This window comes from Micromonospora sp. NBC_01405 (genome assembly GCF_045040155.1).
Taxonomy (GTDB): Bacteria; Actinomycetota; Actinomycetes; order Mycobacteriales; family Micromonosporaceae; genus Micromonospora.
Genome location: NZ_CP109532.1, coordinates 5680853 through 5736478, shown reverse-complemented (window position 1 = coordinate 5736478; position 55626 = coordinate 5680853). Strand labels below are relative to the sequence as shown.

The window sequence follows — 55626 nt, the reverse complement described above, 5'->3', positions numbered from 1 at the left end:
ACCTACCCGCTCCACTCGCCGACCCGGTCCCCCGTCATGTCGAGCGTAGTCCGCGTCGCGCGGTGCGGGGGTGTGGCGGGCGGGCCACGTCGGGTGTCGCCCGAGGACGGTCCCGGGCAGTGGGACGCGACGGGGCCCGCGACAGTGGTGTCGCGGGCCCCGCAGCGTGCTGGTCGGCCTACAGGTACTGACCGGTGTTGCTGGCGGTCTCGATCGCCCGGCCGGCCTCCGTGCCCTTTCCGCCGGAGACGAGCGTGCGGATGTAGACGATCCGCTCGCCCTTCTTGCCGGAGATCCGGGCCCAGTCGTCCGGGTTGGTGGTGTTGGGCAGGTCCTCGTTCTCCCGGAACTCGTCGACGCAGGCGTCGAGGAGGTGCTGCAGGCGCAGGCCCTTGCGACCGGAGCTGAGGAACTCCTTGATGGCCATCTTCTTGCCCCGGTCGACGATGTTCTGGATCATCGCGCCGGAGTTGAAGTCCTTGAAGTAGAGGACTTCCTTGTCACCGTTGGCGTAGGTCACCTCGAGGAAGCGGTTGTCCTCGGTCTCGGAGTACATCCGCAGCACGACCGCGTCGATCATCGCCGCGACGGTGGCCTGGGGATCGCCGCCGTGCTCGGCCAGGTCGTCGCCGTGCAGCGGCAGCCCGACGAGGATGTACTTCGAGAAGATGTCCTTGGCCGCCTCGGCGTCCGGCCGCTCGATCTTGATCTTCACGTCGAGCCGGCCGGGGCGCAGGATGGCCGGGTCGATCATGTCCTCCCGGTTGGAGGCGCCGATGACGATGACGTTCTCCAGGCCCTCCACGCCGTCGATCTCGCTGAGCAACTGGGGGACGATGGTGTTCTCCACGTCCGAGGAGACGCCGGAGCCACGGGTCCGGAAGATCGAGTCCATCTCGTCGAAGAACACGATCACCGGGGTGCCCTCGCCGGCCTTCTCCCTGGCGCGCTGGAAGATCAGCCGGATGTGCCGCTCGGTCTCGCCGACGTACTTGTTGAGCAGCTCCGGGCCCTTGATGTTGAGGAAGAAGCTGGTGTGCCTCTCCTTACCCAGTCGCTCGGCGATCTTCTTGGCCAGGGAGTTCGCCACCGCCTTGGCGATGAGCGTCTTGCCGCAGCCTGGCGGCCCGTAGAGCAGGATCCCCTTGGGCGGGCGGAGCTGGTGCTCGCGGAACAGGTCGGCGTGCAGGAAGGGCAGCTCCACCGCGTCGCGGATCTGCTCGATCTGTGACTGGAGGCCGCCGATGTCGGTGTAGTCGACGTCGGGCACCTCCTCCAGGACCAGCTCCTCGACCTCGCTCTTCGGGATCCGCTCGTACGCGTACGCCGAGCGGGGCTCGATCATGAGCGAGTCACCGGCCCGGATCGGCGAACCGATCAGGGTGTCGGCGAGGTGCACGATCCGCTCCTCGTCGGAGTGGGACACCACCAGCGCCCGGTCGCCCGGTGCGCCGTCGGGACCCGCGAGGATCTCCTTGAGCATCACCACCTCGCCGACCCGCTCGAAGCCGAACGCGTCGACGATATTGAGCGCGTCGTTGAGCAGGACCTCCTGGCCACGCCGCAATTCCGCGACGTCCAGCGAGGGTGAGACGGCGACCCGGAGCTTGCGCCCCCCGGTGAACACGTCCACCGTGCCGTCCTCGTGCGCCGCCAGGAAGACACCGTAGCCACTCGGCGGTTGCGCGAGGCGGTCGATCTCCTCCTTGAGCGTCACGATCTGCGCCCGGGCCTCCTTGAGAGTGCCGACGAGCCGTTCGTTGTTCTCGGTCAGCCGCGCCAACTGTGCCTGGGTGGCCGCCAGCCGCTCTTCGAGCTGCCGGACGTGTCGGGGGCTTTCGGTCAACTTGCGCCGCACCAGAGCGAGTTCCTCTTGAAGGAACGCGACCTGCGTGGAGAGATCGTGGGCCTCCTTCTCCCACCGTGCGGCGCGCGAGTCCGCGTCGTCGCTGCGTGCCACGTCCCACCTCCCCGGGGGGCTTGAACGTTCTGCCCTAACACTAGCCGCTATGAGGCCGATTCGGTCCCACGCAACGCCCTCGTCACCGAACCTTGATCGCCAGGGTGGCCGCAGGGGCAGGTCCGGACGTTCGGGTACCGTCGTGACGTGGGACGGGAGAACATGGGGGGTAGCACCGATGACCGAGGTCGCGACCGACACGTTGCAGGTCTGGGTGGATCAGGACCTCTGCACGGGTGACGGCCTGTGCGTGCAGTACGCGCCGGAGGTCTTCGAGTTCGACGTCGACGGCCTGGCGTACGTCAAGGGCCCCGACGGCGAGCTCCAGCTGGCCCCGGCCAGCCGGGTGGACGTGCCCGCACACCTGCGCCTGGAAGTGATCGACTCGGCGAAGGAGTGCCCGGGCGAGTGCATCCACGTGGTGCGCGGCAGCGACGGCGTCGAGGTCGCCGGCCCGGAGGCCGAGGACGACTGACCGCGCCGGGTCGCCCCGGCCGGGGCGACCCGGGCCTTCAGAGCACCGGACGGCCGACCACCGAGGCGACCAACCGGGAGAACTCCTCCAACCGGGCGATCTGCCCCGCCCCGCCGTCGTCGAGAGTCTTGCCGAACCGCAGCGCGTCGTGCCTGGGTGCGCCAGCTGCCTCGTCGCCCGGCGGCGCCTCGTCCAGCGAGGTGAGCAGCAGGTAGACGTCGATGCTGTCGACCCGGATCCCGCCGTCGTCGGCCCGGGTGAGCCGCCGCCGGCAGCCCACCTCGGTGACGGTGGACACCGGCACCACCCGCAGCGACGAGGTCATCGCCCCGGGCGGCCCCTCGCCCGGTGGCACGTCCTCGCCGTGCCACAGCACGAGGCGGCTGCCGTCGCAGACCACCACCTCCTGCCACACCCCGTTGACCTCGTTGACGAAGCGTTCCAGGGTGAAGCCGAGCACGGACGCGCCGCGCAGCACCCCGCCGAGGGCCTCCAGGGCGACGTCCGGATCCCGCAGATAGGCCCGGGCCGCCGATTCCAGATCGGTGTACGGCGACCAGTCGGGGAAGACCGCCGGCACGTCCTGACCGCCGAAGCCGGGCTGACTCACGACGCCTCCCCCCGTTCGTCGCCGTCGCCGCACCGGCCCGCGCCGGGCCGGCCCGTCCACTCGCCCATGCCGCCTCCCGCCGGCCGGGCCGGGCCGGCGGGTCGCGCCCCGCCCGGCCCGGTCGCCCGTCCGCTCACACCCGACCGTTTCGCTGGCTGGTCACGGCGTGTCCCGCTCCTCCGTGGCCTCGGGAGGCGCCTCGGCGGCCGAGGCCACAGCGGCCTGCCGGGCCGCTTCGGCCTCCCGCAGCACCTGCCGCCGCTCGGCGTACGCCTCGGCGCCCTTACTGGGTTTGCGCCGCCGAGGCGGGGCGGTCACCCCCGGGGCGAGCTTGCGGGCGGAGACCAGGAACGCGGTGTGCGCGATCATCCGGTGGTCGGGGCGCACGGCCAGGCCCTCGGCGTGCCAGTCGCGCACCAGCGACTCCCAGGCCCGCGGCTCGGTCCAGCCGCCGCGCTCGCGCAGCGCCTCCACCAGCTCGGACAACTGCGGGGTGGTGGCCACGTACCCGATGAACACGCCGCCGGGCAGCAGCGCCCGCTCGACCATGTCGAGGGTCTCCCACGGCGTCAACATGTCCAGGATGATCCGGTCGAAGCCGGTCTCGGCGCACCCGGCCACGTCGCCGACGTGCAGGCGCCACGCCGGGTGCGGGCCGTCGAAGAACGCCTCGACGTTGCGCCGGGCGATCTGGGCGAAGTCGTCGCGTACCTCGTAGGAATGCAGCTCGCCGGTGGTGCCGACGGCCCGCAGCAGCGAGCAGCTCAGCGCCCCGGAGCCGGCGCCGGCCTCCAGCACCTTCGCGCCGGGGAAGATGTCGCCCATGGCGACGATCTGCGCCGAGTCCTTCGGGTAGATCACCTGGGCGCCGCGCGGCATGGACAGCACGTAGTCCGACAGCAGCGGGCGCAGGGCGAGGAACGCGGTCCCGCCGCCGGAGGTGGTCACGACGCTGCCATCGGGGAGCCCGATCAGGGTGTCGTGGTCCAGGATGCCCCGGTGGGTGTGGAACGCCTTGCCGTGCTCCAGGGTGACCGTGTGCATCCGCCCCTTCTGGTCGGTCAGCTGCACCCGGTCGCCGGGGCGGAACGGCCCCCTGCGGTGGCTCCTGGTCGGCGCGTCCGACGCCGCGCCGGGACTTGGAGTCATCGGCACGGGCGGCGGCGCCGGGGGGTCGGCGGGCACCGGTGTGCCGGGGTCGGCCGGCAGGGCGGAGGGATGTGCGGTCACGTGTTCATCTTCCGTTTGGGTTCCAGGAGCTGCGCCAGATCCGCGATGTGCAGAACGCCGACGACATCTTCGCCTGCCGTCACGACGTACTGCGCGCCCGGGTGGGTCTGCACGGCCTCCATCACCGCTTCGCCGTCCAGGCCGACCGGCAGGGCGGGCAGGGTGGCCAGGGAGCGGGACACCGCGTCGACGGCGATCCACGGCTGACGCTCCGGCGGCACCGCGGCGGTGGCGACCGGGTCGAGCAGGGCCACCGGCCGGCCGGTGGCGTCGGTGACGACGAGGGCCGCGTCGGGCCGGGGGCCCTCGGCGCGGCGGCGCTGCGCCTCGGCCAGCGGGGTGCCGGTGGGCACCGGGAAGACCGGGCGGGCCAGCCGGCGCAGGTCGATCAGCGGGAACCGGCGGCTGATCCGGGCCAACCGCACGGACTGCCCCGCACCGCGCCACAGGGTGAACGCGACCAGCAGCATCAGCGGCAGCGCCAGCGGCACCAGCAGCCGGTTCACCGCGAGGACGACGACCAGCACGGCGGTGCCGACGGCGACGGCCCGGCCGACCCAGCCGGCGACCTCGGTGCCGGTGTGCCGGTCCCGGGTCAGCGCCCACACGGCGGCGCGCAGCGCCCGGCCGCCGTCCAGCGGCAGGCCGGGCAGCAGGTTGAACACGGCGACGATGACGTTGCTCACCGCGAGCTGGAAGGCGAGCTGGTTGGCCAGGGTGCCGTCGGGCAGGGCCAGGGTGGCGGCCACGGCGGCGGCGCCGAGCACCGCGGAGACCGCCGGGCCGGCCAGCGACACCAACAGGTCCACCCGGGGGCTGGGGGCGTCGCGGTCCATCTCGGTGTACCCGCCGAGCAGTTCCAGGGTGATCCCCCGCACACCGATGCCGTAATGGCGGGCGGTCAGGGCGTGGCCCAGCTCGTGCAGCAGCACCGACCCGAGCAGTGACACGACGAACCCGAAGCCGATGAGGTAGCCGCCGAGCTGGGACAGGTCGAGCTGGCTGCGGGCGAACTCGGCGTACATGACGGTGACGAGCAGGGTCAGCAGCAGCATCGACCCGTTGAGGTGCAGCGGCACCCCGAACACCCGGCCGACGGTGAATCCGGCGGATCGCTGTGGCCGCCGCCGCGGCCGGGTCGTCTGCTGCTCCATCGTCCCGATGCTACGTACCCGCCGCCGACGCCCACCGCTCGGAGCGGCGGGGACGGGCATGTCGGACCGGTGGCCTAACCTTCCGGACATGACGGCGGAACCGGTGATCGACCAGCAGCAGGCGCGGGCCACGGCGGGGATGCCGGCCACGGCGGAGGTGCCGGCCACGGTCCGGGCGTCACTGTCGCCGTCGCGGGCGGCCGACTTCAAGACCTGCCCGCTGCTCTACCGGTTCCGCAGCATCGACCGGCTGCCCGAGCGGCCCAGCGTGGAGCAGGCCCGGGGCACGCTGGTGCACGCGGTGCTGGAGCGGCTGTTCGACCTGCCGGCGGCCGGGCGCACCCCGGAGGCGGCCGGCGACCTGGTGGGCCCGCAGTGGGACCGGCTGGTCACCGAGCAGCCGGAGCTGGCCGGCCTGTTCGACGCCGACGACCCGGCCGGCACGGCCGAGTTCCTGCGCGCGGCGGCGGGGCTGCTGGAGGGCTACTTCGCGGTGGAGGACCCACGCCGGCTGGAGCCGGCCGAGCGGGAGGCGCTGATCTCCGCGGTGGTCGACGACGAGCTGCTGATCCGGGGCTACCTCGACCGGCTGGACGTGGCCCCGGACGGGGCGCTGCGGGTGGTCGACTACAAGACCGGCGGCGCCCCCCGGGAGGCGTTCGAGGCCCGGGCGCTGTTCCAGCTCAAGTTCTACGCGCTGGTGCTGTGGCGCACCCGCGGCGTGGTGCCCCGGGTGCTGCGGCTGCTCTACCTCAAGGACGCCGAGGTCTGCGACTACGCCCCCGACGCCGACGAGTTGCTGCGCTTCGAGCGGACCGTGGTGGCGCTGTGGCAGGCGATCGAGACGGCCACCGCCCGGCAGGATTTCCGGCCCCGTCCGAGTCGGCTCTGCGACTGGTGCAACCACCAGGCGCTGTGCCCGAGCTTCGGCGGCACACCGCCGCCGTTCCCGGCCGCCGCCGGCAGCGCGAATCCGCTGGTCGACGCCCGGTCCCGGCCGGCCCCGCCCGGGGCGGACGAGTGAGCCTCCTCCCTGAGGAGGAGACGGGGTTCACCGCTGGCGACGATCGATCGCGCGGGGTGGCGGCTAGCGTTCCGGTATGACCGGAGGGCCGAGGGCGTTGCTGCGCCGCCACCCGCTCGCCGCCGACGCGCTGTCCGCCGTCGCCGTGGTGCTGGTGGACGTCGTGTTCGTCCTGCTCTCCCCGCAGGAGTTCCAGCTCGGCCCGTTGCCCGTCGCGGTCGGCTGGAGCGTGCTGTGCGCCGCTCCGGTGGCGCTGCGCCGGGTCGCCCCGTGGCCGGCGGTGGCCGCCGCCGTGGCCACCCTCACCCTGCCGGCGTTGCTCGGGCCCGCCCCCGCCACGCAGAGCCTCACCTTCGTGGTGCTCACCTACACGATGGCGGCGCACCGGCCGGTGCGGACCGCCGCGGCGGCCACGGTCGTGCTGTGGCTGCCGGTGGCGGCGGTCAACGTCCTCACCCCCGCCGACGACGCGGCGCTCGGGGTCGGCCCGGCGTACCTGGTGCTCAACAACGTGCTCACCGCCGTGGTGGCGTACGCGGTGGGGCGGGCGGTGCAGGCCCGGCGCACCTCGACGGAGGCGCTGCGGGAGCGGGCCCGCTCCGCCGAGCAGAACCAGCGGTCCCTGGCCGAGCAGGCCGTCGCCGACGAGCGGCGCCGCATCGCCCGGGAGTTGCACGACGTGGTGGCGCACCACGTGAGCGTGATGGGCGTGCTGGCCACCGGCGCCCGGCGGGTGCTGCGCCGGGACCCGGACGCCGCCGACGAGGCCATCGCCACGATCGAGGACACCAGCCGGGCGACCCTGCGGGAGATGCGCCGGCTGCTCGACGTGCTGCGCACCGACGCCGAACCGGCCGCCGACCTGGCCCCGCAGCCCGGCCTGGCCGGCATCGAGGCCCTGGTGGAGCAGGTGCGCGAGGCCGGCCTGCCGGTGACGCTGCGCACCGAGGGCACCCCCGGGCTGCTGGAGGAGGGGGTGGCGCTGACCGTCTACCGGATCGTGCAGGAGGCGCTGACCAACGCGCTCAAGCATGCCGGGGACGCCACCGCGGTGGTCCGGCTGACCTTCGGCGCGGCGTTCCTGGCCGTCGAGGTGACCGACACCGGCCGAGGTCCGGGGCCGGCCCCGGACCGGATCGGGCACGGCGTGGTGGGCATGCGGGAGCGGGTCGGCCTCTACGGTGGGACGCTGCGCACCGGGGCCCGCCCGGGCGGTGGCTACCGGGTGTACGCGAGGATTCCTGTGGAGCGGTTCGGGGCGGTGCCGGCGTGACCGGGGCTCGTGCCACGATCAGCGGGCCCGCGACGGGCCCGGCGCGACGGGAGGACAGGCGATGAGTGACGGGATGACGGCGGCGCGGCCGGTGCGGATCCTGCTCGCCGACGACCAGCCGCTGCTGCGCACCGGATTCCGGATGGTGTTGGGCACCGAGGACGACCTGGACATCGTTGCCGAGGCCGGCGACGGCCTGGAGGCGGTGGAGCTGTCCCGCCGGCTGCTGCCCGACGTGGTGCTGATGGACATCCGGATGCCCCGGATGGACGGGGTCGCCGCGACCCGGGCCATCGTCGACGCCCGGCTGCCGGTGCGGGTGCTGATCCTGACCACGTTCGACCTCGACGAGTACGTGGTGGGGGCGCTGCGCGCCGGGGCCAGCGGGTTCCTCGCCAAGGACGTGCCGGCGGAGGACCTCGTGACGGCGATCCGCACGGTCGCCGCCGGGGAGGCGGTGGTGGCGCCGCGGATCCTCAAGCGGCTGCTGGACCGCTTCGCGGACGTGCTGCCCGATCCGGCCGCCGCCCCGCCGAAGGCGCTCAACGCCCTCACCGAGCGCGAGCGGGAGGTCCTCGTGCAGGTGGCCCGGGGGCTGTCCAACGCGGAGATCGCCCGGGCGTTGTCGGTCAGCGAGACCACCATCAAGACGCACGTCGGGCACGTGCTGACCAAGCTGGGGCTGCGCGACCGGGTGCAGGCCGTGGTGCTGGCGTACGAGTCGGGTCTGGTGCGCCCCCGGGCGTAGCCGTGGCGGCGCCGGGCCCGCCGGCACGCGTACCGAGGTGTTGCGATCATCACCTACCGTGACCGACGGTGAGCTGGCGGGGTTTGATCCTGAGTAGTGCCAGGTCCTGGTGTCCGGGTCCGGGAAACGCCGCCAACGTGGTCGGAAACGGTCAGGGTGAACCCTGAGTCGTCCTCCGGGCCGACCCGCAGCGGGAAATCCGCCACCGCTCCCCCCGGAGTCGGACGGATCGACGGCACCGGTCACCGAGGATGGGGACATGCCGCACCGGCCAGCGGGGGCGGTGCGGAAGCAGCCAGACGGAAGAGGTAGATGACGTGACCGCCACGGTAGGCCGCCAGGCGCGGGCCGCAGCCCGTGCAAGCGACGTGTGGAAGGTGTACGGCAGCGGCGAGGCGCAGGTCGCCGCGCTGCGGGGGGTGAGCGCCGAGTTCGAGCGGGCCCGGTTCACGGCGATCATGGGCCCGTCCGGGTCGGGCAAGTCGACGCTGATGCACTGCCTGGCCGGCCTGGACTCAGTCACCCGGGGCACGGTGTCGATCGGCGAGACCACGGTGACCGGCCTCGGCGACGCCGGGCTGACGAAGCTGCGCCGGGACAAGGTGGGCTTCATCTTCCAGCAGTTCAACCTGCTGCCCACGCTGACGGCGAAGGAGAACATCCTGCTGCCGATGTCGATCGCCGGCCGCCGGCCGGACCCGGCCTGGTACGACACCGTGATCGACACGGTCGGGCTGCGCGACCGGCTCGACCACCGCCCGGCGCAGCTCTCCGGTGGTCAGCAGCAGCGGGTGGCGTGCGCCCGGGCGCTGGTGGCCCGCCCCGAGGTGATCTTCGCCGACGAGCCGACCGGCAACCTCGACTCCCGCTCCGGCGCGGAGGTGCTGAACTTCCTGCGCAACTCGGTGCGCGAGCACGGCCAGACCATCGTCATGGTGACCCACGACCCGACCGCCGCCGCGTACGCCGACCGGGTGGTGTTCCTCGCCGACGGGGAGATCGTCTCGGAGCTGATCGAGCCGACCGCCGACACGGTGCTGGACACCATGAAGAAGCTCGACGTCCCGGTCATCACCGAGGTGGGGAACTGATGTTCCGGGCCACCCTCAAGAGCCTGCTGGCGCGCAAGGTGCGGCTGATCCTCTCCGGCCTGGCCGTGGTGCTCGGCGTCATGTTCGTCTCCGGCGCCTTCGTGCTCACCGACACTCTCGGCCGTTCCTTCGACGCGGTCTTCGCCGACGCGTACGCCAGCGTCGACGTCAACGTCGCCGCCAAGCCGAAGATCGCGGTGGGCGAGGCGGAGGGCGAACAGGTCTCCCCCGCGTTCCCGGCCGACGTGGTGGGCCGGGTCCGGGCGGTGCCCGGCGTGGCCGAGGCCACCGGCATGGTCAACGCCGACGGCGCGCGGCTGATCGGCAGCAACGGCAAGGTGGTCACCTCGTTCGGGCCGCCCCAGCTCGGGCAGAACTGGATCGGCGAGAGCGACCTGGTGAAGCTGCGGGAGGGGCGCGCGCCGCGGGCCGACGACGAGATCGTGGTCAACGCGGCCCTCGCGACGGCCGCGAAGGTCAAGGTGGGCGACCGGGTCGGCGCGCTGACCGCGTTCGAGTCCAAGCGCCGCGACTTCACCCTGGTCGGCGTGTTCGGCTACAGCGGCGGGCGGGACTCCATCGGCGGGGTGAACGAGATCGCGTTCACCACCCCGGCCGCGCAGCGGCTGATGCTCGGCAAGCCCGACACGTTCAACAGCGTGACGGTGCGGGCCGCCGGCGGGGTGACCCCGGAGGCGCTGCGCGACGACCTGACCCGGGCGCTCGGCGCGCAGTACGAGGTCAAGACGGGCGAGCAGCTCTCCGCCGACGCCGCGGCCGGCCTCAAGGAGGGGCTGTCGTTCTTCAACAAGGTGCTGCTCGGCTTCGCCGCGGTGGCGCTGCTGGTCGGCACGTTCCTGATCCTCAACACGTTCTCGATCATCGTGGCGCAGCGGACCCGGGAGTTGGCCCTGATGCGGGCCATCGGGGCCAGCGGGCGGCAGATCATCGGCTCGGTGGTGCTGGAGGCCCTCGCGGTCGGTCTGGTCGCCTCGGTCCTCGGCCTCGGCGCGGGCATCGGGGTGGGAGCGCTGCTGGCCTGGGCGTTCGGCTCGTTCGTCGGCGGGCTGACCCTGGCCGGGCTGGGCGTGCCGCCGGCCGCCGTGGTCAGCGCCTTTGCGGTCGGCATGCTGATCACCGTGGTGGCGGCGCTGCTGCCGGCGCTGCGGGCCGCCCGCATCCCGCCGATCGCGGCGATGCAGGACGTGGCCACCCCGGACCGGCCGCTGACCCGGATCACCGTCTCCGGCGCGGTGGTCACCGCCGTCGGCGGCACGCTGCTTGCGGTGGGGTTGACCGGCAACGCCGGCGGCGCCACGCTGCAGGTGATCCTGGCCGGGGTGTTGTTCACGTTCATCGGGGTGGCGCTGCTGACCCCGCTGCTCAGCCGGCCGGTGGTGTCCCTGCTCGGCGGGCTGTTCGCCTGGTCGGTGCCGGGCCGGCTGGGGCGGCTCAACTCGGGGCGCAACCCGCGCCGAACGGCCATCACCGCCGCCGCCCTGATGGTCGGCATCGCCCTGGTCACCGGGGTGACGGTGATCCTCGACTCGGCCAAGTCCAGCATCGCCGGTGCGGCGGAGAGCACCGTCGACGCGCAGTTGGTGATCGCCGGGGCGCAGACCGGGCCCCGACCGCCGACGTTCGACCCGGCGGTGGTCGACCGGGCGGCCGCGGTGCCGGGGGTGAACACGGTGGTGGGCGTCTACAACGACAACGCGGTCGTCGACGGCGACCGGACGTACGTGGTCGCGCTGACCGACCTGGCCGCGATGGGGCAGATCTACCACACCACCGCGCAGGCGGGCACGATCGCCACGCTACGGCCGGACCAGGTGGCGCTGAGCGTCTCCGGCGCGAAGGAGCTGGGCAAGTCGGTGGGTGACCGGCTGACCGCCCAGTTCGTTCGGGGCGAGGGCCCGCACACGTACACGGTGACGGCGGTCCTGCCCGACGACCGGACCATCGGGTCGATCATGCTGCCGAGGGAGGCGGGGGCGGAATTCGCCAGCCCGCAGCCGTTCACGGCGCTGGTTCAGCTCACCCCGGGCACGTCCGTGTCGCAGGTGCAGCCGCAGTTGGAGGCGCTGGTCGCGGACAGCCCCGAGGTGTCGGTGGCCGACCGGGCCAGCTACATCGAGCAGCAGACCAGCGGCTTCGACACGCTGCTCACGATGATCCAGATCCTGCTGGCGCTGGCCATCGTGATCGCCGTGTTGGGCATCATCAACACCCTGGCCCTGTCGGTGCTGGAGCGGACCCGGGAGTTGGGCCTGCTGCGGGCGATCGGGCTGCGCCGGGCGCAGACCATGCGGATGATCACCGTGGAGGCGGTGGTGATCTCCGTCTTCGGCGCGCTGCTCGGCGTCGTCGTCGGCACCGGCCTCGGCGCGGCGGTGGTCCGGGCGCTCCAGGACGAGGGGATCACCGACCTGGTGCTGCCCTGGTCCCAGATCGGGATCGTCCTCGGCCTGGCCGCGCTGATCGGGGTGGTCGCGGCGGCGCTGCCGGCGATCCGCGCCGCCCGGCTCAACATCCTGGGAGCGATCGCCCACGAATGAACCGCGGGCGCCCCTGCCACTTTGTCATGGTGGCCGGGGCGCCCTGCCGACGGCGGGGCCGACCCGTGTCAGGTGCGGCCCCGGGTCAGGCCGGCGGGTCGCCGAGCAGGGCGGCCAGCAGCTCCAGGTCCGCCCCGGTCAGGCTCTCCAACTGGTGTACGCCGTCGGCCGGCGCGATCGGCACCTCCGCCGGCACGGCCAGCACCGCCGCGCCTGCGGCCAGGGCGCTGGCCACCCCGGTCGGGGAATCCTCGATCGCCACACACCGGGCGATCGGCACGCCGAGCAGCCGGGCGGCGGTCAGGTACGGCTCCGGGTGCGGCTTGGTCGCGTCCACCTCGTCGCCGCAGACCACCACGTCGAAGCTGTCCCGCCCCAGGGTGTCCAGCGCCACCTCCACCAGGGGCCGGATGCTGGAGGTGACCAGGGCGGTCGGAACGCCCGCCGCGCGTACCGCGCCCAGCAGCGCCAGCGCGCCGGGCCGCCAGCGCAGCCCGGTGCGGAACAGCTCCAGGATCCGCACGTCGATCCACGCCGCGCTGACCAGCGGGTCGCGGTGCGGCTGACCGAGGTCCTCGTGCAGGATGCGCATCGAGTCGGCCATGTTGGTGCCGACCATCGATCTGCGGGCGGCGGCGGACAGGACGCCCCCGTAGTCGGCCGCCAGCTCGCGCAGCGCGACGTCCCACAGCTTCTCACTGTCGACCAGGGTGCCGTCCATGTCGAAGAGCACGGCGGCGGGATGGTGGCTGCTCAGCGGGTCCTCCAGTAGTCGCACGGTTCCCGCGATCCTCTCAGCCGGCCCGGCCCTCCGACGCCGGACCCGCTCGGGGGTGACCTCGGCGACCCTCCCGGGGCGGCGTCAGCCCAGGTTGCAGGCCGACAGGCCGGACTCGTAGCCGCGGAAGAAGGAGTCGGTGCGTTGCTCGGCGGTGCCGTGCGCGCCCTCGGCGAACCATGGCTGGTCGGGGTCGTCGCCGACGGCGAGCAGCCCCTCCCGGAACTCCTCCAGGTCGCCCTCCTCCAGCGTCAGCTGCTTGGCCCGGATCGAGCCGCCGACGTACGCCCCGGCCATGCAGTCGGCCTGCAGCTCCTGCTGGATGGTGAAGTCGTAGCGGATGCCCAGGCGCACCTGCACGCCGTGGGCGTACTCGTGGCCGAGCAGGTAGTACAGGAACGCGTCGCCGACCTGCCGGAACGCTGAGACCGACCAGTTGACGTCGTAGGCGATGAAGTCGCCCGCCGAGCAGTACACGGCGTTGTTGCGCGGCAGCGCCTGCCCGCCGCAGGACACCTCGCCCTCCCGCTGGTACGCCACCACCCGGCGGATCGGCTCGAACCGCCGGCCGGACTCCCGGAACTGCGCGGTCCAGTACACCTCGGCCTGGTCCACCGCGGCGGCGAGGTCCTCCTTGAACTCGGTGACGCTGGTGGTGCCGTCGGCGCGGGTGCGCTCCGCGCCCGGTGCCGCGGACTGCCGGGGCCGCTCCGGGCCGGGCTGCTGCGGCGCACCCTCGTCCACCCCGCCGACCACGCAGCCGCCGGTCAGCACCAGCGCGACCAGCAGACCTGCCAGCGGCCCTCGCGGCCGACGTCCCGCGCGTGCTGTCACAGCGCCTCCCCGGTTCGCCCTCGCCGGTGCAGTACCCCGGCCCCGCTTCGATCATGCCGCCGACGAGGGCCCCCGGTGACCCTCCGATCGGCTCGCGTCGACGCCACCCCGCGCCCGGGCCCGCCGTCGTCGCGCGGGCGCGGGAACACGCCGTCCGGGGCGCGGCCGGCGGCCCGGGCTCGGGCCGGCGGGGGCCGGGCCTGCGGGGCCGCCCGGCCGCGCCCGGCCCGCGTCAGGGGCTGGCGGCGAGGAAGACGAACGCGGCCAGCAGGACCAGGTGCACGCCGCCCTGGAGCATGGTCGCCCGGCCCGGCACCACCGTGAGCACGCCGGTGACGACGGTCAACGCCAGCAGGGCCAGCTGAGTGCCGCCCAGCCCGAGCAGCAGTGGCCCGTCGAGCCAGATCGAGGCGATGGCGATCGCCGGGATGGTCAGGCCGATGCTGGCCATGGCCGAGCCGAGGGCCAGATTGAGGCTGATCTGCACCCGATCGCGGCGGGCGGCGCGGGCCGCGGCCAGGGTCTCCGGCGCCAGCACCAGCAGCGCGATGACCACGCCGACGAACGCCTGCGGCAGGTTGGCGGCGGACACCCCGGCCTCGATGGCCGGTGACACCATCTTCGCCAGTCCCACCACGGCGATCAGCGCCACCACCAGCAGGGCGAGGCTGGTCAGCGCGGCCCGGGACGACGGCGGGTCGGCGTGCCCGTCCCCGTCGGCGTCGACCACGGCCCCGTCGGCGCCCACCGGCAGGAAGTAGTCGCGGTGCCGGCCGGTCTGCACCAGCACGAACAGCCCGTACAGGGCCAGCGAGGCCACGGCGGCGAAGGCGAGCTGGGCCGGGGAGAACTCCGGGCCGGGCCGGCTCGTGGTGAAGGTCGGCACCACCAGGCTCAGGGTCGCCAGGGTGGCCACGGTGGCCAGCGCCCCACCGGTGCCCTCGGGGTTGAACACCGCCACCCGACGGCGCAGCGCGCCGAGCAGCAGGGACAGGCCGAGTATGCCGTTGCAGGTGATCATGACAGCGGCGAAGACGGTGTCCCGGGCCAGCGCCTGCGTCTTGTCTCCACCGCTGATCATCAGGGTGACGATGAGGGCCACCTCGATGACCGTGACCGCGACGGCGAGCACCAGCGAACCGAAGGGTTCACCCACCCGGTGGGCGACCACCTCCGCGTGGTGCACGGCCGCCAGCACCGCCCCGGCCAGGAACACCGCCACGATCACCACGACCACCGGGGGTAACTCCCTGCCCCAGGTCAGAGCCAGGACCACGACGGCGAGCAGCGGAACGACGACGGTCCAGTCGGTGACACGGGAACGCAGGAGGGCGGGCATGGCGCCAACCCTGCCAGAAATCGTGATCATCGCCCACCCGAACTACGGCACGCCCCCGCAGGTGGGAAGGGCTCCGACCGCGACGACGCCGGGGGTTGTCTCAGTCACGCCCGACGATGCCGGCATCGGGAATCCGCCAGATCACCAGCTCCGTGTCCGGCACCCGCTCCGCGAACCACCCGTCCCGGGCCGCCGCCGCGAGCAGGCCCCGCAGGTCGTCGTCGAACTCCGCAAGCCGCGGCCCGAACAGGGGCGGCACCGCGTCCGACCGCGAGTGCACCCACGCCACCACGTCGTCGATCGACCGCCGCACCACCGCCCCGGCCGGCACCCGCAACCGCTGCGGGCCGACAAAACCCGCCGCGGCCAGCACCGCGTCCTCTCCGCCCGGCGTCCCGTGCGGCAGGAACCCCCGGCCGGCCCGCCGCACCGGGCCCAGATAGCCGCGCACCAGCTCGGCCACCGCCGCGTACGGGGGCACCGGACAGGGCAGCCCGGTCGTCGACAACGGCTCCTTGGCGTCGCTGACGTGCACGAACGCCCCGCCCGGCAGCAGCATCCGGCGCACCGTCGCCGCGACCCGGTCCTGCTCCATCCAGTGGAAGGACTGCCCGAACACCGCCACCCGGAAGACCCCCAGCCCGGCCGGCAGGTCCTCCGCCCGCGCCCGCACCCACCGGACGTCGCCCACGCCAGCGGCGGCAGCCCGCTGCCGCGCCCGCGCCAGCATCCCGGGGTCCGGGTCCATCCCCACCGCCTCCGCGAACCACCCGGCCAGCGGCAGCGTCACCGTCCCCGGGCCGCAACCCACGTCCAGCAACCGACCCGACCCGTCCAGGCCGAGGGCCTCCGCCAGCGCCGCCACGAAACCCTCCGCGTACGGCAGCCGCCCCCGCTCGTAGTGCACGGCGGCACCCTCGAACAGCGACTCGTCCCAGACCCAGCCCGCCGGCACGCCCCACTCCCCTCACCCGACGCGGTCAGCACCGACCCGCCGCGAGGCGAACCGGCCGACCACCGCGATCCGCCACCGGCCTTGGGCCACCGTCGCGGTCGTGGCGTGCTGGCCCGGGGAGCCCAGAGCTGCGTGTACGGCAAGGTTCGCCGGAACTGCCACGATAGTCTGCCGACCATGCACGGGTTCACTGATGTCGATCGCCATCCAGACCCGAACTCGTGGGTGGCGGTCCTGGACCGCCTCACGGAGGAGCCGTTCTACCAGGCATACCAGCAGCGGGTACGTGAGCTGCTCCATCCGGCACCTGGTCGTCACTACCTCGAAGTCGGCGCTGGCACCGGAGCAAACGCGGCCAAGCTGGAAGATGATCACGATGTCAGCGTGGCAACCCTCGACCATGCGCAGACCATGTCCACCGCGATGCGAGCGCGCGGCTTAACTCAGTGTGCGGTCGCCGACGCCCATCGCCTGCCATTCCTCAGCTTTTCCTTCGACGGGGCGTGGGCCGATCGCACCGTGCAACACCTCGCCGACCCTCACGCCGCAATCACAGAGATCATCAGGGTCGTCCGGCCCGGCGGTCGCGTCGTTCTGGCAGACCCCGACTACGACACTCAGGTGCTCGACATCGCCGACCAAGGCTTGGCCCGACGCGTCCTGAGATTCCGGGCTGATGTCCTCCTCCGCAACGGCGCCCTGGCTCATCAACACGCCGGCCTGCTCGCCGCACACGGCCTGGTCGACATCACCGTCGAACCCCGAACTCTCTTGGTCCGAAACCCCACTGCTGTCGACAACGTTCTTGGTCTCCGAAGCTGGGCCGCCACCGCCGCCCAACGCGGCACGCTCGACCCCACCGAGGCACGTGCCTTCGAAGACCAGTTCGACGATGCTGTCTCAGCCCGTCGGTTCACGTACGCGGTCACGTTCTTCCTCACCGCCGCCACCGTCAACGGAAACGCAACCACCCGCTAGAGGTTTCGGTAAAGAGCAACATCTGGCGTCCGGGGCTGGGCGGGTGCCACCCTGGGGACGTGCGTTACCACCCTCAACGGCACGTCTGGGCGGCGCTGTCCATCACCGACGTTTGTTCGCTGCTCGGCGGGTGTCCGGCTCCCTGGTGGCTTTCCGGTGGATGGGCCATCGACCACTGGCTTGGAGCGGTCAGCCGCCGGCACGCCGACATCGACGTCAGCACCCTCCGGCCGGCGCTCCCGGCCCTGCTCGGCAGCATGCCCGCGCACCTTCGGCCGTTCGCGGCAATGAGCGGGCGCCTTCTCCCGTTGAGCAAGCACCTCGACGATCCCGAACTGCACAACATCTGGCTACACGACGAGGACCGCGATCACTTCGTCCTTCAGGTCAACCTGGAGGACGGCGACGAGTCGGTCTGGCGGTACCGTCGCGATCCACGGATCGATCTCCCGTGGAGTGCGGCCGTCGCGACTGTGCGCGGCGTACCGACCGGAACGCCGGCCACCCAACTCCTGTGGAAGGCGCGAGATCCACGCCCTCAGGACGAGCATGACCTGAGCGTTACTGACGGCCTGCTACTCCCCGAGCAGCGCCGCTGGTTGCGCATGGCCATCCGTACCGCCCACCCGCGCTCGCCGTGGGCCGACGACTCCCGGCGGGCGGCTACACGTTGAAGCGGAACTCAGAGCCGTTTCCCGCCGCCCGACCCCGACGGGCCGGCGACGGCCCAGGCAGGCAGCCGACACGCCGGCCGTCGAGTCTTCAGCGTCCAGGCCATCCTGGTGCACGACAACAGGCGAGAGTCGAGGGGCTGATGGCAGAGCTGATCCTCAGTCGACCGCATGACTCCTTCGCTCTGCTCAGGCAAATCTGGGTGAAGGTAGACGGGCACAGAGTTGTCGGGCTGCGGCCAGGACAGTCAGCCAGGATCAGCGTCGACGAGGGCCAGCATGTGGTCCAGGCAGCCCTGGACTGGACCCGTAGCGAACCCCTGACCCTTCACCTGGACGCCGGCCAGTCCGCATCGCTCGAAGTATCCTGCCCGGTGCGCGCCTACCGGCAGACGTGGTCCCGGCCCTTGCGGGCTCTCGACCTGCGGCGCATCTGACCTCTTCGTCCCGAACTCTCGGCGAGGCAGTCGGATCGGGTGTCGTCCTAGGTTCATCCAGCCTGCTGAGGGCCATCCCGGTCGGGTTCGGTCGGCTGGGTTGCTGTACTCCACAGCTGCACTTCCTCGGCTGCGCGGAGGACGTCACGGGCGGCGGTGGCCACCGGGCAGTCCGCTGTCCGGCAGATCGGGCAGTGGCCGTCGGATGCGGGTTGGTGGTCGCGGAGGACCCAGCGGGCGGTGAGGATGAGCCGGTTGCGGATCTGGGCCAGGGACAGGAACGGTGTGGTCATCCTCAGCCCACCCCGAGGGTGGCGGCGAGGTGGATGAGCGTCGTTGGGGCGGTGGGGTCGCGGGCGACCTGGGCGAGCACCTCCCGGCCTGCGGGGCGCTGGCGTATCTCGGCCGGTGCGGTGCGGTCGGCGTCGATCACCAGCCGGCCCGCGCTGATCGGGTCGTCCGCTTGGAGGTAGGCGCGGGCGGCGTCGAGCAGGTGGGCGGCGCGGTGTTCGACCGGTAGCCACCGCCAGGCGTCCCGCTTGGTGGTCTTCTCATGCCAGGCGACCGCATCGTGTGCGTTGCCCAGTTCGAGGGCTGCGGCGGCACGGGCCAGGTCGACCGCGGTCGGCCCGAACGCGGTCCGGTGGTGGTCGTGGCCGTCCCCTACCCGGGCGGCCATGTCGGCGGCCTCGCCGATCAGTTCGGCGGTGGCCCGGTCGTCGCCGTGTCGGGCCGCCGCCAGGGCGGCCTGCACGAGCAGCGTCCCGCACAGCGACAGCTCCGGTGGTGTTCCGTCGTCCAGGTCGGGCGGGGCGATCCGGTACGCGGCGGCCAGCGTCGCCGACATGGCGGCCCGCGCTCGCCCCGCAGCGCGGAGCGCCTGGCCGAGTTGCACGGCGGCGGCGGACACCAACCGCCGGTCGCCGGTGGCGGTGGCCATGGCCCGGTCGGCGGCCAGCCAGCCCAGGTCGGCCTCGCCGAGCTTCACCAGCAGCGACGCGGTCACCCGGTACGCCTCCACCAGCAGCGGACGGCCCCACCCGGGATCGTCGGCGTGGACGCGCTGCGCCCCGGCCAGCAGGTCCGGCACCAGCGCGATCACCTGCGGGTACCGGGCATGCGCGAACATGATCCACGCATGTTCGACGGTATGGACCAGCCGGTCCGCCGTCACCACGTCACGGCGGGCCGCCGGCCGACCCAGGGCGATCTCGTACGTCGACAGGGCCTCGCTGATCCGCTCGACACCCTCGGCCCGCTCGGTCACCGCAGCGGGTTGAGCGTCCCGGCCGAGCAGCACCGCCGTGTCGATGCGCAGCGCGGCGGCGATGTCCTGGAGGGTGGACACCTTGTCGAGGGACCGGACTCCGCGCTCGACCTTGTCGACCCAGCTCTTCGACTTGCCGAGCCGGTCGGCGAACACCTGCTGCGACAACTTCCGCCGCCCCCGCCAGTACGCCACCCGCCGACCGACCGGCAGCCGGTCACCGCTGTCCACGACGCCACCGCCGATCCGGCACCGCCCGGGTCGTCTCCTCGACCGGTATCCGATCCGCCTCGGCCTGCGCGAGAAGCCGCAGCCTGGCCGCTTCCCGTTCCGCCGCCTGGATCTGTTCGCCTCTGCCCTCGACCGGAACAGCGTCGCTCATCCCTACCTCCACCCGGGAGGGACGCGACGGCGGGTGCTCTTGGAAGGACCGCCGCCGTCGCGTCCCGTATCGAGGGACGCGATCACAGCGGGCACTGATGCCGGTGGGTGCTCAACCGCGTCCTTGCTCGGACGGTAGAGCGGTCGGCGTGACGGCAGACTAACTGTCAGTTAGATTCCATGAGGCTCGGGATCCAACGGATCGATACCGATGCGGATTGCGAGGTCCCGCAGCTCGGGGGAACCCCGTCGGCGGGCATCCCTGACCATCTGTCCGACGATTTCCCGCACGCTCGGCCGGGACCGCAGTTCAGCGGGGGACGCGTTGTCCGCCTCCAGGAACGCCAGGACTGCCCGGTCCTGGTCGCCGGCCGCATACCAGCCGCGTCCCGCGTCCAGGTGCAGACGGCATCGGCGGTTCGGGGTGCGGACCTGCGACCGGTCGACGCGCCGAGCCTGTTCCGGTGCTCGCTCAGGTGAGCCGTTCTCGACGGCCACACCCACCCGCCAGATCCCGCAGTTCGCCGGGGTGAACTCCATCCGCCACGGGTCGGACCCGGCCCGACGCGCGGCGTTCTCCGCCTCCGCCAAGTGCCCATCCGGGTCGCCGGTACCCAGCGAGGCGGCCGACATCGCGGAATGCAGGTGAAGCATCCCGTACCAGGTCAGCGCCTCGTCGTCTCCCGTGTCGCCCAGTCGCTCCGCCGCGCTCGTAGCCACTGCCAGCGACCGCCGCCGACCGCCGTGGGTGCCCGATGACAAGGCACTCTGCGCGGCAGCGAAGGCGGCGGCAGCAACCTCCGCCGGCCCAGCGAACGTTGCGGCCAGCTCAGCACGCTCCGCGTACCGCGCCGCCAGGTCGATGTAGCCAAACGGCTTGATCGCCAACACCGTGGTCACGGCGGCCCGGACGAACAGTCGCGGCCCGTCCGGGTGCCCGGAGTCGGTGAGCTGCCGAGTGGCCCCGACCAGACCGGGCAGCAGCCGCGCAAGCGCCTTGTAGTCGCAGGCCATCCGGGCAGCCATCGCCTGGCCCACCGACGCACGCAAGACAGCCGGATCCAGCGAGTGCCCCGGCGCTTCCGGATCATCGTCGAGAGCGCCACGCAGTGACGGAACCGTGGCGTAAATAGCGAGATCATCTTCACTGCGGGGCGGGTGCGGCTGTCCGGTCAGATCAGTGACGCTCACACCAAGAGCGCTCGCCAAGGCAATGAGCCGCGAACGCTTGGTGACCGGCCGTCGTCCTGACTCGATCATCGAGATGTAGGAGGCGGTAACGCCTACCCGATCGGCCAGTTGCTGCTGCGTCATCCCGGCGGCATCCCGCCAACTGGCGACGCGCAGCCCAATGTAGTCAGCCATGACTCCTCCTGCATGAGGTCGACGACTTCCGGCGTAGAGCCTGCACAACGGACGGTACGTGCGGTCACGCTTCGCGGCCAGCCCAACACCGCACGCATGGGCCTCGGCCGACCATCCGCGCGAGGCCGGCCTTGGTCGCCTTCGTCTCGGCCCGTTGCTGTCACCGCTGCTGTCAAGCAGCTACTCACCCCGGCTGTGCTGCACTGGCCCGATCACGTCTCGCCACAGCTCCCGCATCACCATCTAGTCGATAGATCGCGAGACTCCCCAGCGCGCAGGAGCCGGGAGGGTGTTTGGCGCAGCTCAGGCAGGGTTACGGCGTCACTTGGCGTTGAAGTAGTTCGCCTCCGGGTGATGCACCACGATCGCGTCGGTCGCCTGCTCCGGCATCAGCTGGAACTCCTCCGAGAGCTGCACCCCGATCCGATCCGGGCCCAGCAGGTCCACGATCTTCGCGCGGTCCTCCAGGTCCGGGCAGGCCGGGTAGCCGAACGCGTACCGGCAGCCCCGGTAGTCGTTGCCCAGCAGGCCCGCCAGGTCCCCCGGGTCGTCGTCGGCCACCGTGCCGCCGCCCGGCAGCGTCAGCTCGGTTCGGATCCGCCGGTGCCAGTACTCCGCCAGCGCCTCCGTGAGCTGCACCGACAGTCCGTGCACCTCCAGGTAGTCGCGGTAGTCGTTGCCGGCGAACATCTTCGCCGTGTACTCGCTGACCGGCTGCCCCACGGTCACCAGCTGCAACGCCACCACGTCGAGCTGGTCGCCCTTGGGCCGGAAGAAGTCCGCCAGGCACAACCGCCGCTCCTGGCGCTGCCTCGGGAACGAGAACCGGGCCCGCTCGGCGTGCCCGTTCTCGTCCAGCACCACCAGGTCGTTGCCCTCCGAGTACGCCGGGAAGTACCCGTACACCACCGCCGCCTCAAGGACCTTGTCGGCGGTCAGCCGGTCCAGCCAGTACCGCAGCCGGGGCCGACCCTCGGTCTCCACCAGCTCCTCGTACGACGGGCCCTTGCCGCCCCGGGCGCCCCGCAGCCCCCACTGCCCCAGGAACGTCGCCCGCTCGTCCAGCAGCGCCGAGTACTCCGCCAGCGGCAGGCCCTTCACCACCCGGGTGCCCAGGAACGGCGGGGTCGGCACCTCCACGTCGCGCGCCACGTCGGAACGCACCGACGCGTCGTCCAGCTCCGGCAGCGCTTCGGTCACCATCGCCCGCTGCCGCGCCCGACGCGCCCGACGCGCCGCCAGGGTCGCCTCCCGCTCCGGGTCCACCACCGGCGCCCCGCCCCGCTTCGCCGTCATCACCCGGTCCATCAGGGACAACCCCTCGAACGCGTCCCGGGCGTAGTGCACCTGACCCGGGAACACCGCTCCCAGGTCGTCCTCCACGTACGCCCGGGTCAGCGCCGCACCGCCGAGCAGCACCGGCCACCGCTCGGCGACCCCGCGCGCGGCCATCTCGGCCAGGTTCTCCTTCATGATCACCGTGCTCTTCACCAGCAGCCCGGACATCCCGATCGCGTCGGCCCGGTGCTGCTCCGCCGCGTCGAGGATCGCGGTGATCGGCTGCTTGATCCCGATGTTGACGACCTCGTAGCCGTTGTTGGACAGGATGATGTCGACCAGGTTCTTGCCGATGTCGTGCACGTCGCCCTTGACCGTGGCCAGCACGATCCGGCCCTTGCCGCCGTCGTCGGCCTTCTCCATGTGCGGCTCCAGGTACGCCACCGCGGTCTTCATCACCTCGGCCGACTGGAGCACGAACGGCAACTGCATCTGGCCCGAGCCGAACAGCTCACCGACCACCTTCATCCCGTCCAGCAGCAGGTCGTTGATGATCGACAACGGGGACCGGCCCTCGGCCATCGCCGTGTCGAGGTCGGCCTCCAGGCCGTTGCGCTCGCCGTCGATGATCCGCCGCTTGAGCCGCTCCTCCAGCGGCAGCGCCGCCAGCTCCTCCGCCCGGGTGGCCCGTGCCGAGGAGGCGTCCACCCCCTCGAAGATCTCGATGAAGCGATGAACCGGGTCGTGCCCCTCCCGACGCCGGTCGTAGATCAGGTCCAGCGCGATCTCGCGCTGCTCGTCCGCGATCTTCGACATCGGCAGGATCTTGCTGGCATGCACGATCGCCGAGGTCAACCCGGCCTGCACGCACTCGTTCAGGAACACGGAGTTGAGCACCTGCCGGGCCGCCGGATTCAGCCCGAACGACACGTTGGAGATGCCCAGGGTGAAGTTCACCCCCGGCCAGCGGCGGGCGATCTCCCGGATCGCCTCGATGGTCTCGATGCCGTCGCGCCGGGTCTCCTCCTGGCCGGTGGCGATCGGGAAGGTCAGCGCGTCGATCAGGATGTCGGCGCGGCGCAGCCCCCACCGCCCGGTCAGGTCCTCGATCAGCCGCCCCGCGACCCGCACCTTCCACTCGGCGGTGCGGGCCTGCCCCTCCTCGTCGATGAGCAGCGCCACCACCGCCGCGCCGTGCTCGGCGATGATCGGCATCACCCGGGCGTATCGGGAGCCCGGCCCGTCGCCGTCCTCGAAGTTGACCGAGTTGACCACGCACCGGCCGCCGAGCATCTCCAGCCCGGCCTCGATCACCTGCGGCTCCGTCGAGTCGAGCATGATCGGCAGCGTGGACGCGGTCGCGAACCGGCCGGCCAGCTCCCGCATGTCCACCGTGCCGTCGCGGCCCACGTAGTCCACGCACAGGTCGAGCAGGTGCGAACCGTCCCGGGCCTGGCTGCGGGCAATCTCCACGCACGCCTGCCAGTCGGCGGCGAGCATCGCATCCCGGAACGCCTTCGACCCGTTGGCGTTGGTCCGCTCCCCCACCATCAGCACGCTGGCATCCTGGGCGAACGGCACGTGGTGGTAGATCGAGGAGACGCCGGCGTCGGCCTGCGGCCGGCGCGGACCCGGCCGCGTGTCGCGCAGCCGCTCGGCGACCACCCGGATGTGCTCCGGGGTCGTCCCGCAGCAGCCGCCGATCAGCGAGACTCCGTACTCGGCGACGAACCGTTCCAGCGCGTCGGCCAACTCCACCGGGGTCAGCGGGTAGACCGCCCCGTCGGCGGTGAGCTGCGGCAGCCCGGCGTTCGGCATCACCGACAGCGGCACCCGGGCGTGCTGGGACAGGTAGCGCAGGTGCTCACTCATCTCCGCCGGCCCGGTCGCGCAGTTCAGCCCGATCAGGTCGATGCCGAGCGGCTCCAGCGCGGTCAGCGCCGCGCCGATCTCACTGCCCAGCAGCATCGTGCCGGTGGTCTCCACCGTGACGTGGCAGATCAGCGGCACCGTCCGCCCCGCCGCGGCCATCGCCCGGCGCGACCCGACCACCACCGCCTTCACCTGGAGCAGGTCCTGGCAGGTCTCCACGATCAGCGCGTCCGCGCCGCCGGCGAGCAGCCCGGCCGCGTTCTCCTGGTACGCGTCGCGCAGCGTCGCGTACGCGGTGTGCCCGAGGGTGGGCAGCTTCGTGCCCGGGCCGATCGAGCCGAGCACGAACCGGGGTCGATCCGGGGTGCTCCACGCGTCGGCGGCCTCCCGGGCGATCCGCGCGCCGGCCTCGGCCAGCTCCCAGATCCGGTGCGAGATGTCGTACTCGCCCAGGTTGCTGAGGTTGGCGCCGAAGGTGTTCGTCTCGACGCAGTCCGCCCCGGCCGCCAGGTACGCCTCGTGCACCCCCCGGACCACGTCCGGGCGGGTCACGTTGAGGATCTCGTTGCAGCCCTCGTGGCCCTCGAAGTCGTCCAGGGTCAGGTCGGCCGCTTGGAGCATCGTCCCCATCGCGCCGTCGGCGACGAGGATCCGGTCTGACAGCACATCCAGCAACGAAGTCCGCACGGTTTCAGGGTAATGCGAGGACTCGTGAATGGGTCGACGCCCGCTCGCGCTCCCACATTATGTCGGCCGGATCACCCTGGGCGGCGTAACGGGAAGCACGTGCCTCGTTCCGGCTCGGCTCGGCTCGGGCGGGACGACCCGGCCGCGCGGCGGCCGGAACGGCGCGGCCGACGGGCCGCATCCCGCGCCGACCCGTAGGCTGACAGACGTGAAGGACAACAGGGACGCCACCGTGCACGGCGGGCGGGCGACAGGGCCGTCGCCCGTGGCCGCCCCCGACGAGCAGGGTGAGGTGACGGCGTGACCGAGTTCGACGGACTGCCGGTACTGCGGTCCCCCGTGGCCATCGCCGCCTTCGAGGGCTGGAACGACGCCGCCGACGCGTCGACCGCCGCGGTCGAGCACCTGGAGCAGGTCTGGGAGTCGCGGCAGATCACCGAACTGGACCCGGAGGACTTCTACGACTTCCAGGTCAGCCGGCCGACGGTCACGATGGCCGACGGCGAGACCCGCCGCGTCGAGTGGCCCACCACCCGGTTCATGGTGGCCAGCCCCGAGGGCACCGAACGGGACGTGGTGCTGATCCGGGGCATCGAGCCGAGCATGCGCTGGCGCACGTTCTGCGAGCAGGTGCTGGAGATCTGTCACAGCCTTGAGGTCGAACGGGTGGTGCTGCTCGGCGCGCTGCTGGCCGACGTGCCGTACACCCGGCCGCTGCCGATCACCGGCAGCGCCTCGGACGCGGAGGCCGCCCAGCGCTACCAGCTCACCCCCACCCGCTACGACGGCCCGACCGGGATCGTCGGCGTGTTGCAGGACGCCTGCACCCGGGCCGAGGTGGACGCGGTCTCGTTCTGGGTGCACGTGCCGCACTATGCCAACAACCCGCCCTGCCCGAAGGCCACCCTGGCCCTGCTGCACCGGGTCGAGGAGGTGCTCGACCTGCCGGTGCCGATGGCCGACCTGGCCGAGGAGGCCGCCGAGTGGGAGCAGCGGGTGCGCGGTGCCGCCGAGCAGGACGCCGAGCTCGGCGAGTACGTCCGCGAGTTGGAGGAACGCGTCGGCGACGCGGGCATCACCCCGCTGACCGGTGACGAGATCGCCCAGGAGTTCGAGAAGTACCTGCGCCGGCGAGGCGGCTCGGCCGGCCCCACCGCCGGCTCCTGGTAGCCGCCCCCACCGCGCATCGAGGGCCCCGGACCGCCACGGTCCGGGGCCCTCGCGCGTGTCGGGGTGGCGAGGTCACGTCCCGTACGGCATCCTAGGAACCTAGCTGTCATTCGAGGAGGCGGGCATGCAGATCAACCCCGGCGCGGCCGAGTTCCCGCACCGGCAGATCGCCGCGCAGCTCAAGGCCCAGGTGCGCCGCGGCGACTGGGGGCCCGGCGAGCGGCTGCCGTCCATCCCGGCCATCGCCGAGATGTTCGGCGTCGCGAAGCAGACCGTGCAGCGCGCCGTCGACCAGCTGCGGGTCGAGGGCATCCTGATCACCAAGCCCGGCTCCGGTACGTACGTCCGGGGCACCCGGCGCCGGCTCAACCGCCTCGCCCGGGGCCGGTACGGCGGCTTCCGCGGCTACCACACCGACCTGGCCGCCCGGTACCGCCAGCAGCTCGTCTCGGTCGGCCGGGCGGCCGCCCCGCCCGAGGTGGCCGACGCGTTCGGCGTCGCCGACGGCACCGAACTGCTGTGCCGCCGGCACCTCGTCCGCACCGAGGACTCTCCCGTCGAGGTGGGCGCCTCCTGGTTCCTACCGGCAGACACCGCCGGCACCTCCCTGGAGCGGGGCGAGGCGTTCGGCCGCCCCCTCTACCAGGAGGCGGAGGAGGCCACCGGCCGGCGGTACGTCACCGCCACCGACACCATCACCGCCCGCCAGCCCAGCCGAGAGGAGTCGGAGACACTCCAGATCCGCCCCGACACCCCGGTGCTGCACCTGCTGCACGTCGCCTACGACGACCGGCGCAAGCCCATCGAGGTCGCCCAGGCCACCTGGCCGGGACCGATGACCACGCTCACCGAGGAGTACCGGATCCCCGCCCCCACGCCGGATCCCGACCCGGACCCCGGTCTCGTCCTGGGCTGAGCCGCCAAGGGGCGGGTCAGTCAGAGGCGGAGACCCGGGAGGGCGTCGAGGGTCTCGGCGAAAGAGACGGGGTCAGTCAGAGGCGGAGACCCAGGAGGGCGTCGAGGGTCTCGGCGAACAGGGGCGGGGCGGCCCGGTCCGCGCCCTCACCGGCGAGGGTCCGCTCGGCCCAGGCGTCGGCGACCGCGATCGCGCCGGGGGTGTCGAGGTCGTCGGCGAGCCGGTCGCGTACCGCGGCCAGCAGCTCGACCCCGGACGGGCCGGCGGTGGCGGCGGCGGCCCGGCGCCACCGCGCCAGGCGCTCGTGGGCGGCGGCGAGCACGTCGTCGGTCCAGGTACGGTCGGCGCGGTAGTGCTCGGCCATCAGCCCGAGCCGGACCGCCACCGGGTCCACCCGGTCGGCGCGCAGCCGGGAGACGAAGACCAGGTTCCCCTTGGACTTCGACATCTTCTCGCCGTTCAGGCCGATCATGCCGGCGTGCACGTAGTGGGTGGCGAACGGCGACCGCCCGGTCAGCCGCTCCGCGTGCGCGGCGGAACACTCGTGGTGCGGGAAGATCAGGTCGTTCCCGCCGCCCTGCACGTCGATGGTCTCGCCCAGCAGGTTCAGCGCGATCACCGCGCACTCGATGTGCCAGCCCGGCCGGCCCGGGCCGAGGTCGCCGCCGGGCCAGGACGGCTCGCCCTCGCGAGCCCCCCGCCACAACAGCGGGTCCAGCGGGTCGCGCTTGCCCGCCCGGTCCGGATCGCCACCACGCTCGGGGAAGATCTCCAGCATCTCCGGCCGGGAGAGGTTCGACTCGTAGCCGAACGCCGGGACGGCGGTGATGTCGAAGTAGACGTCGCCGGTGCCGTCGTCGAGCCGGTACGCCGCGCCGTCCTTGAGCAGGAGCAGGACCTTGTCGGCGATGTCCGGGATCGACTCCACCGCGCCGACGTAGTGCGCCGGCGGAATGATCCGCAGCGCCTCCATGTCCTCCCGGAACAGCGCGGTCTCCCGCATCGCCAGGACCTTCCAGTCCTCGCCGTCGCGCTCGGCCCGCTCCAGCAGCGGGTCGTCGATGTCGGTGACGTTCTGCACGTACCGCACCGTCAGGCCGGAGTCCCGCCACACGCGCTGCACCAGATCGAAGGTGATCATGGTGGCGGCGTGGCCGAGGTGGGTGGCGTCGTACGGGGTGATGCCGCAGACGTACATAGTGGCGGTGCCGTCGGGCCGACTGGGCTCGACCCCACGTCGCGCCGAGTCGAACAACGTCAGCGGGCCACCTCTGCCGGGCAGCCGTGGCACCTCATGCCCCACCCAAGACTCCATGCCCGTCAGCCTAACGAGCCACCCGGCGCACCGAAGCCACCCCACGGGTGATCAACATGACAACCTCTCGCGTCGGAGCGGCTTGCCGGCCCACCGTCACATGGGTGGCCAGGGCATCGCCGGCCAGTCCTCCGGCGGCTGCGGGAAGCGGCCGGCGTCACGCAGCCGACCCACCCGCGCGGCGACCTCCGCGACCTCGCGGACCGTCAGGTGCTCGCCGAGCTCCTCGCCGAGGGCGCCGGCGAGCTGGCCGGCGAGGTCGGCGAGCATCTCCAACGCGTCCGGCGGCAACTCCCGACCGGCCCAGCCCCACAGGACGGTGCGCAGCTTCTCCTCGACGTGGAAGCTCACCCCGTGGTCGACGCCGTAGATCCGGTCGTCCGGGCCGACGAGCACGTGACCGCCCTTGCGGTCGGCATTGTTGATCACCGCGTCGAGCACGGCCAGCCGGGCCAGGCGCGGGTCGTCGGCGTGCGCCAGGGCGTACGGGGTGCCGTCGTCGTCCCGGGCCGCCGCGATCGGGAGCCAGCGCGGCGGCACCGTTTCGGCGGGCACGAACCCGACCAGCGGCTCGGCGTCGGACGGCTCGTCGATCCACAGCTGACAGGAACCCGGGCCGAACGGGCCGTCCCGCAGCACCGTCGGCGGCACCAGGTCCCAGCCGCTGGCCCGGGAGACCAGGTACGCCGAGACCTCCCGCCCGGCGAGGGTGCCGTCGGGGAAGTCCCACAACGGTCGCTCGCCCCGCACCGGCTTGTAGACACAGCGTGCGCTCAGCCCGTCAAGGGTGAGCGCGCCGAGCAGTGTGGCGTTCGACGCGTCGACCAGCCGACCTTCGACGGTAAGCTCACCGTCGCGCAACAACCGCAGCGTCGCCGCGCCGTCCTGGCAGGGTTGGAGTTCGGACGACGTCACCGGTGGTAACCGTTGTGCCGCGGGCACAGGTGCCCGGCGGGGTCCAGCGGCTGCCCGCAGAGCGGACAGGGCGGGCGACCGGCGTTGACCACCCGGCGGGCCCGCTCGATGAACTCACGGGTCGCCTCGGGGGTCAACCGGACGCGCAGCCGGTCGAGGGTCTCGTCCAGCTCCTCGTCGTCGGGGTCCTCGTCGTCGTCGTCCTCGGCGCCGTCGGATTCGACCTCGGCCTCCCCCTCACCGGCGGCGATCGCCTCGATCACCACCGTGGCGGTGTCGACGTCGAAGGCCAACCCGAGGGTGCCGACCCGGAACTCCTCGTCGACCGGCGTGTCCAGCGGCTCGTTGTCGCCCACGGAGACCGTCGGCTCGGGCAGCTGCACACCGAAGCGACGCTGCGCCTCGGTCAGCAGCTCCTCCAGCTTCTCGGCGAGCAGCGACACCTGGACCTTCTCCAGCGCGACACTGACCAGCCGACCACCGCCGCGCGCCTGCAGGAAGAACGTGCGCTCCCCGGGCGCCCCGACCGTCCCGGCGACGAACCGCTCCGGCGGCTCGAAGGCGTGCACCTGGTGGCTCATACCCACGACCCTATCCGGCCCGCCACGGCGTCGCGCACCCCACCGACCGTGAATCGCGCACGCGCGTACCCGTGGGGCCCGACCCGGCCCGGCAGCCCCGGCGAGCGCCTCACCGCACGGCCCCGGCGCCTCCGCCCACGGCGGCGTCGGAGTCCGTCGGCCTCGTCGCCCGCCGCCGCCGCTTGGGCGGCGGCGGCGGCGGCACCAGTGCGGCCAGGTCACCGCCGGTGTCGTTGAGCCGCACCACGAACGGCCGCAGCGGGGTGTAGCGGATCGCCGTCACCGACGCCGGGTCGGCGACGATGCGCTGAAAGAGATCCAGGTGTACGCCCAACGCGTCCGCCACGATGGCCTTGATCACATCGCCGTGGCTGCAGGCCAGCCAGACCGCCTCGGGGCCGTGTTCGGCGGTGATCCGCGCGTCCCAGGTACGCACCGCCGCGACCGCACGCGCCGCCATCGCGGCCATCGACTCCCCTTCGGGGAAGACTGCGGCGCTCGGGTGCTGCTGGACCACCGGCCAGAGCGGCTCCTTGGCCAGCTTCTTCAACGGCTGCCCCTCCCAGCTGCCGTACCCGCACTCGATCAGCCCCTCGTCCACGGTCGGGCTGGCCTGCGGGAGGGCGAGTTCCAGGGTCTGCCGGCAGCGGATCAACGGACTGGTCACCACCGCGGCGAGGGGCAACCCGCGCAGCCGCTCGCCCACCGCCGTGGCCTGGGCCCGCCCGGTGTCGTCCAGCTCGACGGGCTGCCGGCCGGCGAGGCCGCCGGCGGCGTTGGCGGTGGTACGGCCGTGCCGCAGAAGGAGAAGAGTCGCCACGCCACCCACCCTATGGGGTCCCGCATGACGGCGACCGCCCACGGCTCTGCCCCAACCCCACCCCACCCACCCCCGTTAGGTGGCGGAGATGGTGTTGGTCATGAGCAGGGCGAGGACCAGGGTGCCCAGGGCGACCCGGTACAGCACGAAGACGTACAGGGTGTGGTGGGCGACGTAGCGCAACAGCCAGGCGATGGCGGCGTAGCCGATGGCGAAGGCGATGAGCGTGGCAACCACCAACTGCGCCCCGCTCGGCGCGGCGGTGCCGGGCGCGGACGGTTCGAACACGTCGCCGAGGCTGAACACCCCGGACATCACCACGGCGGGGATGGCCAGCAGGAACGAGTACCGCGCCGCCGTCTCCCGGGTGAGGTTGAGCAGCAGGCCGGCGGTGAGCGTGCCGCCCGAGCGGGACACCCCGGGAATCAGCGCCATGGCCTGGGCGAAACCCATCACGATGCCGTCGCGCATCCGGAAGTTCGCCAGGGTGCGGGTCTGCCGGCCCCAGTACTCGGCGAAGGCGAGCACGAAGGCGAAGACGATCAGGGTGGTGGCGACCAGCCAGAGGTTCCGGCCGGCGGTCTTGATCTGGTCCTTGAACAGGAGGCCGAAGACCCCGATCGGGATGGAGCCGACGATCACGTACCAGCCCATCCGGTAGTCGAGGCTGCTGCGCACCGAGCTGTCGAACAGGCCGACGAGCCAGGTCCGGGTGATCCGCCAGATGTCCTTGGCGAAGTAGATCAGCACGGCCGCCTCGGTGCCGAGCTGGGTGACGGCGGTGAACGAGGCTCCGGCGTCGCGGTCGAAGAAGATCGCCGAGGTGATCCGCAGGTGCCCCGACGAGCTGACCGGCAGGAACTCGGTAAGGCCCTGGACGACGCCCAGGACGATGGCTTCGATCCAGGTCACTCGCCGACTCCGGCCAGGTCCAGCGCCTCGGCGACGGTGCGTAGGGTCTGCACGCCGCTGTCCCGGTCGGCCACGAAGAGGGTCACCGACAGGGTGGTGACGCCGGCGGCCGCGTACTCGCCCAGCCGCTCGGCGATGCGCTCCTTCGGCCCGAGCAGCGAGGTGCGGTCGATGAACTCCATCGGCACCGCTGCGGCGGCGTCGCGCTGCCGCTTGGCCAGGTAGAGGTCCTGCACATCGCGGGCGGCGTCGCCGTAGCCCATCCGGGTGGCGAGCTGGTTGTAGAAGTTCTGCTGCCGGCTGCCCATGCCGCCGACGTAGAGGGCGGCGTAGAAGCGGACCAGCTCGGCGCAGGAGGCCACGTCGTCGCCGATGACCACCGGGACCGATGGCACGACGTCGAAGCCGGCCAGCTCCTTGCCGGCCTTCGCCCGGCCGGCACGCACGGCGGCGAGCTGCTCCTCGGCGAACTCCGGGGAGTAGAAGACGGCCAGCCAGCCGTCGGCGATCTCGCCGGCCAGTTCCAGGTTCTTCGGGCCGACGGCGGCGAGGTAGATCGGGATCTGCTCGCGGGGCGGGTGGAAGCCGAGCCGCAGCGCCTTGCCCGGGCCGTCGGGCAGCGGCAGCGTGTAGAACTCGCCGTCGTACTCGACCGGCTTGCGGGCGATGGCGAGCTTGACGATGTCGACGTACTCCCTGGTGCGGGCGAGGGGCTTGGCGAAGCGCACCCCGTGCCAGCCCTCGGAGACCTGCGGCCCGGAGACGCCCAGGCCGAGCCGGAACCGGCCGCCGGAGAGCGCGTCGATGGTCGCCGCCGTCATGGCGGTCATCGCCGGGGTGCGGGCGGGGATCTGCATCACCGCACTGCCCACGTCGATCCGTTCGGTCTGCCCGGCGATCCAGGCCAGCATGCTCGGCGTGTCGGAGCCGTAGGCCTCCGCGGCCCACACCACCGAGTAGCCGAGCCGGTCCGCCTCCTGGGCGAGCGCCAGGTGGTCGGCGGGTGTGCTCCACGCCGTCTGGTATCCGAGGCTGAGCCCGAGTCGCACTGGTCCTCCCCCATCCGCAGCACAGGTCGCATCAGGTTACGCAATACCGGCGGCGGAGCCGATCACCGGCTCACCCCGAACGCGTCACCTCGGGGCGGACCGGCCGGACGGATGGGAATCCCGCCGGCCGGAGGGGCTAGCAGGAACTTGACGGGAGCGAGGATGTTGGTGACGGCGGGTTGGAAATAAGGTTCACCCATGCAACAGCGACCGCTCGGCCGAAGCGGGCTGGCGGTTTCCCGGCTCGCGCTCGGCACCATGACCTGGGGCCGGGACACCGACGCCGACGACGGGGCCGCCCAGCTGAAGAGCTTCCTCGATGCGGGCGGCAATCTGGTGGACACCGCCGACGTGTACGGCGACGGGGACGCGGAGGCGGTGATCGGGTCCCTGCTGGGCAGCCTGGTCCCCCGCGACGATCTGCTGATCGCGACGAAGGCCGGGCTGCGGCCGGGCAACGACCGGCGCCGGGACACCTCCCGGGGCCACCTGCTGCGCACGCTGGACGCCTCGCTGCGCCGGCTCGGCACGGACCACGTGGACCTGTGGCAGGTGCACGGGTACGACCCGGACACGCCGCTGGAGGAGACCCTGGCCGCACTGGACCACGCGGTGACCAGCGGCCGGGTCCGCTACGTTGGGGTGTCGAACTTCTCCGGCTGGCAGACCGCGCGGGCGGCGGCGTGGCAGGCGGCGTGGCCGGGGCGGGCCCCGGTGGTGGCCGCCCAGGTGGAGTACTCGCTGCTCGAACGGGGGGTGGAGCGGGAGGTGCTGCCGGCCTGCGCGGCGCTGGGTCTGGGGATGCTGCCCTGGTCGCCGCTGGGCAGGGGGGTGCTCACCGGCAAGTACCGGCACGGCCGGCCGGCGGACTCGCGGGCCGCGTCGGCGCACTTCGAGCCGTTCGTGGCGACGTACCTGGAGCCACGCTGCTCCAGCATCGTGGAGGCGGTGGCCACGGCGGCCGGCGGGCTGGGGGTGTCGCCGCTGGAGGTGGCGCTGGCCTGGATCCGGGACCGGCCCGGGGTGACGGCCCCGATCCTCGGCGCCCGGACGGTAGGGCAGCTCCTCGGGGCGCTCCAGGTGGAGCGGGTGACCCTGCCCGACGAGATCGTCGTCGCGCTCGACGACGTGTCGGCGGTGCCGATGGGCTACCCCGAGCGGGACGGCTGACGGGGCCCGTCGCGCAGGTGGGGGCGGAGGCGGCGGTCACCTCGGGAGGGGTGGCGGACGACCGGCGGGCTGGGCAGCATGGAACCCATGGACTACGAATACGCGCCGCTGCGGTTGCCCTCGAACGTCGATCGGTTGACCGCCGCGGCGCAGCTGGCGATCCAGGCGGAGTTCTCGGGCTGGGAGCTGGCCCGGGTGCGGCTGTACCGGGACGGCACGCGGCAGGTCGTGCTGCGCCGCCGCCGGGTCGACCAACCCCAGCCGGGCCTGTCGTACTGAGCGCCGGGTCGCCTCCGGGCGACCTCCGGGCGGCGCCGCCCCGGGGCGCGAGCGGATGCTCGGGCCCTGAGGCAACCACAGTGCGGCGACGCCGCCCCGGGGCGCGAGCGGATGCTCGGGCCCTGAGGCAACCACAGTGCGGCGACGCCGCCCCGGGGCGCGAGCGGATGCTCGGGCCCTGAGGCAACCACAGTGCGGCGACGCCGCCCCGGGGCGCGAGCGGATGCTCGGGCCCTGAGGCAACCACAGTGCGGCGACGCCGCCCCGGGGCGCGAGCGGATGCTCGGGCCCCGGGGCGGCCACGGCCTAGTGGCGGTGCCCCGCGTGGTCGTGATCCTCGTCGTCGTGGTCGAGGAACGGGTGCTCGTCGAGGCGGCCCACGAGGCGGTCGTCGGCGGCGGGCTGGAACGGGCCAACCGCGTCGTCGTCGTCGAACGACTCCAGGTCGACCGAGGTGTCGACCTCGCTGACCATGACCACGCCGTCGAGCGGTTCCAGCTCCGGGACGTCCAGCGCGCTGAGTGAGCCGTCGCCGCTCTGCAGCAGCTCCAGCACCGCCTCGCCGACGCCCTCGACGGGTGCCGGCTCGTCGTCCTCGGGGGTGCCCTCGCGGCGGGCCGCCTCGGCGGCCCGGATCAGCGCGGCGACGCTGGGCACCCGGTAGTCGCGGCGCTGGCGCACCGAGATGACCCGGGGATGCGGGTCGGTGGCCTCGCCGCCGTCGGCGGCGCCGAAGCGCTCGTCGGCCTCGTCGGGGTCGATGGACTCCACGTCCCAGGGTGTGACCTCGCCGAACGCGTCGAGCAGTTGCTCGTCGTACGCGAAGGAGGCGTTGTTCAGCGCGACGTACGCCTGCCAGACGTCGTCGTCGTCGACGCGGCCCTGGGCGGCCCGGACGGCGGCCAGGTGCACGCGGGCGGCGTCGATCACCCGCTCCAGGGCGGCATCCAGCTCACCGTGCTGGTCGGTCATGTACGTTCCCTTCGCAATGTGGGATGTTCCGCGCCGAACGGTAGGGCGACGGACACGGTCAGCAACTCCGGAGGAACCGGTCGAGAACCCGCACGCCGAACTGTAGTCCGTCCACCGGAACCCGCTCGTCGATGCCGTGGAACAGCCCGGAGAAGTTGAGGTCGGCGGGCAGCCGCAGCGGCGCGAAACCGAAGCAGCGGATGCCGAGCTGAGAGAATGCCTTGGCGTCGGTGCCGCCGGAGAGCATGTAGGGCACCGGCCGGGCGCCCGGGTCCTCCGCGCGCAGGGCCACGGACATGGCGTCGACCAGATCGCCGTCGAAGGTGGTCTCCAGGGCGGGCTGGCGCTGGATGTACTCGATCACGATGTCCGGGCCGACCAGCTCGCGCAGCTGCTGCTCCAGCAGCTCGGACTGCCCCGGCAGGCTACGGCAGTCGATGGTGGCGGTGGCCCGGCCGGGGATGACGTTGTCCTTGTAGCCGGCGGCGAGCCGGGTCGGGTTGGCGGTGTTGCGGATCGTCGCGCCGATGATGTTGGCGATCGGGCCGAGTTTGGCGATGGCGGTCTCCGGGTCCGCCGGGTCCAGCTCGACGCCGAGCAGGTCGGAGACCTCCTCGAGGAACGCCCGCACGGTGTCGGTGACCACCACCGGGAAGCGGTGCCGGCCGATGCGGGCCACCGCCTCGGCGAGGGCGGTGACCGCGTTGTCGTCGTGCACCATCGAACCGTGGCCGGGTCGACCCTTGGCGTGCAGTCGCAGCCAGTCGATGCCCTTTTCGGCCGTCTCGATCAGGTAGAGCCGCTGGGACTCGTCGATCGTGTACGAGAAGCCGCCGACCTCGCCGATCGCCTCGCTGCAGCCGTCGAAGAGGCCGCGGTGGTGCTCGGTGAGGAAGTGCGCGCCGTAGTCGCTGCCGGCCTCCTCGTCCGCGGTGAACGCCAGCACGATGTCGCGGGCCGGCCGGACGCCGGTGCGCTGCCAGTGCCGCACCACGGTCAGCACCATGGCGTCGAAGTCCTTCATGTCGATCGCACCACGGCCCCACAGGTAGCCGTCGCGGATCTCCCCGGAGAACGGGTGCACCGACCACTCGTCGGGGTCGGCGGGCACCACGTCGAGGTGGCCGTGGACGAGCAGAGCGTCCCGGCCGGGGTCGGTGCCGGGGATGCGGGCGACGAGGTTGGCCCGGCCCGGGGCGGACTCGTGGATCACGGCGTCGACGCCGACCTCGGCCAGCTTCTCCGCGACGTACTCGGCCGCGGCGCGTTCCCCGACGCTGGTGGCGTTGTCCCCGGTGTTCGTGGTGTCGATGCGCAGCAGGTCACGGCAGAGGTCGACGACCTCGTCGGCGGGATCGGGTCGGGCGGAGGCGGCGTCGCTCGTCATCGGCTCTTCATACCAGCAGCGACCATCGGGCAGGTCGCCCGGCCGGCCGTCCGTTTCGCGCGGGCCCGCGCCGGGTACCGCCGGTCCCGTCCCGCACCGCCCAATTGGGCCGCCCCGCCGCACCATCGGCCGCCGCACCCGCCACCGAGGAGGGCACCATGACCGTCCCCCTGCCCCCGTTGCCGCCCGTACCCGAGGAGGGCTATCGGCCCGGCGGGCGCAGCCTGGTCGACATCATCGACCAGGAGCACCGGCAGCTGCTGGCCCTGGCCGACCGGATCGGCGGCCCCGACCCGGACCCGGAGCCCGGCGACCTGGTTCAGGTGCTCACCGCCACGGTCTCCCGGCACCTGTCGGCGGAGGAGCAGTACCTGTTCCCCGCTGTGCGGGCCGCCCTGCCGCAGGCCGGGGAGCCGGTCGACCGGGAACTTGAGGCCGCCGGCGCGCTGCTGGCCGCCCTGAAGGGGTTGGCCGGTCCGGCCGATCCCGCGCTGGCCGACGTGGTCGAGCGGGTACGTCGACACGTCGCCCGGGTCGCCGCACTGGTCAGCCCGCTGGGCGAGGTGGCCACCGACGTGGAGCTGATCCGGCTGGGCAACCGGTGGGAGATCGCCGAGGAGGCCGCGCCGACCCGGCCGCACCCGGGCACCCCGGCGACGCCGCCCTGGAACCGGATCGTCGAGCCGGCGGTGGGCGTGGTGGACAAGGTCCGCGACGCGGTGACCGGCAGGCCGACGTACCTGACGGATCTGGAGCCGGAAGCGGGCCGGCCGGCGACCGCGGCGGAGGCGCGGCGACCGCCGGGCTGACCGATTATCGGACGGGCCATCCCGGACATCGGTCAACTCCGATCCACCCAGGGCCTTCCGTCGATCCCCCGAGTGGCCATACCGTCACCCTATGAATCTGGAGCTGCGACACCTGCGGGTGGTCTGCGCCATCGCGGAGACGGGGAGCGTGACCAAGGCGGCGTCCACGCTCGGCCTGGCCCAGCCGGCGCTCACCGCCCAGCTCCAACGCATCGAGCGGACCCTCGGCGGCCCCCTGTTCGACCGGGATCGGCGGGGCGCCCGGCCCACCGCCCTCGGCGAGCTGGTGCTGTCCCGGGCCCGGGTCCTGCTGCCGGCCATGCAGGGCCTGCAGGACGAGGCGGCCCGGCTGGCCGGCGCCGACCCGACGCCCGCGCGGTACCGGTTCGGCGGGGTGAACAGCCCCATCCTCGGCCGCCTGGTGCACCGGCTCGCCGCCGCGCACCCCCAGGCACAGATCACCACGTACGCCTCCTGGTCCGCCGACGAGCTGGCCCAGCTCGTCGGCGGCGGCCGGATGGACTACGCCCTGGTCGGGGTCTGCGGCGACTCGCTGCCACCGACCGGACACGGGCTGACCTGGCGGGAGGTGGCGATGGAGCCGGTGCAGGTGCTGCTGCCCGAGGGACACCCGATGGTCGAGCGGGACGAGGTGCGCCTGGTGGACCTGCGCGGCGAGCAGTGGGTCGCCGCCCCCGGCGACGGCTGCTTCGGCGACTGCTTCGCCGCCGCCTGCGCCCGCGACGGCTTCACCCCCAGAAAGCTGTACGAGGCCGACGTGCGCGGCTGCGTCGACCTGGTGGAGGCCGGCGCGGCGGTGGCGCTGTGCCAGGCCACCTTCCGCCCCGTGCCCGGGCTGATGACCCGCCGGCTGGTCGGGACGCCGCTGCGTTGGCGGCTGATGCTGGGCTGGCACCCGGACTCGGCCGGAGCGGGCTTCGCCGGTGAGGTGCTGGACACGGCGGTGTCGGCGTACACCGACTCGCTCGCCGCGCACCCGGACTACCTGGCCTGGCTGCTGCGGCACCCGGAGTTCGGGGTGCGCCGGCCCGCCCCGGCCGGTCCGGCGCCCGGCGGGGCGGGTTCCGGGGTGCGAATCGCCTGATGGTGGGTAACTGGGGCGGCATGACCGATCTCTACCCCACCGCCGACGACCGGGAGACGCTGCGGGAGGCCGCCGCCGCGCACACCGCCGCCTCCCGGGACGTGGAGGCGTTCCTGCGCCGCCTGCCCGTGGTCCCCGAATCCGCCGACATCACCGAGTACGCCACCCTGCTCAGCCGGGAGGAACGGGCGCGTGGCGAGCGCCAGGCCGCCGCGGACGCCGCCGGGCTGCAGATCGGCAGCATGGAGCCGGAGTGACCGCCGCCAACAGTGGTCCCCGCGTGCGGCCGGCACGCGGGGACCGTTGAACGGCGCGGGCGAAAGGTCAACAGGCCCGTGCGGGCCTCGGGAGCCGGTGCGCCACCGACGCGGGCCCGGCGGGTGACGTCAGCGTTCCACGAGGATGTCGTGGCCGAGGTCGAGCAGGGAGTGCCGCCACTCGTCGTCGCTGGTGCCGCCCTTCGGGCGGGCCGCCGTCAGCGCCCGGATCCGGTCGATGGCGTCCCGCATCACCTCGATGTCCTCCGGGGTCAGGTCGACCTTGCGTTTGCGCAGCACCGCGAGGATCTTCCGGCCCGGCTCGGGCAGGTCGAGGGAGGGGTTCGGCCCGAACGACTCCTCGCCGGAGCCTCGGGTCAGCAGCCAGCTGCGCAGTTGCTCGGAGGTGACGTTCACCTCGGCGTGGAAGTCCTCCCAGAGCACCTCGACCTCGGGATCGAGTCGCGCCTCGCGTACCATCACGCCTCCTCTGCGGGCGGCGGCCCGGACGGTTCCGGTTCGCCGGTGTGGGGTTGCAGGCCCTCCGGCGGCACCCGCACCCGGGTGGGGTTGGCCGTCGGCGGGGCCAGGATCGGTTCGGCCCGTTCGTCGCGTGGGTTCTCCTCGCCGCTCTCCTCGGGTTCGGTCATCTCCGTCCTCCGCCCGCTCACCGCGGGTGGGACGTGGTGGCCGCGGAGTAGTCCCGGTCGCCGGCGGCCACCTCGAAGGCGAGCGCGTCGTCGCGGGCGTCCACGGTCACCCGCTGCCCCGGCGAGATCGCGTTCTCCAGCAGCATCCGCGACATCCGGTTGTCCACCTCGCGCTGGATCACCCGCCGCAGCGGGCGGGCGCCGAACTCCGGCTGGTAGCCGCGCTCGGCGATCCAGTCGATCCCGGCGACGGTGAAGTCCACCCCGATGTCCTGGGCGTGCAGCCGGCGCCGGGTCTCCTCCAGCATCAGCTCGGTGATCTGGCGCAGTTGCTGCTGCTCCAGCCGCTGGAAGATGATCACCTCGTCGATCCGGTTGAGGAACTCGGGGCGGAAGTTCTCCTTGAGCCGGCGCATCAGCCGCTCACGCAGCTCGTCGTTCTCCCCGGCCTCGCCGGCCGCGCCCGCGCCGAAGCCGACCGCGCGCTGGCTGCCGGTGATCAGCTCCGAGCCCAGGTTGCTGGTCATGATCAGAACGGTGTTCTTGAAGTTCACCGTCCGGCCCTGGCTGTCGGTGAGCCGGCCGTCGTCGAGCACCTGGAGCAGGATGTTGAACACGTCGGGGTGGGCCTTCTCGATCTCGTCGAGCAGCACCACCGCGTACGGGCGGCGGCGCACCGCCTCGGTGAGCTGGCCGGCCTCCTCGTACCCGACGTAGCCGGGGGGCGCGCCGACCAGCCGGGCGACGGTGTGCCGTTCCTGGAACTCGCTCATGTCCAGCCGGACCATCCGGTCGGCCTCGCCGAACAGCGACTCGGCCAGGGCCCGGGCCAGCTCGGTCTTGCCGACGCCGGTGGGGCCGAGGAACAGGAAGCTGCCCATCGGCCGGTTCGGGTCGGCCAACCCGGTCCGCGACCGGCGCACCGCCTCGGCGACCGCGCCGACCGCGTCGTCCTGGCCCACGATCTTCTCGTGCAGGTGTCCCTCCAGCCGCAGCAGGCGGTCCCGTTCCTCCTCGGTGAGCTGGGCGACGGGGATGCCGGTGGCCCGGGAGACCACCTCGGCGATCTCCTCCGGACCGACGGCCGGCACCTGGGAGCCGCCGCCCTCGTCGCCCTCGTCGCCCTTGGCCCGGCGGATCTGCGCCTCCATCTCGGCGATCTGGTCGCGTAGGGCGGAGGCCCGCTCGTACTGCTCGTCGGCGACCGCCTGCTCCTTGTCCCGGCGCACCTCGTCGAGTTGCTGCTCGAGCTCGCGCACGTCCGAGGCGGGGGTGCGGGTGCGCAGCCGGACCCGGGCGCCGGCCTGGTCGATCAGGTCGATCGCCTTGTCCGGCAGGTACCGGTCGGTGACGTACCGGTCGGACATCTCGGCGGCGGCGACCAGCGCCTCGTCGGTGAACCGAACCTGGTGGTGGGCCTCGTAGCGGTCACGCAGGCCGCGCAGGATGGCCACGGTGTCGTCCACGGTGGGCTCGGGCACCAGCACGGGCTGGAACCGGCGGGCCAGCGCGGCGTCCTTCTCGATGGTGCGCCGGTGCTCGTCGAGGGTGGTCGCGCCGATCACCCGCAGCTCGCCGCGGGCCAGCGCCGGCTTGAGCATGTTGGACGCGTCCATGCCGCCCTCACTGCCCGCCCCGCCGGCGCCGACCAGGGTGTGGATCTCGTCCAGGAAGATGATCAGCTCGTCGCGGTGGGCGCGGATCTCGTCGATGACCTTCTTCAGCCGCTCCTCGAAGTCGCCCCGGTAGCGGGTGCCGGCGACCAGGCCGGCGAGGTCGAGCTGCACCACCCGCTTGCCGAGCAGGGTCTGCGGCACGTCGCCGTCGCAGATCCGCTCGGCCAGCCCCTCCACGATCGCGGTCTTGCCGACGCCGGCCTCGCCGATCAGCACCGGGTTGTTCTTGGTACGCCGGGAGAGGATCTCCACCGCCTGCTCGATCTCGGCGGACCGACCGATCACCGGGTCGATCTGGTCGTTGCGGGCCAGTTCGGTGAGGTCCTGGCCGTACTGGTCGAGGGTCGGCGTGCCCCGGTCGGGCTTCGGGCCCGCCATCGGGCCGCGCTCGGCGCTGGCCGCCTGGAGCGACTCGGGCTGGATCCGGCCGGCGGCGAGCATCCGGCCGGCCGGGGACTCCGGATTCAGCGGGAGGGCCATCAGGATGTGCTCGGGGCCGATGTAGTTGGCACCCATCGCGCGGGAGAGCTGGTGGGCGTCGAGCAGGGCCCGCTTGGCGGCCGGGGTGAGCGACAGGTTCGGCGGCACCTCGCCCCGGGGCGCGCCGTCGCCGCGCCCGCCCAGGGCGTTGACCAGGGTGTCGGGGTCCGCGCCGGCCCGTCGGACCAGGTCGCGCAGCGGCTCCCGCTGCAACGCCGCCCAGAGTAGGTGATCGGTGTCCAGGTCGTTGCTGTGCCGCTGGGCGGCCCGGCGGGCCGCGTCGGCGAGCATCTCCCGCGCGTCGGCGGTCATCAGCCGGGTGATGTCGACCCGGTGCGCCGGCCGGCGTCCCGCCTCGCCCCGGCCGAAGTACCGGGCCAGGAACTCGTCCCACGGGTCGGAGCCGAAGTCGCCGGTTCCCGTCATGTCTTTCCTCCCGCGGTCGGACGCGCTCGCCGGTGCAGTCCTCCGCCGGCACGGACGGCGGTGGCTACCCGGCGACCGGCGCGACAAACGCCCCCGGGTGGCAGGCTGGGCCCATGGATGCGAGGCCGCTGCTGATCGTGGACGCCGCCAACGTCGTGGGGTCCCGCCCCGACGGCTGGTGGCGGGACCGGGCCGGGGCTGCCGCCCGGTTACGCGACGCCCTGACCCCGGTGGCCGAGGTCGGCGTGCCGCCGCTGCTGCCCGGGCCCACGGAGGTGGTGCTGGTGGTGGAGGGCGCGGCGCGGGGGGTGCCGACGGTGCCCGGCGTGCGGGTGGTGGCCGCGCCGGGTTCGGGCGACGACGCCATCGTCGAGCTGGTCGGCGCCGCCGCGGACCGCCGCCGGCTGGTGGTCACCGCCGATCGGGAGCTGCGCGGCCGGGTGGGTGCCCTCGGCGCGGAGGTGCAGGGCCCGCGTTGGCTGCGCGGCGGGGCCTGACGGCTCGGCGTGGGGCCAGGTTCCTCCGTGTTGCTGGTCGGAGTGGCGCCCAGGCCCGAGGCTCGGCACTCGCCGGACTCACCGCCGACACGACCGAGATCGAGCGGTCCTGGCGCAACCGCTACATCCCTTGCAACAGCTCTCCTTCACTCAGGCCCGCCCGGCACACGGGATTTGACATGGTCTCGGTCTCGCCGGTCCTGCGCTGTTTCCTCTCCCGCGAATGCCCCGGGAGGTCGCCGCCACGGCGCCCCATGCCGCCCCGTGCATCGGGTAGTCGGGTGGCGGCCGGACGATTGCCCCCCGCATCCGGTCGGGGACCTGCCTGTCGGCTCCTTTGGAGCTGCCCCGTTTACGCGCCCGCTCCATCGGTAGCACAAACGGGGCAGCTCCAAAGGGGCCGACGGAGGGTGTACCGACCCGGCAGGGGCCGACCCGGCGAAGACCGAAATAATCTTGAAGTCTCCGTCGGACCGCGGAGGGCCAGGTCGGTGAGAGGACTGGCGCGATGGTGACCCGGCTGCCGTTCGCGAGCAGTTGGAGTGGCCGGTAGACGGGGTCCGCGTTGGAATCCGAACGCGACGGTGACCTTCTGGCGGGGCTTCCTCTGACGCCTGGCTCCGAGGCCACGGGGACCAAACGCCGCCACCGGTCCGATTGATGGGACTGGGCGACCCGCGGACGGGACTATCGGCGACCCGCCGAGCGGACTTCCCGCACGTCAGGGCGGTAAGCGGGCGGACGGGCAGCAACACTGACAGGGCGGTTGTTCTCTCCCCGACGGGGATGGGTTGTAATGGAGATCTCCCCGCCCCCAGGAGGTCCACGTGGCGAGCGTCGCCGAGCTGAAGGCAGCCATCGATGTCGCCCTGCAACAGATCGGTGACGGGCAGAGCGCCGTGCAGGCCGCCGGCGAGAAGCTCGCCGAGGCGCAGCAGACCCTGGCCGGGGCCCTGGAGGGCAGCGGGCACGAGACCGTCGAGGCGGCACAGTCCTCGCTGACGCAGGCCAGCCAGGAGCTGGAGGAGTGCCTCGCGGCGACCCTCGTCGCGGTGGAGCAGGCACAGCTCTACGTCTCGACCCTGTAGGGGCGGGCATGTCCATCATCGAGGACGTCGGGGCGCAGGTGCGGGCGGCCGCCGAGGAACTGCCGATCGCCCAGCTCGCTCTGGCGCTGGAGAAGTTCGGCCAGGCCACCGAGCGGCTGCGCTGGGTGCGGCAGGAGTCGGCCAACCCGATGGGGGTGCCCGAGCTGTCCGCCGCCACCGAGCACGCCGAGTCCGCCGGGCACGCGCTGCGGGTGGCGCAGGAGCAGCTGTCGGCGTACCTCGCGGCGATCGGGCTGGCCCCCGACGGCGCCCCCGCGGCCCGCCCGGCCGGCGACCGGCAGGTGCACGACGCGCCGCGCGGCGGGCCGCCCGCCGCCGGGGAGCAGCCGCCGCCCGCCCAGGACGACAACCCGGTGCTGCACCGCTGGTGGGCGGTGCGGGTGGCCGAGCTGACCGGAGGCCGGGAGGGCGCGCCGGACGCGCCGGACGAGAAGGTCGGCGACTCCCGCGAGCTGCTGCGCCGGGTGGTCGACGGGGTCCGTTCCGGCGACCGGGACCGGCTGCACCGGGAGCTGCGCGGCGCGCACTCCGACGTCGGCCTCGGCCTGGCCGCGGTCGCCCCGCCGATGCTGCGCGAGCTGGCCGGCGAGCTGCTCGGCCATCCGCCCCGCGCCGACGACCTGACCCGGCTGCGCCGGGAGCTGGAGGGTCGGGTCCGCGACCTGCTCCCCGGGCTGCCCCCGCCGGCGCTGGAGACGCTGCTGACCAGGATCTGCCGGATGCCCCCGCCGCAGCGCGGCAGCGGCGAGGAGCAGCCGCACGCGGCCGACCCGGCGGTCACCGCCGGCGTGGCGACCGCCGTGCTGCTGGCCCGCCTCGGCAAGGATCTGCCCCGCGACCCAGGGCAGCCCGACCCGGCCGGCGAGCCCGCCCGGGAGAAGCGCCGCGAGGCCGAGCGGGACGCCTGGGACCAGGCGACGCGGGACCGGGCCGCTCGGGAGCGCGCGGCCCGGGACCGGGCCGCCCAGGGCCGTCCGCCCGCGCCGCCCGCCGGGAACGCCGCCCGTCGGGACTCCGATGGCTGACCGGCGGACCCAACTGGTGACCCGGGTGCGCGGCATGCTCTCCGAGGCGCTGGGCGCCACCCGGGGCCGGCTCGCCGCCGCCGACGCCGAACTCGTCGCCGCCCGGGACCGGCTGACCCGGGTCGAGCGCGCCGCCGCGGCCGTGCCCGCGAGGGTGGGGGCCCAGCGGGACCGGCGGCTGGCCGAGATCGACGCCCAGCATGCCGCCCGGATCACCGAGCTGGCCCGCCGGGCCGTGGACGCCGCCCGCCGGGAGGCCCCAGGCGCGGCCTCCGCCGACTGGACGCGGTGGACCGTCACGCCGGCCGGGCGCGGCGAGCCGCCCGGCGCGGTCCGGGTCGGCACCGTCCGCATCCCCGGCGCGGAGCCGGTGCCGGCGCTGGTGCCGCTGCTCGACGTCGGGCACGTGCACCTGACCGGGGCCGACGCCGACGGCGGGGCCTCCGTCGTGCCGGCGCTGCTGCTGCGCAGCCTGGGCCGGACCGACCCGGGCGCGGTACGGCTGTTCGGGTACGACCCTGAGCACCTCGGCGGGGGCCTGGCCGGGTTCGCCCCGCTGGGCACGGCCGGGCAGCTCACCTTCGTCGGGCCGGGCGGGCTGGGTCGGCTGCTGGACGACCTGGTGGAGCAGATCCGCCGGATCAACGAGACGGTGCTGGCCGGCGAGTACCGCTCGCTGCGCGAACTGGCCGCCGCGACCAGCCGTCGCCCGGAGCCGTGGCGGGTGGCGGTGCTGCTCGGCGGCGACGAGCTGTCCCGGCACGAACGCGGCCAGCTCGACCGGGTGGTCCGCACCGGCGCGGCGTGCGGGGTGCACCTGGTGGTGCGGGGCGTCCCGGTGCCCGACGACCCCACGGTGACCCGGGTCGTGGTGGGCCCGGACGGCGCCCGGGTGGGCGGGCCGCCGGGCCTGCCGGTGACCCTGGACCCGCCGCCACCGGCCGCGTTGGTCACCGAGACCTGCCGGCAGGTCGCCGCCCGGGTCAACGCCGGCCCCCCGCCGGCCCCGTTCACCGACCTGCTGCCGCCGCCGGAGCAGATGTGGCGGGAGGACTCCTCCGCCGGGCTGACCGCGCCGATCGGCGAGGGCCCGCACGGCCGGCCGGTGCTGCTCAACCTCGGCGACTACCCGCCGCACGCGCTGATCGGCGGCCCGTCGGGCACCGGCAAGACCAACCTGATCTTCGCCTGGATCGGCGCGCTGGCGTCCCGGTACTCCCCCGCCGAACTGGAGTTCTACCTGCTGGACTTCAAGGAGGGGGTGTCCTTCGCCCGGTTCGCCCAGGGCCGGCGGGACCCGAGCTGGCTGCCGCACATGCGGCTGGTCGGGATCAACGTCAACACCGACCGGGAGTTCGGGCTGGCCCTGCTGCGCTTCCTCGCCGAGGAGCTGCGCCGGCGGGCCGACGCGGCGAAGAAGCACGAGGTCACCAAGCTCGCCGAGCTGCGGGCGGTGGACCCGACCGGGCACTGGCCCCGGATCGTCGCCGTGGTCGACGAGTTCCAGGCGCTGCTGGCCGGCCGGGACGTGGTGGCCCGGGAGGCCGCCGACCTGCTGGAGGACCTGGCCCGCCGGGGCCGCTCCCAGGGCATCCACCTGGTGCTGGCCTCGCAGGACGTGCGGGGCATCGAGGCGCTGTGGGGGCGGCCGGCGCTGGTCGCCCAGTTCACCCTGCGCATCGCGCTGCCCAAGGCGCTGCGCATCCTCGCCGAGCGCAACGACGCCGCCCAGTCGCTGCCCCGGCACCACGCCGTGATCAACGCCGAGTCGGGGCTGGCGGAGGGCAACGAGGTGGCCCGCATCCCGTCGGCCAGCGACTGGGACGCCTGGAGCGAGTTGCAGCACCGGCTGTGGCGGATGCGCCCGCAGGACGCGAAGCCGGCCCGGCTGTTCGACGGCGACGCGATCCCCCGGCTGCGCGACGCCCCGGACTTCCGGGCGCTGAACCCGCCCGAGGGCGACGACGGACCGCCGCGCAGCCCGGTCGCGCTGCTCGGGGAGATCATCGACGTACAGGCCCGCTCGGCGGTGCTGCGACTGCCCCGGGCGCCCGGGCGGAACCTGGCGGTGCTGGGCACCCGGGTCGACGAGGCGTGCGCGGTGCTGGACGCCGCCGCCCGGTCCCTGGCCCGCCAGCACCGTCCCGGCACGGCCCGGTTCTCCATCGCCTGCCTCGACCCGGACGCCGACCCGGCCGCCCGGGAGCTGTACGCCGACCTCGCCGACGACGCCGCCTGGTACGACGACGAGACCCTGCCGGAGCTGATGGCCGAGACCGCCGCCGCCCTGGACCGGCCGGGCACCCCGGCCACCCCGCACTACCTGCTGCTGTACGCGGTCGACGCGGCGGCCGGCCGGCTGGCCGCGCGGGCCGGCGGGCGGACCGGGCTGGAGCAGCTGCGCCGGATCCTGCACGACGGGCCGGAGCGGCGGACCCACGTGCTGGCCTGGTGGCGCGGCGTGGCCCGGATGCGGGTGGACCTCGGCGGGCCGGCCGCCCGCACCGACCAGATCGGCGCCTGGGTGGCCCTCGACGTGCAGGGCACCGAGCTGGGCTCGTCGCTGTACCCGGGCAGCGGGGGGCCGGACTGGTACCCCCGGCCGTGGCGGGGGCTCTTCTTCGACCGGGCGGCGCACCGCACCGGCCAGGTCATCATCCCCTACGGACCGTCGGCATGAACGAACCGGTGATCAGCGAGACGTACGCGGCGCAGGTGCGCCGGCTGGCCGAGCTGACCGACCGGGTGCGCACCCAGCGCGCCGAGGCGCGCACCTGGCACGAGCAGCAGTGCGCCGCCGCCGAGCGGGCCGTCGCGGAGGCCACCGAGCAGCTCCGGTACGCCGAGCAGGAGGCGGTCGACGCGCGCGAGCTGGTGGAGCGGGTGGACGCCGAGGCGGCCCACCTGTGGCAGCAGCTACGGGTCCGGCTGGGCGTCGGCGTCCGCCGCGTCGGGAATCCACCCGGCCCGGCCCGGGACGCCTCGGGCGACCCGCTGCTGCTGCTGCACGGGGTGCGCGGGCTGCTGGACCGGACCCGGCAGCCCGGGGAGCTGCCCTCGTCGGCGAACCCGCTGCTGACGCTGTGCGGCGTGCTGGGGGCGGCGCTGATGTCCGCCCTCGGCGCGGGCGTCCGCGCGCTCGGCGCCCGCAACGACGGTGACCTGGCGGTGGGGCTGCCGGTGCTGGCGCTGGTGGTGACGCTGCTCGGCCCGCTGGTCGGGCTGGCCCTGGCCAAGCGGCTCGCCGACCGCCGGCACGCGATTCTGTCGCCCCGCCCGATCACCGTCGTGCTGGTGGCGGGCCTGGTCACCACCGGCGTGCTGCTGGTCCTCACCCGCTGACCGGACCACGCTGGTCCTCACCCGCTGAGCGGACCACCCGGCGGGGATGCACGCCCTGCTGCGCACGGCGAGGACCGCCCCAGCCGGCACGGGCGGTCCCCGGGGCCGCCCCCAGCCGGCACGGGCGGCCGGCGGGGCCGCCCGCAGTCGGTGCGGCCCTTGCCCTACCGGTCGGCGGGGACGGCGACCGCCTCCCGCAGGAGGCGGCGGGCGAGGACCACCCGGTCGGCGTCGTCGTCGAGGCCGGGCAGGTCACCGACCCGGGTCACCGTGCCGGTGAGCAGCGCACGCAGCGCCGCTTCGCACTGGGCGGGCAGGGTGAGCGTCCGGTCGAACAGCCGCAGCGCGACCGTGCCGTCCCCGGCCGGTTCGAGCTGCCAGCGCAGCCCCGGGCGGACGGCGAGCCGGGTGTCGGCGTCGAGGGCGGCGAGCGCGGCGGCCTGGGCCAGGGGCCGGATCGGCGCGGGCCGGGCGGCCGGCCAGGCCCGGGCGCGCAGCCGCGCGGCGACGGCGGCCGGGTCGGCGCGCAGCAGCCAGTCCCGCAGCGCCTCGACGGTCTCGGTCAGCTCCGGCTCGATCGCCGACGGGTCGGTCACATCGGTGCCGAACGGCAGGCCGGCGCGCAGCCGGGCGTCGGAGGCGGCCAGGGCTAGCAACTCCTCGACGATGGCGTACCGGGTCAGCGCCCGGATGCCGACGGTCAGGTGCAGGGAGCTGGACTCCTGGGCCTGGGCGCTGTGCAGCCAGCCGCGCGGCAGGTAGAGCGCGTCGCCCGGTTCGAGCACCACGTCGAGCGCGGCGGGGCCCTGGGCAGTGGCGGAGACCTCGTCGGCCCGGCCGCCCCAGGGCTGGCGCTCCAGCGGGTCGGGCAGCACCGGGGGGTGGATCCGCCAGTGCTTGCGCCCGTCGACCTGGAGGACGAAGACGTCATGGGTGTCGTAGTGGGTGGCGAATCCCTGGCTGCCGGCCGGGGTCAGGTAGGCGTTGACCTGCAACGGCTGGGCGAGTGCGGCGCCGAGGTCGCGGGCGAAGTCGACCAGGGCGGGCCAGGTGCGGTGCAGCCCCTGGAGCACCAGGGTCGCGCCGGAGGCGTACAGCTCCAGCACCCGCTCGTCGAGGACCTGGTCGCCGATCTCGGCGCCCGCGCCGCCGCCGCCGGTGTAACGCGCCGCCGGCACGAGCTGGCCGTCCTTGGCGATCCGCAGGAACGGGGTACGCAGGCCGCGGCGGCTGAGCAGCTCGTCGGCGTCGGAGGGGCTGAGCAGGTCGGTGAAGCCGTCGGAGTTGGGCAGCTCGGCGGCGCGGGACAGCAGCGGCGCCCGGCCCCAGTGGGCGGCGGCGAACTTGCCCGGCTCGACGGCGATGCAGCGGGCGAGCGCCGGGGCGGCGGCGAAGCTGCCCGGCTCGACGTCGGCGCAGCGGCCGAGCTCCGGGGTGGCGGCGGACGGAACCGCCGGGCGGTGGCGGCCGCCCGGCGGGTCGATGATCGTCACGACGTTCCGTCAGGCCGTGCCGTCGGCGCCACCGTCGTGCTGACCCGGAGTCGCGCCGCCGTCGGCCGGACCCTCAGCGCTGCCGTCCGCGCCACCGTCATGCTGACCCGGGGTCGCGCCGCCGTCGGCCGGACCCTCAGCGCTGCCGTCCGCGCCACCGTCATGCTGACCCGGAGTCGCGCCGCCGTCGGCCGGACCCTCAGCGCTGCCGTCCGCGCCACCGTCATGCTGACCCGGGGTCGCACCGCCGTCGGCCGGACCCTCCGGGCCGCCGCCGCTGGTCGTCTGGATGTCGTCGTCGTTGAGTGCCATTCGGTGCTCCCTCGAGTGCCGTCCCGCCGTACGACGGGGTTCGTCTGCAACGGGTGGTACCCCACACACGATCTTCTCTAACCACACCGTAGACGGCGGGCCCCGTCGGCATGGCCGGTTCGCCCGGCCCGGCCGACGGGACCCGGGGACGTCAGCACGACGGGGCCGGTCGACCCGTTGGGTCGACCGGCCGGCGCGGGGAGGGTCAGGGGATCATGCGGCCCAGGTCCCGGGGCATGGCGGACCTGACGTCCTCCCACTCCCCCTGGGTCACGTGCCGGCGCAGGGTGTCCAGCACCACCTGGACCACCCGCTCCGGGCCGCCCTCCACGTCGTACGGGAAGCCCTGGCGGACCTCGTAGAGGAAGTCGTCGCGGTTCAGCTTGATCGGCACGTCCTCCGGCTGCCAGCCCTCGAAGTAGATCCCCCGCACCAGCACCGGGAGCTGCGCGGAGAACTCCACGCTCTCCGCCACCGGCAGCCGGTCGCGCAGCAGGTGCAGCACCGTGCGCAGCGCCGCGTACGACTGGTTGCGTTGCGCCTTCGGCCAGCCGTACGCCGCCTCGATGTCCTTGAGGATCAGGTTGGTCTTGTCCAGCGAGGACTCGAACGCCGAGATCATCTGCTCAGCCATCTGTGCACCCCCGTAGGTCGGTGTGTCACCGTCGGTCGTCGTCGCGCGGCGGCGGGCCCGCTGGGCCCCGCCACTGCCGGGTCGGACTGATCAGACCGGGCCTCGGCACCACGCGGCGGGGGCCGCCGGCCGGCCCGACCACGTGCAGCACGCCGCCGCGCCGTCGATCCGGCACGTTCCGTACCGTCATCCCACGCACCCCCGTACCTGTTCGCCGTCGCGGCCGTCTCCCCCGACGGACCACGCACACCGCCATGCTGCGTCGCGCGAGGATGACCCCGCCTCACCCCCTTCGGGTGACTTCCTTAGGGGCACCCGGCCAGGAAGATCAGGGACCCGCCGGGGGCGGGCGGTCACCCATGGGTGACCCCAGCTCCCTACGCTGTACGACGTGACACTCATCGCGACCGAGTCGCTGACCAAGACGTACGGGGGTGGGGTCACGGCGTTGGCCGACCTGACCGTCGCGGTCGAGCCGGGGATCATCGGGCTGGTCGGCGCGAACGGCGCCGGCAAGTCGACCCTGATCAAGATCCTGCTCGGCCTCCTCCCCCCGACCAGCGGCCGGGTCAGGGTGCTCGGCCTCGACCCGACCACCGACTCCGCCCAGGTCCGCGCCCGGGTCGGCTACATGCCCGAGCACGACGCCCTGCCACCGGACCTCTCCGCCGCGGAGCTGGTCACCCACCTCGGCCGGGTCAGCGGCCTGCCGCGTACGGTCGCCCGGGAGCGGGCCTCCGAGGCGCTGCGGCACGTCGGGCTCTACGAGGAGCGCTACCGCCCGGTCGGCGGCTACTCCACGGGCATGAAGCAGCGCGTCAAGCTCGCCCAGGCCCTCGTGCACGACCCCGATCTGCTGCTGCTCGACGAGCCGACCAACGGCCTCGACCCGGCCGGCCGGGACGCCATGCTGGCGCTGGTGCACCGCATCGGCACCGAGTTCGGCATCTCCGTGCTGGTCTGTTCGCACCTGCTGGGCGAGGTGGAACGGATCTGCGACACCCTCGTCGCCATCGACGGCGGGCGGCTGCTGCGCGCCGACCACATCTCCGCCATGACCTCCGCCACCGACGTGCTCGCCGTCGAGGTCAGCGAGGGCACGGAGGAGTTGGCCGCGCGGCTGGCCGCGCTCGACCTGCCGGTCCGCCGGGACGGCCGGCTGCTGCTCGTCGAGCTCGTCGACGACGCCACCTACGACCTCATCCTCGGCGCGGTCGCCGAGCTGGACCTGCCGCTGCACCGGCTGGACCAGCGCCGGCACCGGGTGGCCGAACTCTTCGCCACGAGGGAGCCCAGCCATGCCTGAGCCGACCGGCGTCATCCACGACATCGGCTACCAGCGCTACACCGGCCCCCGGCTGGGCCGCCGGGCCGTCTTCGGCGCGCTCTACCTGCACGGCCTGCGGACGGCGTTCGGGCTGGGCCGCAGCGCGAAGGCCAAGATCTTCCCCTGGCTGGTGGTCGGCATCGTCACGCTGGTCGCCGCCGCCGCCACCGCGGTGCGCAGCCAGATCGGCGAGGTGGTGATGACGTACGCCCAGTTCGCCGACAACATGAGCTGGCTGGTCATCTTCTTCGTCGCGGTGGTCGCGCCCGAGCTGGTCTCCCGCGACCTGCTCAGCGGAGTGCTACCGCTCTACTTCTCCCGGCCGCTGCCGCGCTCGGACTACCCGCTGGCCAAGCTGCTGGCGCTGGCGACCGCGCTGTGGTTGCTGCTCGGCGGGCCGCAGCTGGTGATGTTCCTGGGTGCCGCCTTCACCGGCGGTGACGGCATGCGCGGGGTCTGGAACGAGCTGCTCGATCTGCTGCCGGGCCTGCTCTACGCCGGGCTCTGGGCGGCGGTCTTCGCCTCGGTCGGCCTGCTGGTCGCCTCCCTCACCGGCAAGCGGGCGTTCGCGGCCGGCGGGATCGTGGCCGTGTTCCTGATGACCACGCCGATCGTCGGCGTCCTGTCGATCATGCCCTCCCGGGCGGTCAACGAGCTGGCCTTCCTCGCCTCGCCGTCGACGCTGGTGGGCGGCGTGGGCGAGTGGGCGCTCGGCGACCTGCTGGGGCCCCAGGCCCCGGTTCCGATCGGCGGCTTCGGTCCCGTCTACGCGGTCGCCGCCGTGCTGCTCGTGGCCGGCTGCGTCGCCCTGCTGCTCCTGCGATACCGGAAGGTGGCCGCGCGATGACCACGATCAGCGCCGACCAGGCGACGGGGACACCCACCGCCGCCACCAGCACCCTCGACCTCGCAGGCGTCTCCCGCTGGTACGGCAATGTGGTGGCGGTCAACGACGTCAGCATGAGCCTCGGCCCGGGCGTCACCGGGCTGCTCGGCCCCAACGGCGCGGGCAAGACCACCCTGTTGCACATGATGGCGGGCTTCCTGGCCCCGTCGCGCGGGGCGGTGAGTCTGGACGGCCGGCCCACCTGGCGCAACCCGGAGGTCTACCGCCGGCTCGGCCTGGTCAGCGAGCGGGAGGCGGTGCACACCTTCCTCACCGCGTACGAGTTCGTGCTGGCCAGCGCGAAGCTGCACGGGCTGCCGGATCCGGCGGCGGCGGCCCGCCGGGCGATCGCCCTGGTGGAGATGGAGGGCGCGCAGGACCGCCGGATCGGCACGTACTCCAAGGGCATGCGGCAGCGCGCCCGGGTGGCCGCCGCGCTGGTGCACGAGCCGCAGGTGCTGCTGCTCGACGAGCCGTTCAACGGGATGGACCCACGCCAGCGGCTGCACATGATGGAGCTGCTGCACCGCCTCGGCGACGCCGGCCGGACCATCCTGTTCAGTTCGCACATCCTGGAGGAGGTCGAGCAGGTCTCCGGCACCGTCCAGGTGATGGTCGCCGGCCGGCTGGCCGCCTCCGGCGACTTCCGCACCATCCGCCGGCTGATGACCAATCGGCCGCACGTCTTCACCGTGCACTCCACCGACGACCGGGCGCTCGCCGTGGCGCTGATGGCCGAGGCGTCGGTGACGGGTGTCGAGCTGGACCGCGCCGGGTTGACCGTGCGCGCCGGCGACTACGGCGCGTTCACCCGCGTCCTGCCGAAGATCGCTCTGGCGGAGGGCATCCGGGTGCGAAAACTGGTGCCCCAGGACGAGTCCCTGGAGAGCGTCTTCTCCTACCTGGTGGAGGCCTGAACCCATGTCTACCGTTTCCTGGATCACCGTGCGGGGGCTGTTCGGCCGTCGCCGGTTCCTCCTGCTGCTGCCGCTGCCCGTGGTGCTCGTAGTGCTGGCGGTGCTCTCCCGGTCGCTCGGGGTGGACCCGCGCGAATGGGGCCCGCCGGTGCTGGTCGGCCTCGGCCTGGCCGTGGTGCTACCGGTGGTCTCCCTGATCGTCGGCACCGGCGTGCTGGGGGCCGAGATCGACGACGGCACGATCGTGCACATCCTGACCAAGCCGCTGCCGCGCTGGCAGATCGTGCTGCCGAAGCTGGCGGTGGCCGCCAGCGTCACCGCGGTCACCGTCGCCGTGCCGCTCTGCGTCGCCGGCATGCTGGCCGACTCCGTACGCCTCGGCCTGGCCCTCGCCGCCGCGTCGGCGGTCGGTGCGCTGGCGTACTCGGCGCTGTTCCTTGCGCTCAGCCTGCTCACCCGCCGGCCGGTGCTGCTCGGCCTGGTCTACGTGCTGATCTGGGAGGGGCTGCTCGGCACCGTCGTCAGCGGCACCAGGGTGCTCTCCATCCAGCAGTACGTGATCGCCCTCGCCGACCGGATCGCCCCCACGGGGCTGTTGCAGGGTGACGTCTCGGTGCCGGTGGCGGCGGTGATGAGCGCGCTGATCAGCATCGGCTTCACCGTGCTGGCGATCGACCGGCTCCGCTCGTTCAGCGTGGCCGGCGAGACGAGCTGACCCCGCACCCGACGGTCGTCCGGGCGGCCCGACCCGAGAGGGTGGGGCCGCCCGGATCGCTGTCAGCTCTTCGTGAACGCCGACGATCAGAGGCAGCCGCGACGGTTGCGCGGGCGAGAACCGGGGTGGGGACGGCGGGCGGGGGTCGCGGTGGTGAGGTCGAGCAGGCGGCGAATCCGGTACGACAGCACCAACCCCTGGTTGAGGGAGAGCATCAGCTCGCCGGGCTCGGCCCCACTTACGGCGAGCACGAGCACCGGCTCCGCGCCGGACACGAGCGCCTGCGCCAACGCCACGTCGGCGCGGGCCTCCCCGGCGAAGGGACCGGCGGGCGACTCGGGCGACCGCGGGGTCAGCGGGAGGCGCGCCGAGCGGTGCCGTCGCCGGGCGGTGCAGCCGTCCCGGTCGCACCAGCGAGGGTGGGCGTCGCCGGGTGGGTCGGCCAACCCGCCGGTCGGGTACCGATAGACGTACCCGCAGGGTCGGCCCAGTTCGGGGGCGCGCGGCACCAGATGGGCGGACCGCCCGGCGGCCCGGATCGTCGCGACGAACGCGGTCACGTGCTCGGCGCACGCGTACACGGCGGCGTCGAGGCTGTCTTCCCCGTACACCTCGATCCGGACGGTGGCCGATTCCCCGCACCCGGGCAGCGGCGGCAGAACACTCACAACGACCTCCCAGGGCCCGACAAGCCCCAGTCGACGCGGTGACCACCGGAGCACTCCAACTGCCAATAACATAGACTGCTATTGGCCACTAACGTAACCCCATTCAGGCCATGTTCTCGACTGACAGTTGGCTAAGATCATGCGTGTGACAGTGTGACGGCGTGGCACATGATCTGGCATCGGCGACAGCGGCCTACCGGGCCGCGCAGGATGCCGTGGACACCGCCAAGGCTCAGGTGCACACGAGTCAGGACGCGCTGCGCCAGGCCCGACGTGAGCTGGCCGAGGCGATCGTGGCGGAAGCTCGTGCGGGCAAGCGGATGCGCGACCTCGTCGCCACGACGAACCTGTCCCGGGAATGGATCCGCATCCTGCTCCGCCAAGCCGGCGTGGAACCCGACTGACGCAACGCAGGTCAGCGGAGAAGGCTGACCCGCAGCGGGGAGACCTGTGGCAGACGACCTCGCGGCAGCGGTTCGGGCCTACGGAGAGGCCTGGGCTGCGATCACCGGTGCGCAGGCCGAGGCGGACCGGATCGTGGCTGAGGCCAGGAGCGAGATCACCACAGCACGGTCCCGGCTGGCGGAGGCCATCGTCGAAGCGGCCCGCAACGGCATGCGCCAGATGGACATCGTCCGGGCCACCGGCTACACCCGGGAGCGGGTCAGACAGATCCTCCGTGCCGGCGGCGTCGAGGCGGGCTGAGTCCGTCAGGCGTCCAGGAGAGACTGGAGGCGCTGGCCGTTGCGCTGGGCGTTGTCGCGGTAACAGTTGTTCATGAGGACGTGCGTCTCGCTCGCCTGGTCGGCCAGTTTCCGCAGCTTCGGGGCCCAGTCCTTCAGTTCCC

Annotated in this window: 55 protein-coding genes and 1 pseudogene (1 of these 56 running past the window's edge); 27 read left to right on the top strand and 29 right to left on the bottom strand. The window is 73.3% G+C overall.

Annotated features, from left to right (window positions below):
• Window positions 1–178: 178 nt before the first annotated feature.
• Entirely contained in the window at window positions 179–1960 is a 1782-nt protein-coding gene (arc, locus tag OG559_RS24830) for a proteasome ATPase (protein WP_405107685.1), read from the bottom strand.
• 178 nt (window positions 1961–2138) lie between these two features.
• Here arc and OG559_RS24825 point away from each other — a divergent pair, with 178 nt between their 5' ends.
• Complete coding sequence (locus tag OG559_RS24825; RefSeq protein WP_405107682.1) at window positions 2139–2435, top strand: ferredoxin; 297 nt, start codon at window positions 2139–2141, stop codon at window positions 2433–2435.
• Window positions 2436–2472: 37 nt separating this feature from the next.
• Here OG559_RS24825 and OG559_RS24820 read toward each other — a convergent pair whose 3' ends face one another.
• From OG559_RS24820 to OG559_RS24810, 3 genes are all read right to left on the bottom strand, one after another.
• On the bottom strand, window positions 2473–3045 hold the full coding sequence (locus OG559_RS24820; RefSeq protein ID WP_405107680.1) for a hypothetical protein: 573 nt from the start codon (window positions 3043–3045) through the stop codon (window positions 2473–2475).
• 159 nt (window positions 3046–3204) lie between these two features.
• The gene (locus OG559_RS24815; RefSeq protein ID WP_405107678.1) at window positions 3205–4275 is read right to left on the bottom strand and encodes a tRNA (adenine-N1)-methyltransferase; all 1071 of its coding nucleotides are present in this window, start codon (window positions 4273–4275) and stop codon (window positions 3205–3207) included.
• Window positions 4272–5363, bottom strand: coding sequence for a M50 family metallopeptidase (locus tag OG559_RS24810; RefSeq protein ID WP_405116942.1), 1092 nt, complete (start codon window positions 5361–5363; stop codon window positions 4272–4274). Before OG559_RS24810 ends, OG559_RS24815 begins: the two co-directional genes overlap by 4 nt.
• 154 nt (window positions 5364–5517) lie before the next feature.
• Here OG559_RS24810 and OG559_RS24805 point away from each other — a divergent pair, with 154 nt between their 5' ends.
• The 5 genes from OG559_RS24805 (at window position 5518) to OG559_RS24785 (ending at window position 12123) form a co-directional block, all read left to right on the top strand.
• Window positions 5518–6453, top strand: coding sequence for a RecB family exonuclease (locus OG559_RS24805; protein WP_405107675.1), 936 nt, complete (start codon window positions 5518–5520; stop codon window positions 6451–6453).
• Window positions 6454–6529: 76 nt separating this feature from the next.
• On the top strand, window positions 6530–7726 hold the full coding sequence (locus tag OG559_RS24800; protein ID WP_405107672.1) for a sensor histidine kinase: 1197 nt from the start codon (window positions 6530–6532) through the stop codon (window positions 7724–7726).
• 61 nt (window positions 7727–7787) lie between these two features.
• Window positions 7788–8474 (top strand): response regulator, encoded by a 687-nt coding sequence (locus OG559_RS24795; protein WP_405107669.1) that lies wholly within the window; start codon window positions 7788–7790, stop codon window positions 8472–8474.
• Window positions 8475–8791: 317 nt separating this feature from the next.
• Window positions 8792–9565, top strand: a complete 774-nt coding sequence (locus OG559_RS24790; RefSeq protein WP_405107666.1) for an ABC transporter ATP-binding protein — start codon at window positions 8792–8794, stop codon at window positions 9563–9565.
• The gene (locus OG559_RS24785) at window positions 9565–12123 is read left to right on the top strand and encodes an ABC transporter permease (protein WP_405107663.1); all 2559 of its coding nucleotides are present in this window, start codon (window positions 9565–9567) and stop codon (window positions 12121–12123) included. Before OG559_RS24790 ends, OG559_RS24785 begins: the two co-directional genes overlap by 1 nt.
• 85 nt (window positions 12124–12208) lie before the next feature.
• Here the strand turns inward: OG559_RS24785 and OG559_RS24780 are convergent, their stop codons facing one another.
• From OG559_RS24780 to OG559_RS24765, 4 genes and pseudogenes are all read right to left on the bottom strand, one after another.
• Window positions 12209–12856: an HAD family hydrolase gene (locus tag OG559_RS24780; protein ID WP_405116940.1), complete on the bottom strand. Its 648-nt coding sequence runs from the start codon at window positions 12854–12856 to the stop codon at window positions 12209–12211.
• A gap of 129 nt (window positions 12857–12985) precedes the next feature.
• Window positions 12986–13741: pseudogene (locus OG559_RS24775) on the bottom strand (neutral zinc metallopeptidase); the annotation flags it as partial.
• 226 nt (window positions 13742–13967) lie between these two features.
• A complete protein-coding gene (locus OG559_RS24770) occupies window positions 13968–15074 on the bottom strand; it encodes a calcium:proton antiporter (protein ID WP_405107661.1) in 1107 nt (368 codons plus the stop codon).
• Between the two features lie 100 nt (window positions 15075–15174).
• Window positions 15175–16029, bottom strand: coding sequence for a class I SAM-dependent methyltransferase (locus OG559_RS24765; RefSeq protein ID WP_405107658.1), 855 nt, complete (start codon window positions 16027–16029; stop codon window positions 15175–15177).
• 132 nt (window positions 16030–16161) lie between these two features.
• Between OG559_RS24765 and OG559_RS24760 the strand changes: the two genes are divergently transcribed.
• From OG559_RS24760 to OG559_RS24750, 3 genes are all read left to right on the top strand, one after another.
• Window positions 16162–17007, top strand: coding sequence for a methyltransferase domain-containing protein (locus OG559_RS24760; RefSeq protein WP_405107655.1), 846 nt, complete (start codon window positions 16162–16164; stop codon window positions 17005–17007).
• Window positions 17008–17066: 59 nt separating this feature from the next.
• Complete coding sequence (locus OG559_RS24755; protein WP_405107652.1) at window positions 17067–17681, top strand: nucleotidyltransferase domain-containing protein; 615 nt, start codon at window positions 17067–17069, stop codon at window positions 17679–17681.
• Between the two features lie 140 nt (window positions 17682–17821).
• Window positions 17822–18115, top strand: a complete 294-nt coding sequence (locus OG559_RS24750) for a hypothetical protein (protein ID WP_405107650.1) — start codon at window positions 17822–17824, stop codon at window positions 18113–18115.
• A gap of 53 nt (window positions 18116–18168) precedes the next feature.
• On the opposite strand, the gene OG559_RS24745 is transcribed toward OG559_RS24750, so the two are convergent.
• The 5 genes from OG559_RS24745 to metH form a co-directional block, all read right to left on the bottom strand.
• Window positions 18169–18408, bottom strand: a complete 240-nt coding sequence (locus tag OG559_RS24745) for a hypothetical protein (protein WP_405107647.1) — start codon at window positions 18406–18408, stop codon at window positions 18169–18171.
• 2 nt (window positions 18409–18410) lie between these two features.
• Entirely contained in the window at window positions 18411–19613 is a 1203-nt protein-coding gene (locus OG559_RS24740) for a helix-turn-helix domain-containing protein (protein WP_405107644.1), read from the bottom strand.
• Window positions 19600–19764 (bottom strand): hypothetical protein, encoded by a 165-nt coding sequence (locus OG559_RS24735; RefSeq protein WP_405107641.1) that lies wholly within the window; start codon window positions 19762–19764, stop codon window positions 19600–19602. The genes OG559_RS24740 and OG559_RS24735 overlap by 14 nt, the downstream gene beginning before the upstream one ends.
• A gap of 170 nt (window positions 19765–19934) precedes the next feature.
• Window positions 19935–21128: a helix-turn-helix domain-containing protein gene (locus OG559_RS24730; RefSeq protein ID WP_405107638.1), complete on the bottom strand. Its 1194-nt coding sequence runs from the start codon at window positions 21126–21128 to the stop codon at window positions 19935–19937.
• Window positions 21129–21449: 321 nt separating this feature from the next.
• Entirely contained in the window at window positions 21450–24965 is a 3516-nt protein-coding gene (metH, locus tag OG559_RS24725; RefSeq protein WP_405107635.1) for a methionine synthase, read from the bottom strand.
• Between the two features lie 300 nt (window positions 24966–25265).
• Here metH and OG559_RS24720 point away from each other — a divergent pair, with 300 nt between their 5' ends.
• Together OG559_RS24720 and OG559_RS24715 are read left to right on the top strand one after the other, a co-directional pair.
• Window positions 25266–26135 (top strand): PAC2 family protein, encoded by an 870-nt coding sequence (locus OG559_RS24720; protein ID WP_387018153.1) that lies wholly within the window; start codon window positions 25266–25268, stop codon window positions 26133–26135.
• 124 nt (window positions 26136–26259) lie between these two features.
• A complete protein-coding gene (locus tag OG559_RS24715; RefSeq protein WP_405107631.1) occupies window positions 26260–27051 on the top strand; it encodes a GntR family transcriptional regulator in 792 nt (263 codons plus the stop codon).
• 76 nt (window positions 27052–27127) lie between these two features.
• On the opposite strand, the gene mshC is transcribed toward OG559_RS24715, so the two are convergent.
• From mshC to OG559_RS24685, 6 genes are all read right to left on the bottom strand, one after another.
• Entirely contained in the window at window positions 27128–28366 is a 1239-nt protein-coding gene (mshC, locus tag OG559_RS24710) for a cysteine--1-D-myo-inosityl 2-amino-2-deoxy-alpha-D-glucopyranoside ligase (RefSeq protein ID WP_405107628.1), read from the bottom strand.
• A gap of 96 nt (window positions 28367–28462) precedes the next feature.
• Window positions 28463–29281 (bottom strand): SCO1664 family protein, encoded by an 819-nt coding sequence (locus OG559_RS24705; protein ID WP_405107625.1) that lies wholly within the window; start codon window positions 29279–29281, stop codon window positions 28463–28465.
• Window positions 29278–29862: a DUF3090 domain-containing protein gene (locus OG559_RS24700; protein WP_405107622.1), complete on the bottom strand. Its 585-nt coding sequence runs from the start codon at window positions 29860–29862 to the stop codon at window positions 29278–29280. The genes OG559_RS24705 and OG559_RS24700 overlap by 4 nt, the downstream gene beginning before the upstream one ends.
• A 109-nt stretch (window positions 29863–29971) precedes the next feature.
• Window positions 29972–30691 (bottom strand): histidine phosphatase family protein, encoded by a 720-nt coding sequence (locus OG559_RS24695; RefSeq protein ID WP_405107619.1) that lies wholly within the window; start codon window positions 30689–30691, stop codon window positions 29972–29974.
• 66 nt (window positions 30692–30757) lie between these two features.
• Complete coding sequence (locus tag OG559_RS24690) at window positions 30758–31594, bottom strand: undecaprenyl-diphosphate phosphatase (RefSeq protein ID WP_405107617.1); 837 nt, start codon at window positions 31592–31594, stop codon at window positions 30758–30760.
• A complete protein-coding gene (locus OG559_RS24685) occupies window positions 31591–32643 on the bottom strand; it encodes an LLM class F420-dependent oxidoreductase (protein WP_405107614.1) in 1053 nt (350 codons plus the stop codon). The genes OG559_RS24690 and OG559_RS24685 overlap by 4 nt, the downstream gene beginning before the upstream one ends.
• Window positions 32644–32841: 198 nt before the next feature.
• Here OG559_RS24685 and OG559_RS24680 point away from each other — a divergent pair, with 198 nt between their 5' ends.
• Both OG559_RS24680 and OG559_RS24675 read left to right on the top strand, forming a co-directional pair.
• A complete protein-coding gene (locus tag OG559_RS24680) occupies window positions 32842–33813 on the top strand; it encodes an aldo/keto reductase (RefSeq protein ID WP_405107612.1) in 972 nt (323 codons plus the stop codon).
• An 87-nt stretch (window positions 33814–33900) separates the two neighbouring features.
• The gene (locus tag OG559_RS24675; protein WP_396672976.1) at window positions 33901–34092 is read left to right on the top strand and encodes a DUF5703 family protein; all 192 of its coding nucleotides are present in this window, start codon (window positions 33901–33903) and stop codon (window positions 34090–34092) included.
• Between the two features lie 306 nt (window positions 34093–34398).
• Here the strand turns inward: OG559_RS24675 and OG559_RS24670 are convergent, their stop codons facing one another.
• Both OG559_RS24670 and OG559_RS24665 read right to left on the bottom strand, forming a co-directional pair.
• A complete protein-coding gene (locus OG559_RS24670) occupies window positions 34399–35064 on the bottom strand; it encodes a hypothetical protein (protein ID WP_405107609.1) in 666 nt (221 codons plus the stop codon).
• Between the two features lie 58 nt (window positions 35065–35122).
• Complete coding sequence (locus OG559_RS24665) at window positions 35123–36451, bottom strand: M20/M25/M40 family metallo-hydrolase (RefSeq protein ID WP_405107607.1); 1329 nt, start codon at window positions 36449–36451, stop codon at window positions 35123–35125.
• Window positions 36452–36609: 158 nt separating this feature from the next.
• Between OG559_RS24665 and OG559_RS24660 the strand changes: the two genes are divergently transcribed.
• The 3 genes from OG559_RS24660 to OG559_RS24650 all read left to right on the top strand — a co-directional run bounded on the left by OG559_RS24660 (window position 36610) and on the right by OG559_RS24650 (window position 38622).
• Window positions 36610–37260, top strand: a complete 651-nt coding sequence (locus OG559_RS24660; RefSeq protein ID WP_405107605.1) for a hemerythrin domain-containing protein — start codon at window positions 36610–36612, stop codon at window positions 37258–37260.
• Between the two features lie 91 nt (window positions 37261–37351).
• Window positions 37352–38365, top strand: a complete 1014-nt coding sequence (locus OG559_RS24655) for a LysR substrate-binding domain-containing protein (protein ID WP_405107602.1) — start codon at window positions 37352–37354, stop codon at window positions 38363–38365.
• 20 nt (window positions 38366–38385) lie between these two features.
• Window positions 38386–38622 carry a hypothetical protein gene (locus OG559_RS24650; RefSeq protein WP_405116937.1) on the top strand — a complete coding sequence of 79 codons (237 nt, stop codon included), beginning with the start codon at window positions 38386–38388 and terminating at the stop codon, window positions 38620–38622.
• 129 nt (window positions 38623–38751) lie between these two features.
• On the opposite strand, the gene OG559_RS24645 is transcribed toward OG559_RS24650, so the two are convergent.
• Genes OG559_RS24645 through OG559_RS24635 form a run of 3 tightly spaced genes read right to left on the bottom strand, consistent with a single transcriptional unit; the run spans window position 38752 to window position 41854 of the window.
• Complete coding sequence (locus OG559_RS24645; protein WP_405107599.1) at window positions 38752–39102, bottom strand: DUF3140 domain-containing protein; 351 nt, start codon at window positions 39100–39102, stop codon at window positions 38752–38754.
• Window positions 39102–39272, bottom strand: a complete 171-nt coding sequence (locus tag OG559_RS24640) for a hypothetical protein (protein WP_350883076.1) — start codon at window positions 39270–39272, stop codon at window positions 39102–39104. Before OG559_RS24640 ends, OG559_RS24645 begins: the two co-directional genes overlap by 1 nt.
• A gap of 17 nt (window positions 39273–39289) precedes the next feature.
• Window positions 39290–41854: an ATP-dependent Clp protease ATP-binding subunit gene (locus OG559_RS24635; protein WP_405107596.1), complete on the bottom strand. Its 2565-nt coding sequence runs from the start codon at window positions 41852–41854 to the stop codon at window positions 39290–39292.
• A 113-nt stretch (window positions 41855–41967) separates the two neighbouring features.
• Between OG559_RS24635 and OG559_RS24630 the strand changes: the two genes are divergently transcribed.
• From OG559_RS24630 to OG559_RS24610, 5 genes are all read left to right on the top strand, one after another.
• Complete coding sequence (locus OG559_RS24630; protein ID WP_405107593.1) at window positions 41968–42351, top strand: hypothetical protein; 384 nt, start codon at window positions 41968–41970, stop codon at window positions 42349–42351.
• 827 nt (window positions 42352–43178) lie between these two features.
• Window positions 43179–43439 carry a hypothetical protein gene (locus tag OG559_RS24625; protein WP_405107590.1) on the top strand — a complete coding sequence of 87 codons (261 nt, stop codon included), beginning with the start codon at window positions 43179–43181 and terminating at the stop codon, window positions 43437–43439.
• 8 nt (window positions 43440–43447) lie between these two features.
• Entirely contained in the window at window positions 43448–44485 is a 1038-nt protein-coding gene (locus OG559_RS24620) for a hypothetical protein (protein WP_405107588.1), read from the top strand.
• Window positions 44478–47165 carry an FtsK/SpoIIIE domain-containing protein gene (locus OG559_RS24615; protein ID WP_405107585.1) on the top strand — a complete coding sequence of 896 codons (2688 nt, stop codon included), beginning with the start codon at window positions 44478–44480 and terminating at the stop codon, window positions 47163–47165. The genes OG559_RS24620 and OG559_RS24615 overlap by 8 nt, the downstream gene beginning before the upstream one ends.
• On the top strand, window positions 47162–47827 hold the full coding sequence (locus tag OG559_RS24610) for a hypothetical protein (RefSeq protein WP_405107583.1): 666 nt from the start codon (window positions 47162–47164) through the stop codon (window positions 47825–47827). The genes OG559_RS24615 and OG559_RS24610 overlap by 4 nt, the downstream gene beginning before the upstream one ends.
• 164 nt (window positions 47828–47991) lie before the next feature.
• On the opposite strand, the gene OG559_RS24605 is transcribed toward OG559_RS24610, so the two are convergent.
• The 3 genes from OG559_RS24605 to OG559_RS24595 form a co-directional block, all read right to left on the bottom strand.
• A complete protein-coding gene (locus tag OG559_RS24605) occupies window positions 47992–49320 on the bottom strand; it encodes a cupin domain-containing protein (RefSeq protein WP_405107580.1) in 1329 nt (442 codons plus the stop codon).
• Between the two features lie 9 nt (window positions 49321–49329).
• Window positions 49330–49632 carry a hypothetical protein gene (locus OG559_RS24600; RefSeq protein ID WP_405107577.1) on the bottom strand — a complete coding sequence of 101 codons (303 nt, stop codon included), beginning with the start codon at window positions 49630–49632 and terminating at the stop codon, window positions 49330–49332.
• A gap of 205 nt (window positions 49633–49837) precedes the next feature.
• Window positions 49838–50266 carry a DUF2267 domain-containing protein gene (locus tag OG559_RS24595; protein ID WP_405107574.1) on the bottom strand — a complete coding sequence of 143 codons (429 nt, stop codon included), beginning with the start codon at window positions 50264–50266 and terminating at the stop codon, window positions 49838–49840.
• A gap of 391 nt (window positions 50267–50657) precedes the next feature.
• Here OG559_RS24595 and OG559_RS24590 point away from each other — a divergent pair, with 391 nt between their 5' ends.
• From OG559_RS24590 to OG559_RS24575, 4 genes are read left to right on the top strand one after another with little or no spacing between them, the layout of a single operon-like run.
• Window positions 50658–51572 carry an ABC transporter ATP-binding protein gene (locus tag OG559_RS24590; protein WP_405107571.1) on the top strand — a complete coding sequence of 305 codons (915 nt, stop codon included), beginning with the start codon at window positions 50658–50660 and terminating at the stop codon, window positions 51570–51572.
• Window positions 51565–52440, top strand: a complete 876-nt coding sequence (locus OG559_RS24585) for an ABC transporter permease (protein ID WP_405107569.1) — start codon at window positions 51565–51567, stop codon at window positions 52438–52440. Before OG559_RS24590 ends, OG559_RS24585 begins: the two co-directional genes overlap by 8 nt.
• Window positions 52437–53396 carry an ABC transporter ATP-binding protein gene (locus OG559_RS24580; protein ID WP_405107566.1) on the top strand — a complete coding sequence of 320 codons (960 nt, stop codon included), beginning with the start codon at window positions 52437–52439 and terminating at the stop codon, window positions 53394–53396. The genes OG559_RS24585 and OG559_RS24580 overlap by 4 nt, the downstream gene beginning before the upstream one ends.
• 4 nt (window positions 53397–53400) lie before the next feature.
• A complete protein-coding gene (locus OG559_RS24575) occupies window positions 53401–54111 on the top strand; it encodes an ABC transporter permease (protein WP_405107563.1) in 711 nt (236 codons plus the stop codon).
• Between the two features lie 86 nt (window positions 54112–54197).
• Here OG559_RS24575 and OG559_RS24570 read toward each other — a convergent pair whose 3' ends face one another.
• Window positions 54198–54779, bottom strand: coding sequence for a hypothetical protein (locus OG559_RS24570; RefSeq protein WP_405107560.1), 582 nt, complete (start codon window positions 54777–54779; stop codon window positions 54198–54200).
• Between the two features lie 161 nt (window positions 54780–54940).
• On the opposite strand from OG559_RS24570, the gene OG559_RS24565 reads away from it, so the two are divergent.
• Together OG559_RS24565 and OG559_RS24560 are read left to right on the top strand one after the other, a co-directional pair.
• Window positions 54941–55183, top strand: a complete 243-nt coding sequence (locus tag OG559_RS24565) for a hypothetical protein (RefSeq protein WP_405107557.1) — start codon at window positions 54941–54943, stop codon at window positions 55181–55183.
• Between the two features lie 46 nt (window positions 55184–55229).
• Window positions 55230–55484, top strand: coding sequence for a hypothetical protein (locus OG559_RS24560; RefSeq protein ID WP_405107554.1), 255 nt, complete (start codon window positions 55230–55232; stop codon window positions 55482–55484).
• Window positions 55485–55489: 5 nt separating this feature from the next.
• Here OG559_RS24560 and OG559_RS24555 read toward each other — a convergent pair whose 3' ends face one another.
• Window positions 55490–55626, bottom strand: partial view of a DUF72 domain-containing protein gene (locus OG559_RS24555; protein ID WP_405107551.1) — the end only. 733 nt of this gene lie beyond the right edge of the window; 137 of the gene's 870 nt are visible here — the last part of the coding sequence; its start codon lies off the right edge, out of view; its stop codon occupies window positions 55490–55492.

Excerpts from the sequence above, each read along its gene's own strand:
- OG559_RS24585 (WP_405107569.1), top strand. The coding sequence starts at position 51,565 with ATGCCTGAGCCGACCGGCGTCATCCACGACATCGGCTACCAGCGCTAC.
- OG559_RS24635 (WP_405107596.1), bottom strand. The coding sequence starts at position 41,854 with ATGACGGGAACCGGCGACTTCGGCTCCGACCCGTGGGACGAGTTCCTG.
- OG559_RS24735 (WP_405107641.1), bottom strand. The coding sequence starts at position 19,764 with ATGAGCGACGCTGTTCCGGTCGAGGGCAGAGGCGAACAGATCCAGGCG.
- OG559_RS24615 (WP_405107585.1), top strand. The coding sequence starts at position 44,478 with ATGGCTGACCGGCGGACCCAACTGGTGACCCGGGTGCGCGGCATGCTC.
- OG559_RS24660 (WP_405107605.1), top strand. The coding sequence starts at position 36,610 with ATGACCGTCCCCCTGCCCCCGTTGCCGCCCGTACCCGAGGAGGGCTAT.
- OG559_RS24575 (WP_405107563.1), top strand. The coding sequence starts at position 53,401 with ATGTCTACCGTTTCCTGGATCACCGTGCGGGGGCTGTTCGGCCGTCGC.
- OG559_RS24785 (WP_405107663.1), top strand. The coding sequence starts at position 9,565 with ATGTTCCGGGCCACCCTCAAGAGCCTGCTGGCGCGCAAGGTGCGGCTG.
- OG559_RS24645 (WP_405107599.1), bottom strand. The coding sequence starts at position 39,102 with ATGGTACGCGAGGCGCGACTCGATCCCGAGGTCGAGGTGCTCTGGGAG.
- OG559_RS24650 (WP_405116937.1), top strand. The coding sequence starts at position 38,386 with ATGACCGATCTCTACCCCACCGCCGACGACCGGGAGACGCTGCGGGAG.
- OG559_RS24595 (WP_405107574.1), bottom strand. The coding sequence starts at position 50,266 with ATGGCTGAGCAGATGATCTCGGCGTTCGAGTCCTCGCTGGACAAGACC.
- OG559_RS24730 (WP_405107638.1), bottom strand. The coding sequence starts at position 21,128 with ATGGCTGACTACATTGGGCTGCGCGTCGCCAGTTGGCGGGATGCCGCC.
- OG559_RS24680 (WP_405107612.1), top strand. The coding sequence starts at position 32,842 with ATGCAACAGCGACCGCTCGGCCGAAGCGGGCTGGCGGTTTCCCGGCTC.
- OG559_RS24745 (WP_405107647.1), bottom strand. The coding sequence starts at position 18,408 with ATGACCACACCGTTCCTGTCCCTGGCCCAGATCCGCAACCGGCTCATC.
- OG559_RS24800 (WP_405107672.1), top strand. The coding sequence starts at position 6,530 with ATGACCGGAGGGCCGAGGGCGTTGCTGCGCCGCCACCCGCTCGCCGCC.
- OG559_RS24655 (WP_405107602.1), top strand. The coding sequence starts at position 37,352 with ATGAATCTGGAGCTGCGACACCTGCGGGTGGTCTGCGCCATCGCGGAG.
- OG559_RS24700 (WP_405107622.1), bottom strand. The coding sequence starts at position 29,862 with ATGAGCCACCAGGTGCACGCCTTCGAGCCGCCGGAGCGGTTCGTCGCC.
- OG559_RS24770 (WP_405107661.1), bottom strand. The coding sequence starts at position 15,074 with ATGCCCGCCCTCCTGCGTTCCCGTGTCACCGACTGGACCGTCGTCGTT.
- OG559_RS24795 (WP_405107669.1), top strand. The coding sequence starts at position 7,788 with ATGAGTGACGGGATGACGGCGGCGCGGCCGGTGCGGATCCTGCTCGCC.
- OG559_RS24630 (WP_405107593.1), top strand. The coding sequence starts at position 41,968 with ATGGATGCGAGGCCGCTGCTGATCGTGGACGCCGCCAACGTCGTGGGG.
- OG559_RS24805 (WP_405107675.1), top strand. The coding sequence starts at position 5,518 with ATGACGGCGGAACCGGTGATCGACCAGCAGCAGGCGCGGGCCACGGCG.
- OG559_RS24675 (WP_396672976.1), top strand. The coding sequence starts at position 33,901 with ATGGACTACGAATACGCGCCGCTGCGGTTGCCCTCGAACGTCGATCGG.
- OG559_RS24610 (WP_405107583.1), top strand. The coding sequence starts at position 47,162 with ATGAACGAACCGGTGATCAGCGAGACGTACGCGGCGCAGGTGCGCCGG.
- OG559_RS24665 (WP_405107607.1), bottom strand. The coding sequence starts at position 36,451 with ATGACGAGCGACGCCGCCTCCGCCCGACCCGATCCCGCCGACGAGGTC.
- OG559_RS24825 (WP_405107682.1), top strand. The coding sequence starts at position 2,139 with ATGACCGAGGTCGCGACCGACACGTTGCAGGTCTGGGTGGATCAGGAC.
- mshC (WP_405107628.1), bottom strand. The coding sequence starts at position 28,366 with ATGGAGTCTTGGGTGGGGCATGAGGTGCCACGGCTGCCCGGCAGAGGT.
- OG559_RS24620 (WP_405107588.1), top strand. The coding sequence starts at position 43,448 with ATGTCCATCATCGAGGACGTCGGGGCGCAGGTGCGGGCGGCCGCCGAG.
- OG559_RS24640 (WP_350883076.1), bottom strand. The coding sequence starts at position 39,272 with ATGACCGAACCCGAGGAGAGCGGCGAGGAGAACCCACGCGACGAACGG.
- OG559_RS24670 (WP_405107609.1), bottom strand. The coding sequence starts at position 35,064 with ATGACCGACCAGCACGGTGAGCTGGATGCCGCCCTGGAGCGGGTGATC.
- OG559_RS24750 (WP_405107650.1), top strand. The coding sequence starts at position 17,822 with ATGGCAGAGCTGATCCTCAGTCGACCGCATGACTCCTTCGCTCTGCTC.
- OG559_RS24715 (WP_405107631.1), top strand. The coding sequence starts at position 26,260 with ATGCAGATCAACCCCGGCGCGGCCGAGTTCCCGCACCGGCAGATCGCC.
- OG559_RS24580 (WP_405107566.1), top strand. The coding sequence starts at position 52,437 with ATGACCACGATCAGCGCCGACCAGGCGACGGGGACACCCACCGCCGCC.
- OG559_RS24600 (WP_405107577.1), bottom strand. The coding sequence starts at position 49,632 with ATGGCACTCAACGACGACGACATCCAGACGACCAGCGGCGGCGGCCCG.